Source organism: Micromonospora sp. DSM 43699, from assembly GCF_055517075.1.
In genome coordinates, this window is sequence record NZ_JBTMMT010000060.1 from 1 (window position 1) to 40,690 (window position 40,690).

At 73.6% G+C, this 40,690-nt stretch carries 35 protein-coding genes; 15 read left to right on the forward strand and 20 right to left on the reverse strand.

Features of this window, described 5'->3' with window-relative positions:
• Positions 1 to 90 precede the first annotated feature (90 nt).
• Positions 91 to 813 (forward strand): helix-turn-helix domain-containing protein, encoded by a 723-nt coding sequence (locus tag AC0AIB_RS24010; RefSeq protein ID WP_465097527.1) that lies wholly within the window; start codon positions 91 to 93, stop codon positions 811 to 813.
• A gap of 258 nt (positions 814 to 1,071) precedes the next feature.
• On the opposite strand, the gene AC0AIB_RS24015 is transcribed toward AC0AIB_RS24010, so the two are convergent.
• From AC0AIB_RS24015 to AC0AIB_RS24035, 5 genes are all read right to left on the reverse strand, one after another.
• Entirely contained in the window at positions 1,072 to 1,773 is a 702-nt protein-coding gene (locus AC0AIB_RS24015; RefSeq protein ID WP_328342956.1) for a uracil-DNA glycosylase, read from the reverse strand.
• A gap of 122 nt (positions 1,774 to 1,895) precedes the next feature.
• On the reverse strand, positions 1,896 to 2,378 hold the full coding sequence (gene tsaE / locus AC0AIB_RS24020) for a tRNA (adenosine(37)-N6)-threonylcarbamoyltransferase complex ATPase subunit type 1 TsaE (protein WP_465097528.1): 483 nt from the start codon (positions 2,376 to 2,378) through the stop codon (positions 1,896 to 1,898).
• Between the two features lie 70 nt (positions 2,379 to 2,448).
• A complete protein-coding gene (locus tag AC0AIB_RS24025; RefSeq protein WP_328342952.1) occupies positions 2,449 to 3,546 on the reverse strand; it encodes an alpha/beta fold hydrolase in 1,098 nt (365 codons plus the stop codon).
• Entirely contained in the window at positions 3,543 to 4,661 is a 1,119-nt protein-coding gene (alr, locus tag AC0AIB_RS24030; protein WP_465097529.1) for an alanine racemase, read from the reverse strand. The genes AC0AIB_RS24025 and alr overlap by 4 nt, the downstream gene beginning before the upstream one ends.
• Positions 4,662 to 4,735: 74 nt before the next feature.
• On the reverse strand, positions 4,736 to 6,205 hold the full coding sequence (locus tag AC0AIB_RS24035) for an NAD(P)H-hydrate dehydratase (protein ID WP_328342948.1): 1,470 nt from the start codon (positions 6,203 to 6,205) through the stop codon (positions 4,736 to 4,738).
• Positions 6,206 to 6,537: 332 nt separating this feature from the next.
• Here AC0AIB_RS24035 and AC0AIB_RS24040 point away from each other — a divergent pair, with 332 nt between their 5' ends.
• Together AC0AIB_RS24040 and AC0AIB_RS24045 are read left to right on the forward strand one after the other, a co-directional pair.
• Positions 6,538 to 6,834, forward strand: a complete 297-nt coding sequence (locus AC0AIB_RS24040) for a hypothetical protein (RefSeq protein ID WP_465097530.1) — start codon at positions 6,538 to 6,540, stop codon at positions 6,832 to 6,834.
• Complete coding sequence (locus AC0AIB_RS24045; RefSeq protein ID WP_465097531.1) at positions 6,831 to 8,570, forward strand: alpha/beta hydrolase; 1,740 nt, start codon at positions 6,831 to 6,833, stop codon at positions 8,568 to 8,570. The genes AC0AIB_RS24040 and AC0AIB_RS24045 overlap by 4 nt, the downstream gene beginning before the upstream one ends.
• Positions 8,571 to 8,599: 29 nt before the next feature.
• Here the strand turns inward: AC0AIB_RS24045 and glmS are convergent, their stop codons facing one another.
• Positions 8,600 to 10,513 carry a glutamine--fructose-6-phosphate transaminase (isomerizing) gene (gene glmS, locus AC0AIB_RS24050; protein ID WP_328342942.1) on the reverse strand — a complete coding sequence of 638 codons (1,914 nt, stop codon included), beginning with the start codon at positions 10,511 to 10,513 and terminating at the stop codon, positions 8,600 to 8,602.
• An 863-nt stretch (positions 10,514 to 11,376) separates the two neighbouring features.
• Here glmS and AC0AIB_RS24055 point away from each other — a divergent pair.
• Positions 11,377 to 11,868, forward strand: a complete 492-nt coding sequence (locus AC0AIB_RS24055) for a hypothetical protein (RefSeq protein WP_328342940.1) — start codon at positions 11,377 to 11,379, stop codon at positions 11,866 to 11,868.
• A 44-nt stretch (positions 11,869 to 11,912) separates the two neighbouring features.
• Positions 11,913 to 13,109: a pyridoxal phosphate-dependent aminotransferase gene (locus AC0AIB_RS24060; protein ID WP_328342938.1), complete on the forward strand. Its 1,197-nt coding sequence runs from the start codon at positions 11,913 to 11,915 to the stop codon at positions 13,107 to 13,109.
• Positions 13,110 to 13,178: 69 nt separating this feature from the next.
• Here AC0AIB_RS24060 and glmM read toward each other — a convergent pair whose 3' ends face one another.
• The 7 genes from glmM to AC0AIB_RS24095 form a co-directional block, all read right to left on the reverse strand.
• Complete coding sequence (glmM, locus tag AC0AIB_RS24065) at positions 13,179 to 14,534, reverse strand: phosphoglucosamine mutase (RefSeq protein WP_328342936.1); 1,356 nt, start codon at positions 14,532 to 14,534, stop codon at positions 13,179 to 13,181.
• Positions 14,535 to 14,650: 116 nt separating this feature from the next.
• The gene (rpsI, locus tag AC0AIB_RS24070; protein ID WP_328342934.1) at positions 14,651 to 15,124 is read right to left on the reverse strand and encodes a 30S ribosomal protein S9; all 474 of its coding nucleotides are present in this window, start codon (positions 15,122 to 15,124) and stop codon (positions 14,651 to 14,653) included.
• Positions 15,125 to 15,144: 20 nt separating this feature from the next.
• Positions 15,145 to 15,588, reverse strand: coding sequence for a 50S ribosomal protein L13 (gene rplM, locus AC0AIB_RS24075; RefSeq protein ID WP_328342933.1), 444 nt, complete (start codon positions 15,586 to 15,588; stop codon positions 15,145 to 15,147).
• Between the two features lie 211 nt (positions 15,589 to 15,799).
• Positions 15,800 to 17,113, reverse strand: coding sequence for a nitrate/nitrite transporter (locus AC0AIB_RS24080; RefSeq protein ID WP_328349034.1), 1,314 nt, complete (start codon positions 17,111 to 17,113; stop codon positions 15,800 to 15,802).
• A gap of 298 nt (positions 17,114 to 17,411) precedes the next feature.
• Positions 17,412 to 17,717 (reverse strand): type II toxin-antitoxin system PemK/MazF family toxin, encoded by a 306-nt coding sequence (locus AC0AIB_RS24085; RefSeq protein ID WP_328342932.1) that lies wholly within the window; start codon positions 17,715 to 17,717, stop codon positions 17,412 to 17,414.
• Positions 17,695 to 17,952: a DUF6364 family protein gene (locus tag AC0AIB_RS24090; RefSeq protein ID WP_328342931.1), complete on the reverse strand. Its 258-nt coding sequence runs from the start codon at positions 17,950 to 17,952 to the stop codon at positions 17,695 to 17,697. Before AC0AIB_RS24090 ends, AC0AIB_RS24085 begins: the two co-directional genes overlap by 23 nt.
• Before the next feature lie 132 nt (positions 17,953 to 18,084).
• Positions 18,085 to 18,786: a class I SAM-dependent methyltransferase gene (locus AC0AIB_RS24095; RefSeq protein WP_465097532.1), complete on the reverse strand. Its 702-nt coding sequence runs from the start codon at positions 18,784 to 18,786 to the stop codon at positions 18,085 to 18,087.
• Between the two features lie 150 nt (positions 18,787 to 18,936).
• Here AC0AIB_RS24095 and AC0AIB_RS24100 point away from each other — a divergent pair, with 150 nt between their 5' ends.
• The 5 genes from AC0AIB_RS24100 to AC0AIB_RS24120 are packed head-to-tail and all read left to right on the forward strand — an operon-like array spanning position 18,937 to position 26,600.
• Positions 18,937 to 21,147, forward strand: a complete 2,211-nt coding sequence (locus AC0AIB_RS24100; protein ID WP_465097533.1) for a molybdopterin oxidoreductase family protein — start codon at positions 18,937 to 18,939, stop codon at positions 21,145 to 21,147.
• A complete protein-coding gene (locus tag AC0AIB_RS24105; RefSeq protein WP_328342926.1) occupies positions 21,144 to 22,580 on the forward strand; it encodes an FAD-dependent oxidoreductase in 1,437 nt (478 codons plus the stop codon). Before AC0AIB_RS24100 ends, AC0AIB_RS24105 begins: the two co-directional genes overlap by 4 nt.
• Positions 22,581 to 22,609: 29 nt before the next feature.
• Positions 22,610 to 25,168: a nitrite reductase large subunit NirB gene (gene nirB, locus AC0AIB_RS24110; RefSeq protein WP_465097534.1), complete on the forward strand. Its 2,559-nt coding sequence runs from the start codon at positions 22,610 to 22,612 to the stop codon at positions 25,166 to 25,168.
• Positions 25,165 to 25,512, forward strand: a complete 348-nt coding sequence (gene nirD, locus AC0AIB_RS24115) for a nitrite reductase small subunit NirD (RefSeq protein WP_328342924.1) — start codon at positions 25,165 to 25,167, stop codon at positions 25,510 to 25,512. Before nirB ends, nirD begins: the two co-directional genes overlap by 4 nt.
• Positions 25,512 to 26,600 carry a uroporphyrinogen-III synthase gene (locus AC0AIB_RS24120; RefSeq protein ID WP_328342922.1) on the forward strand — a complete coding sequence of 363 codons (1,089 nt, stop codon included), beginning with the start codon at positions 25,512 to 25,514 and terminating at the stop codon, positions 26,598 to 26,600. Before nirD ends, AC0AIB_RS24120 begins: the two co-directional genes overlap by 1 nt.
• Before the next feature lie 46 nt (positions 26,601 to 26,646).
• On the opposite strand, the gene AC0AIB_RS24125 is transcribed toward AC0AIB_RS24120, so the two are convergent.
• The 5 genes from AC0AIB_RS24125 to AC0AIB_RS24145 all read right to left on the reverse strand — a co-directional run bounded on the left by AC0AIB_RS24125 (position 26,647) and on the right by AC0AIB_RS24145 (position 31,984).
• On the reverse strand, positions 26,647 to 27,060 hold the full coding sequence (locus AC0AIB_RS24125) for a ferritin family protein (protein WP_328342921.1): 414 nt from the start codon (positions 27,058 to 27,060) through the stop codon (positions 26,647 to 26,649).
• 136 nt (positions 27,061 to 27,196) lie between these two features.
• Entirely contained in the window at positions 27,197 to 27,820 is a 624-nt protein-coding gene (locus AC0AIB_RS24130; RefSeq protein ID WP_328342920.1) for a GTP-binding protein, read from the reverse strand.
• Positions 27,801 to 28,163 (reverse strand): DUF742 domain-containing protein, encoded by a 363-nt coding sequence (locus AC0AIB_RS24135; RefSeq protein WP_328342918.1) that lies wholly within the window; start codon positions 28,161 to 28,163, stop codon positions 27,801 to 27,803. The genes AC0AIB_RS24130 and AC0AIB_RS24135 overlap by 20 nt, the downstream gene beginning before the upstream one ends.
• Before the next feature lie 87 nt (positions 28,164 to 28,250).
• A complete protein-coding gene (locus tag AC0AIB_RS24140; RefSeq protein ID WP_067313320.1) occupies positions 28,251 to 28,658 on the reverse strand; it encodes a roadblock/LC7 domain-containing protein in 408 nt (135 codons plus the stop codon).
• A complete protein-coding gene (locus tag AC0AIB_RS24145) occupies positions 28,655 to 31,984 on the reverse strand; it encodes a sensor histidine kinase (protein ID WP_465097535.1) in 3,330 nt (1,109 codons plus the stop codon). Before AC0AIB_RS24145 ends, AC0AIB_RS24140 begins: the two co-directional genes overlap by 4 nt.
• A gap of 439 nt (positions 31,985 to 32,423) precedes the next feature.
• Between AC0AIB_RS24145 and AC0AIB_RS24150 the strand changes: the two genes are divergently transcribed.
• Complete coding sequence (locus AC0AIB_RS24150) at positions 32,424 to 33,605, forward strand: ABC transporter substrate-binding protein (RefSeq protein ID WP_328342910.1); 1,182 nt, start codon at positions 32,424 to 32,426, stop codon at positions 33,603 to 33,605.
• Between the two features lie 270 nt (positions 33,606 to 33,875).
• On the opposite strand, the gene AC0AIB_RS24155 is transcribed toward AC0AIB_RS24150, so the two are convergent.
• Positions 33,876 to 34,754, reverse strand: coding sequence for an ABC transporter permease (locus AC0AIB_RS24155; RefSeq protein ID WP_465097536.1), 879 nt, complete (start codon positions 34,752 to 34,754; stop codon positions 33,876 to 33,878).
• 100 nt (positions 34,755 to 34,854) lie between these two features.
• The gene (locus AC0AIB_RS24160) at positions 34,855 to 35,883 is read right to left on the reverse strand and encodes an ABC transporter substrate-binding protein (protein WP_328342908.1); all 1,029 of its coding nucleotides are present in this window, start codon (positions 35,881 to 35,883) and stop codon (positions 34,855 to 34,857) included.
• A gap of 263 nt (positions 35,884 to 36,146) precedes the next feature.
• Here AC0AIB_RS24160 and AC0AIB_RS24165 point away from each other — a divergent pair, with 263 nt between their 5' ends.
• From AC0AIB_RS24165 to AC0AIB_RS24180, 4 genes are all read left to right on the forward strand, one after another.
• Positions 36,147 to 36,932, forward strand: a complete 786-nt coding sequence (locus tag AC0AIB_RS24165; RefSeq protein ID WP_465097537.1) for an ABC transporter ATP-binding protein — start codon at positions 36,147 to 36,149, stop codon at positions 36,930 to 36,932.
• Positions 36,933 to 36,934: 2 nt separating this feature from the next.
• Entirely contained in the window at positions 36,935 to 37,885 is a 951-nt protein-coding gene (locus AC0AIB_RS24170) for an LLM class F420-dependent oxidoreductase (protein ID WP_328349033.1), read from the forward strand.
• Positions 37,882 to 38,190, forward strand: coding sequence for a cupin domain-containing protein (locus AC0AIB_RS24175; protein ID WP_145921730.1), 309 nt, complete (start codon positions 37,882 to 37,884; stop codon positions 38,188 to 38,190). Before AC0AIB_RS24170 ends, AC0AIB_RS24175 begins: the two co-directional genes overlap by 4 nt.
• Positions 38,191 to 38,276: 86 nt before the next feature.
• Positions 38,277 to 40,667: a hypothetical protein gene (locus AC0AIB_RS24180; protein ID WP_465097538.1), complete on the forward strand. Its 2,391-nt coding sequence runs from the start codon at positions 38,277 to 38,279 to the stop codon at positions 40,665 to 40,667.
• Positions 40,668 to 40,690 lie beyond the last annotated feature (23 nt).

Consider the following 40,690-nt stretch of genomic DNA (forward strand, 5'->3'; position numbering starts at 1 on the left):
GTGTTGTACCCCACGGAGAGCGGTATGCCTGTCTGTCATAAATATGACGGACAGGCATACCGCTCACTTCCACTACACCATCATGCGGAGATGCCTGAGAGTAGTCGCCTCACCACGGAGATCGCCGCCATCCTGCGCCGGGAACGCAGCGCCCAGCGGCTCACCCAGCAGCAACTGGCGGACCGGGCCGGGACGAGTCAGAGTGCGGTGGCCCGCGTCGAACGCGGCGGACGGGTACCGAGCCTCTCCTTGATCGAGCGCCTCTTCACCGCCCTCGGCCTGCAACTCGCCGTCACCGCCGAGCAGCTCGACAGCCATCTCGACGCCGGGATGGATGCCCTCGCCGCGCGGTCGCTCGACGACCGGATCGACGAACTGGGCCTGGATCGGCTGCTGGATCGGCTGGGCGACCTGCCCCACCTGCTGACCGGCAGCACCGCCGCACTGCTCCAGGGCGCCCCGGTGCCGGTCGACGCGGTCGAGATCGCCGTCCGGTGGCGCGACTCCGCCCGGTTCACCGCCTGGCTGACCGCCGCCTACGGGCAGCGCTGGAACGCCAGGTGGCGTGAGTTCGGCGGCCTGTACCTGGAACCGGAGGAGCCAGGCGAGCACTACTGGATGACCCGGTACGGCGAGATCCGCGCCCAGATGTGCGACGAGTTTCCGGAGGCGATCGAGGTACGGCACGGGGAACGCAGCTACCGGGTGGTCCCGCTGGTCACGGTGGAGCTGACCGACCCGCAGGCCGCCACGCTGCTCCGCCGACACCGCCAACGCACAGCCACCAGCCCTGCCCCTCGAAGCCTGCGGTAGGCCGCCAATCTGCCACTCCAGCCCGGGTCGCCATGCCAGCGCCCACCGCTCGACCGGCGGCGAGCCGCCCCAGCACGGCCACGACTCCGGCGGCCACGCCGTCGCCGTGATGCAGCACCGCACGCCGCCACCGCACGCCGCCACCGCACGCCGCCAGCGGCAGCCGGCGATGTGCGGGCAGCGGGCAGCGGGCAGCGGGCAGCGGGCGCGAGTAGGTGGCGGGCGGCGGGCGGCGGACGCGAGTAGGTGGCGGGCGGGTCAGCCGGCCGAGCGCTCCCAGTCGATCGGGGGCAGGCCGGCGTCGGCGAGGGCCTTGTTGGTGGCGCTGAACGGGCGGCTGCCGAGGAACCCGCGCGGATTCATCGGGCTCGGGTGACCGGCCTCCAGCACCACGTGCCGTGGATTGGTGACCAGCGTCGCCTTCTTGCGGGCGTAACCACCCCAGAGCAGGAAGACCACCGGTTCGTCGCGGGCGTCCAGGGCGCGGATGGTGGCGTCGGTGAACTCCTCCCACCCCTTGTTGCCGTGCGAGCCGGGGCTCGCCTCACGGACGGTGAGCACCGCGTTGAGCAGCAGCACACCCTGCGCCGCCCAACCGTCGAGGTTGCCACTGCGCGGCTTCGGCACGCCCACGTCCTCGCCCAACTCCTTGAAGACGTTGCGCAACGACGGCGGCACCGACACCCCCTCCCGCACGCTGAAACTCAGCCCGTGCGCCTGCCCCGCCTTGTGGTATGGGTCCTGACCGAGGATCAGCACCCGGCACTGCTCCGGACCGCACAGCCGGTAGGCGGAGAAGAGATCGTCCAGCGGCGGGAAGACCGTCCGGGTGGCGTACTCGTGGGCGACGAACTCGGCCAGCGCCGTCGTGCGGGCCGGGTCCAGGTGCGGGGTGAGCACGGCACGCCACGCCTGCGGCAGCAGTGCCAAGAGGTCGAGGGTGGGGGTGTCGTCGGGCATCGGCAACCTTTCGCAACGAAGTCCCCGGCACTCTAGGCAGCGGGTACGACACCCCTCAGCCCAGGGCGGTCCGGCCCGACCGGGCAGCAGCTCAGACCAGGGCGGTCCGGCCGGGCAGCAGCTCAGCCCAGGGCGTTCAGCCGTTGCGCCCAGTCCCCGCCCACCGGCTCCAACTCGACCACCCGGGTGTCGTCGTCGTGCCGGTCGAGGCGTACCCGCAGATGGGCGTCGACCAACTGCTCGACCAGGCCCTCACCCCACTCGACCACGGTCACCGAGTCGTCCACCGAGGCGTCCAGGTCCAGGTCGTCGATCTCGGCACGCGGATCGGTCGCGTCGCCCAGCCGGTACGCGTCGGCGTGCACCAGGGCCACCGTGCCGCCGCGCGCCGGGTCGGGTCGGTGCACCCGGGCGATCACGAAGGTCGGCGAGGTGATGTCACCGCGTACACCCAGGCCGGCACCGATGCCCTGGGTGAGCGCGGTCTTGCCGGCGCCCAACGGGCCGGTGAGCAGCAACAGGTCACCGGCGCGCAGCACCCCGGCCAGCCGACGGCCGAAGGCGTGCGTGTCCTCGACCGTCGGCAGCGTGCCGGTCACGGTCACCAGGCCTCCCCGAATCGGCCCGGCCCGGCAGCGACCCGTGCCGGGCCGCGCGCCGACACCACGAGCCTGCTCACAGCGCCTCCAGGAAGCGTTCCAGCACGGCGTTGACCTCGTCGGCGTGCTCCAGCATCACCACGTGCCCACTATTGTGAATCTTGACGTACTCGGCGTGCGGCAGCCGGCGGACGATCTCCTCGGAGTGGACCACCGGCGTGATCATGTCCTTGTCGCCCACCACGACCAGCACCGGCGTGCCGCTCAACGCGGCAAGCGCCGGGAACCGGGAGTGGGTGGCCAGGGTACGCAGGTAGCGGGTCACCGTGTCGGCCGACGTCCGGGAGTTCATCCGCTCCACGTACGACACCAGGGCCGGGCTCGGCTTAGGGGTGCCGAAGCCGTAGCGCCGGGTCAGCAGCCAGGCCACGTTGGCGGTGGACTTCCGGGCCCGGTCGATGACGATCCCGCCGTACCTGGTGGTGGTGCTCATCATGAACAGCACCGGCGAGCCGACCCGGCCGAGCAGGGCCGGCGCGACCAGCTTCGTCTCGGCCAGCAACCCGCCCGACGTGGCCATCAGCACCGTGCCGACCACCCGGTCACCGAACAGCTCCGGGTACGCCTCGGCGAACGCCATGATGGTCATCCCGCCCATCGAGTGGCCGACCAGCACCAACGGCCCCTCCGGGGCGGTCCGGTCGATCACCTTGCGCAGGGTGTGCCCGAGCGCGGCGAGGTCGTACTCGCCGGTCTCCAACCGGCCCGACCGGCCGTGCCCCGGCTGGTCGTACGCGACGATCCGGTAGTCGCCCCGGTCGGCCAGCAACTGGCGTTGGAAGTGGAACGTCCCCATGTCCAGGCAGAAACCGTGCACCAGCACCACCGTCGGGTGCCCCGGCACCGGCCGGGTCGGCTCGACCACCTCGACGTGGATGTCGGTGCCGTCCGGCAACTCCAGCCGGTACGCCTCGTCGTAGCGCTGCGCGCCGAAGTCCTCCCCCGCGTACGGGTCGGCGGGGTCGGCCTTGAGCCGGCGGACCAGGGCGCGTTCGGTGGCCACCCCGGCGGCCAGCCCGGCGGCGGCCACCCCGACCGCCGCCCCGACCACGCCGGCCACCTTCCCGGCGGCGGTCCTCGGCCGGGGCACCCGGAACCGGCTGACGGCGCTCACGACCGCTCGCCGTCGTAGACCCGGGGCACCCGGACCCCGCCGAACCGGGTGACGATCTCGTAGTTGATCGTGCCGACCGCCTCGGCCCAGTCGTCGGCGGTGGGCACCCCGTCGTCGCCGCTGCCGAAGAGGGTCGCCACGTCACCGGCGGCCACCTCGTCCGCGCCGCAGTCGAGCACGAACTGGTCCATGCAGACCCGGCCGGAGATGGTGCGTCGCTTCCCACCGAGCTGCACCGGGCCGACGTTGGAGGCGTGTCGGGGCACCCCGTCGGCGTAGCCGAGCGGCACCACCGCCAGGTTCGCCTCGTCCTCGGTGGCGTAGGTGTGGCCGTACGACACGCCGGTGCCGGCGGGGACCCGCTTGGTGAGCATCACCCGGGCCCGCGCGGTCATCGCCCGACGCAGCCCGAACTGCTGACCGGCGACCGGCGACAGCCCGTACACGGCGATCCCGGGCCGGACCAGGTCGAAGTGGGTGTCGGGCCGGGTCAGGGTGGCCGCCGAGTTGGCCAGGTGCCGGTAACGCGGGCGCAGCCCGGCCCGCTCGACCATGGCCAGCCCCTCGTGGAAGACCGCCAGCTGCCGGTCGGTGGTGGGGTGGCCGGGCGAGTCCGCGTACACGAAGTGGCTCCACACGCCGACCACCTCGACCAGGCCGTCGGCCTGGGCCTTCGCGGCGGCCTCCAGCAGGGTCGGCCAATCGGCGACGGTGGCCCCGCCCCGGGCCAGGCCGGTGTCGATCTTCAGGTGCAGCCGGGCCGGGCGGTCGGCCACCCGACCCGCCTCGACCATCTCGTCGAGCTGGGACAGGCTCGCGGTGGCCAGGTCCACCCCCGCGGCCACCCCCTCGTGCAGGGGCAGCCCCGGGTCGAGCAGCCAGGCCAGCACCGGCGCGGTGATCCCGGCCCGGCGCAGGGTCAACGCCTCGTCGAGGGTGCACACCCCCAGCCAGTCCGCCCCCGCGTCGAGCGCGGCCCGCGCGGACGGGACCATGCCGTGGCCGTACCCGTCGGCCTTCACCACCGCCATCAGCTCGGCGCTGGTGCCCGCCCGGAGCCGGGCCACGTTCGCACGGATCGCGTCGAGATCGACGCGCACCTCGGCCTGCCACATACGCCCAGCCTACTTGCGTCGGTGATCACCCGGTCGGTGGACGCCGACCAGCGCCGCCGCACCCCGTGGGCCGGTCAGAGCAGCGGGGCCACCACCGGGCGCAGCGCGGCCACCACGTCCGGCGCGGTCACCGGACCGCCGCGGGCCGCCTCCCGCCCGGCCAGCCCGTGCAGGTACGCCGCGACGGCCGCCGCCCGTTCCGGGGCCAGTCCGGTGGCGAGCAGCGAACCGAGCAGTCCGGCCAGCACGTCCCCGGTGCCCCCGGTGGCCAGCGCGGGACTACCGGTCGGGTTGACGTACGCCCGGCCGTCCGGCGTGCCGACCACCGTGCGGTCCCCTTTCAGCAGCACCGTCGCGTTCATCCAGGCGGCCAGCCGCAACGCGGCGGCGACCCGGTCGGCCCCCGGTTCCTCGCCGCACAGCCGGGTGAACTCCCGGTCGTGCGGGGTGACCACGATCGGGGCGTCCCGGTGGCGCAGCCGGTCGGCGAGCGAGCCGTCCACCAGCAGGGTCAGCGCATCCGCGTCGAGCACCACAGGCACCGGTGCGGCCAGCACCGCGCGCAGCTCCGCGCCGGCCTGCTCGTCGGTGCCCAGACCGGAACCGCATACCCAGGTCTGCACCCGGCCGGCCCCGGCGACCCGGTCGGTGGCGATCACCGACGGGTGCTGCCGGACCACCACCTCCCGGGCGCCGCCGGCATACCGGACCAGGCCGGTGGGGCCAGCCAGGGCGCCACCCACGGAGAGCACCGCCGCCCCCGGGTAGGTCCGCGAGCCGGTGGCCACCCCGACCACGCCCCGGCTGTACTTCTCCGAGGCCGCGCCGGTGCGGGGCCACCAGTCGCGCACGTCCGACCACTGCGTGACCCGCAGCGCGGGGGTGCCGCGCAGCCACGGCCCGAGCCCGATGTCGACCAGCTCGACCTGCCCGGCGAGCGGGGCCGCCGGGCCGACCACCAGGGCCGGTTTGAGCGCGCCGAACGCCACGGTCACGTCGGCCCGCACGGCGCGGGGCCGGCCGGAGGTGTCAGTCGGCACGTCTCCGGTGTCCACCGCCACCCCGCTGGGCACGTCCACCGCGACGACGGTGGCCCGGCCGCCGTCGCGGCCCCGCAACTCGGACAGCTCGGCGACGAGTCGGTCGGCGGTCTCCCGGAGCCCGCCGGTGCCGCCGATCCCGACGATCCCGTCGAGCACCAGGTCGACGGTGGCGGGCAGGGCGTCGACCACCCGCCCCCCGGCAGCCCGCAACGCCGCCAGCCCCTCGGCGTGCGTCCGCCCGTCGCTGGTCGGCAGCACGGAGACCTGCGCGCCGCGCCGGGCCAGCCGCTCGCCGGCGTACAGCGCGTCACCGCCGTTGTCGCCGGAGCCGACCAGCAGCAGCACCCGCGCCCCGTAGACCCCGCCCCGGTCGGCGAGCAGCAGGGCGCAGCGCCGGGCCAGCCCGGCCGCCGCCCGCTGCATCAGCGTCCCGGGCGGCAGGGTGGCCATCAGGCCGGCCTCCGCCGCGCGTACGTCAGCCACCCGCCACACCGGTTCCATACCGTCCCCGTCTGTCCTGCCGACCGGCTGTCCCGCTCCGGCGTCCGTTCCGTCCCGGGACGACCCGTCCGTCGCGGTCGGCGTCCCGCGTCCATCATGGCCCGGATCACCCTACCGGCGCCGGGGCGGCAGATTAGCCACCGGCGGCACGCCAGGCAAGACCTGTGGACAACCCTCGGCTCCGCCCGTCGCCCGTCGTCCACAGGGCCGGCTCGACCGGGGCCCGGTCACCTAGCGTCGGTGCCACGGTCGGCAGCGGGGGCCGACGAGAGTGCGGGTCGCCTATGAGGCGGGTCGACGACGAGGCGAGCCGACAGCGCGGGAGGCGGGCGATGACGAACGAGCCGGTGGAGGTCGACCTGTCGGTGCTGCGGGTGACAGCCGGCGGGCTGGCCGACGAGGCGTACGCGTTGGCGCAGGGGTTGGTGGGCCGACCCGGGTTGGTGCTGTCCGCGCCGGGGTGGCGGGCCGGCACCGCCCTGGCCGGGCTCGAGTCGGCGGTGCACGCCTGGCACGGGGCGCTCGGCGTCCGGGTGGCGGAGACCGGTGCCGCCCTGCGGGCCGCCGCCGAGGCGTACACGGCGGCCGACGACCGGGCCGCCGGGCGACTGGTCGGCCGACCCCGATGATCGGGTACGCCCAGCTCTGGACCGCCTCCCCCGGCGACTGGGACGCGGCGGGGGTGGCCTGGCGCGGGCTGGACGCGCCCGTCGGGCGGCGGCGGGCCGGGCTGGCCGACCGGGCGACGGCGCTGCGGGCGGGCTGGCGCGGCGGGGCGGCCACGGCGGCCGACGGTCGGCTCGACGGGCTGCGGTCGGAGCTGGCCACCATCCTGCCGGCGCTGGTCGAGACCGATCAGGTGCTCGCCGAGTTCGCCGGTCGGCTCCGGGTGGCCAAGGGCCGGCTCGCCGAGGCGGTGGCGCTGGCCGACCGCACCGGCGTGGCGGTGGACCGGCACGGCGGGGTCCGGGCGGTCCCGCCGACCTGGCGCGGCCCCGAGGCGGGGGTACTCCCGGCCGCTACGGGTGCCCGCTCTTCCCCAGCGGGGAGTTCGGTCGGCACCGGCGCGGTCGACACCCGTGGCCTTGCTCCCGGCCCCGGAGCCGGCCCGGACGCGACCAGTGCCGGTGCCAGTGCCGGGGGCGGTGCCGGCGGCGGGGTGGGGTCGCCGGCGGCGGTGGGTCAGGTGGCGGCGGCGCTGCGGGAGGCGCTCGCGCTGGCCGACGCGGCCGACCGGGAGGCCGCCGCCCGGCTGGCCCAGTTGTCCGGCGCGGCCCGCACCGGCTGGGTCGAGCGGCCACCACCGGGCCGACCGGCGGACGACGCCACCCCGGGGGTGGTCCGCGCCTGGTGGGCCGCCCTCACCCCGGCCCAGCGGCGCTGGTTGGTGCTCCACGAACCGGCCCGGATCGGCCCGCGCGACGGGGTGCCTGCGGCGGCCCGGGACCAGGCGAACCGGTTGCTGCTGGCCGGCCACCGGGAGGCCCTGTCGACCGAACGGCTGTCGCTGTCGAGCCACCGGCCGGGCGAGCGCACCGGTCTGCGACGGATCGATCGGGCATTGGCCGTCCTGGACGGGCTCGCCGGTCGGCTGGCCTCGACGACGACGCCCCGGGCGTACCTGCTCGGGCTCGACCCGCGCGGCGACGGACGGGCGATCGTCGCGCTGGGCAACCCGGACCGGGCCGGTCGGGTGCTGACCTACGTGCCGGGGATGACAAGCGACCTCGCCGACGTCCCCGGTGAGCTGAGCCGGGCCGCCCGGGTGCAGGCCAGGTGCACCGTCATCGCTCCCGGCGAGGAGACGGCGGCGGTGCTCTGGCTGGACTACGACGCCCCCGACTTCCTGCCCGAGGCTTCTTCGCCGGCCCAGGCCCGGGACGCCGGGCCTGCGCTGCACCGCTTCCAGGAAGGGCTGCGCGCCACCCACGACGGGCCGGCGGCCCGGCAGACCGTACTGGGGCACAGTTACGGCTCGCTGGTGGTGGGCAGCGCCGCCCGGGACCACGGGCTGGCCGCCGACGCGCTGGCCTTCGTCGGGTCACCCGGCGTCGGGGTGGACCGGGCCGGGGCGCTGGGGCTGCCCCCGGACCGGGTCTGGTCGAGCACCGCCCGCGACGACGTGATCGCGCTGGTCGAGCCGCCCCGTGACCTGGCCGGCCGGGCGGTGCTGGCCACCTCGCCGCTGGCCAGCGCCGCCTGGCTGCTCCGCCCGGACGACCACCAGTTGTGGTTCGGGCACGATCCGAGCGATCCGGGCTTCGGTGGCCGGACCTTCCCCAGCAGCCGGGACGGCCACACCGGCTACTGGGAGCCCGACAACCCGGCCCTCGACGGGATGGCCCGGATCGTGCTCGGCCGATGACCGGGCCACCGACGGTGACGCGGAGTCACCTATTCCACGGTGACCGATTTCGCCAGGTTGCGCGGCTGGTCGACGTCGTGCCCCCGGGCGGCGGCGATCTCGGCCGCGAACACCTGCAACGGCACCGTGGTGACCAGCGGCGCGAGCAGCGTGGGCGTACGCGGCACGTAGATCAGATGGTCGGCGTAGCGGACCACCGCCTCGTCGCCCTCCTCGGCGATCACGATCGTCCGCGCCCCCCTGGCCCGGACCTCCTGGATGTTGGAGACGACCTTGTCGTGCAGCATTCCCCGGCCGACCGGCGACGGCACCACGCAGATCACCGGGGTGCCCTTGTCGATCAGGGCGATCGGGCCGTGCTTCAGCTCACCGGCGGCGAACCCCTCGGCGTGCATGTACGCCAGCTCCTTGAGCTTGAGCGCGCCCTCCAGGGCCACCGGGTAGCCGACGTGCCGGCCGATGAAGAGCACGGTCGGCTCGGACTTCAGCTCCCGGGCCAGCTCCCGTACCGGCTCGATCCGGCCGAGCAGCTCGCGCAGCTTGTCCGGCATCTCCTGGAGCTGGGCCACCACCGCGCCGACCTCGTCGGCGAACTTGATCCCGCGCACCTGGGCCAGGTGCAGGCCGATCAGGTAGCAGGCGACCAGTTGGGTGAGGAAGGCCTTGGTCGAGGCGACCGCGATCTCGGGGCCACCGTGGGTGTAGAGCACCGCGTCGGACTCGCGCGGGATGGTGGAGCCGTTGGTGTTGCAGATGGCCAGCACCCGGGCCTTCTGCTCCTTGGCGTGCCGCAGCGCCATCAGGGTGTCCATCGTCTCGCCGGACTGCGAGATCACCACGATCAGGGTGGACCGGTCGAGCACCGGGTCGCGGTAGCGGAACTCGCTGGCCAGCTCCACCTCGCACGGGATCCGGGTCCAGTGCTCGATGGCGTACTTGGCGACCATGCCGGAGTGGTACGCGGTGCCGCAGGCGACGATGAAGATCTTGTCGACGTCGCGCAGGTCCTGGTCGCTGAGGCGGACCTCGTCGAGGGCGATCTCCCCGGTCTCGGTGAGCCGGCCGAGCAGGGTGTCCGCGATGGCCTGCGGCTGCTCCTCGATCTCCTTGAGCATGAACCAGTCGTAGCCGCCCTTCTCGGCGGCCGAGGAGTCCCAGTCGATGTGGAAGTCCTTGCCGGTGGCCGGTTCTCCGTCGAAGTCGGTGATCTCGATGCTGTCGCCGGTGATCAGGACGAGTTGGTCCTGGCCCAGCTCGACCGCCTCGCGGGTGTGCTCGATGAATGCCGCCACGTCGCTGGCCAGGTAGTTCTCTCCGTCACCGCGACCGACCACAAGCGGCGAGTTGCGCCGGGCACCGACCACCGCACCGGGGATGGCGGCGTCGACGGCGAGCAGGGTGAACGCGCCCTCCAGCCGCCGGCACACCACCCGCATCGCGGCGGCGAGCAGTTGCGGGTTGTCGGTCCCGCCGGCCGCCCGCAGCTCGGTGAGCGCGTGGGAGAGCAGGTGGGCGGCGCATTCGGTGTCGGTGTCGCTGGTGAACTGGACGCCGGCGTCCTCCAGCTCGGTGCGGAGCTTGGCGAAGTTCTCGATGATGCCGTTGTGGATCACGGCGACCCGGCCGTCGGGGGCCACGTGCGGGTGGGCGTTGCGGTCGGTCGGCCCGCCGTGGGTGGCCCACCTGGTGTGGCCGATGCCGGTGGTGCCGTCGCCGATGCCTACCGGGCTGGCGGCGCAGTCCCCCGGGTTGCTGGCGGCCCGCTCGGAGAGGACCTTCTCCAGGTTGGCCAGCTTGCCGGCCTTCTTCTCGGTGAGCAGCTCGTCGTCGCAGACGATCGCGACCCCGGCCGAGTCGTAACCCCGGTATTCCAGCCGGCGCAACCCGTCGAGCACGATGCCGAGCGCCGGGCGCGAGCCGGCGTAACCCACGATTCCACACATGGTCCGCAGCCTAACCCAGTTTCGCTCATCATGCGTGCGCGGAAGCCGGGTAAACAATCACCGAACTTGATCGATCGGTCGACGACCGGCGACAACCGGACGAGCGCCGCAGCCGTCCGACCGCACGGGCTTGCGGGTCGCCCGGCGGTACGACAGTCTCTCGGCGACCCTGGACCGTCCCAGGGACGGCCCACTCACCCCTTTCCTCCTCATCCGTTCCCGGAGCGACCATGTCCGACGCGCCCCCACCCAGCGACCCCGCGCCCTCACCCGCCGATCCCCCGACCCCGCCCAGCGACCCGGCTCCCCCGGCCGGCGATCCGTCGATCCCCGCCGGCGACCCGGGCATCCCGAGCCCCGGCGGTGGCCCTCCACCGGCTCATCCGGGCGGTGCCGGCGCGGACCCGACGACCGCCCCGCCGCCCGGCGCATCCGCCTGGACCCCTCCGGACCCGCTCGCGGTCCCGCAACCCTGGGCGGCCCCCGACCCGTGGCCCGGCGGACCGTCGACCGACGGCCCACCGGCCGGCCCGGTTCCCCCCGGCCCACCCCCTCCCGCCGACGACCCCGGCACGGCTTCTCCTTCGGGGTGGCCCGGCGCAGTCCCTCCCACCGGCTGGCCCGGCACGGTCCCCTCCGCAAGCTGGCCCGGCCCGGCTCCCGGGACGCCCGCTCCTGTCGGCTGGTCCGGCGCGCTCCCCGGGACTCCCGGCGGCCCGCCCGGTCACGGCTGGCCCGGCGCACCCCCGTCGACGCCCGGCGGTCCGCCCGGTCACGGCTGGTCGCCGTCGGGCTACCCGCCGCCGTTCGCCCACCCCGGGTACCCACCGCCGGGTGGGCGAACCTCCACCGGTGCCGGTCAGGTGGTGGCGATCGTGCTCGCGGTGGTCGTGGTGCTCGTCGTCGGCCTCTGCGCCTGCTTCTGCGGGGGCGGTGCCCTGCTGGGCGGGATCGGCTCGGACACGGCGACCGGGGACCCATACGACGACGGTCACCCCGACGACCCCGAGTCCGGATGGCGCCCGCAGCCGTACCCATCGTCCGCGCCCGCCACCGTGCCGGCCAGCGGTCCGGGCCGGTACGCCGTGACGTACGAGGTGACCGGCACCGGCCCGGTGGACCTCCAGCTCTACGACGGTGCCGGCACCTTCGTCCAGCAGGAGCGGGTACCGCTGCCGTGGCGGCTGGAGCTACGCACCGACCACCCGGACCGGGTGCTGGTCAGCGCCGCCCGCACGGTCGGCAACGAGGGCGCTTTCCGGTGCGCCACCACGGTCACCGGCCGCCCCCGGGTGACCGACGCGGTGGGTCCGGACGGCTGGCGGGTGCAGTGCCACGCCAGACCGGTCCGCTGACCGGGCCACTGCCCGCCCGGTCGGCGGGCCGTAGGCTGACGGACGTGACGACACCGACCGATGTCGACCCGCTGGTGGCCCGGATGCGCCCGTTCGGGACGACCGTGTTCGCCGAGATGTCCGCGCTCGCCGTCCGGACCGGAGCGGTCAACCTGGGCCAGGGCTTCCCGGACACGGACGGGCCGCCCGAGATGCTGTCCGCCGCCGCGGAGGCGCTGCGCTCCGGGCACAACCAGTACCCGCCCGGCCCGGGGATCCCGGAGCTGCGTCGCGCCGTCGCCGAGCACCAACGCCGCTTCCACGGTCTGGGGTACGACCCGGACGGCGAGATCGTCATCACCGCCGGAGCCACCGAGGCGATCGCCGCCAGCATCCTTGCGCTCTGCGAGGCGGGCGACGAGGTGGTCTGCTTCGAGCCGTACTACGACTCGTACGCCGCGTCGATCGCGTTGGCCGGGGCGGTGCGGCGGCCGGTCACCCTGCGCCCCGCCGACGACGGCCGGTACGCCTTCGACCCGGCAGAACTGCGGGCCGCGTTCGGGCCGCGTACCCGGCTGGTGCTGCTGAACTCCCCGCACAACCCGACCGGGAAGGTCTTCACCCCCGACGAACTGACTCTGGTCGCCGATCTCTGCCGGGAGCACGACGTGTACGCGGTCACCGACGAGGTGTACGAGCACCTCGTCTTCACCGACGCCGCCGCCGGGCACCTGCCGCTTGCCACCCTGCCCGGGATGCGGGAGCGCACGCTGCGGATCTCGTCGGCCGGTAAGACGTTCTCCTGCACCGGTTGGAAGGTGGGTTGGGTGAGCGGCCCCGCCGCGCTGGTGTCGGCGGTGCTGCGGGTCAAGCAGTTCCTCACCTTCGTCAACGCGGCACCGCTGCAACCGGCGGTCGCCGTGGCGCTGGCCCTGCCCGACGACTACTACACCGGCTTCCGGGACGCTCTCCAACGGCAGCGGGACCTGTTGATCGGCGGTCTGACCGACGCCGGCTTCGAGGTACTCACCCCGGAGGGGACGTACTTCGTCACCGCCGACATCACCGGTCTCGGCGGTCGGGACGGGCTGGAGTTCTGCCGCTCCCTACCGGAGCGCTGCGGCGTGGTCGCCGTACCCACCCAGGTCTTCTACGACGATGCCGACGCCGGCCGCCGCCTGGTCCGGTTCGCCTTCTGCAAGCGCCCCGAGGTGCTGACCGAAGCCGTCACCCGGCTGCGCGCCCTGACCGCCACCCGCTGACCGCACCCCACCGACATCCCGGTCACCCGCCCGGCGGCGATCATCCCGCCCGGCAGGCCGCACCGGGCGTCAGGCGGCGGGGCTGGCGGTGCGGACGTGGTCGGCGATCCGCTCGGCCACCGACCGGGCGATCTCCTCGGTGCCGGCCTCGACCATCACCCGGACCAACTGTTCGGTGCCCGACGGGCGCAGCAGCACCCGGCCGGTCTCCCCCAGCTCGGCCTCGGCCCGCTCGACTTCGGCCCGGACGGCGGGTGCGGTGGCGCCGACGGTGCGGTCGCCGACCGGCACGTTGATCAGCACCTGCGGCAGCTTGGTGACCACCGAGGCGAGCTCGGCCAGGGACCGGCCGGTGGCGGCCATCCGGGCCATCAGGTGCAGCCCGGTGAGCACCCCGTCGCCGGTGGTGGCGTGCGCGGGCATGACGAGGTGACCGCTCTGCTCGCCGCCGAGGGCGAGGCCGGAGGCGCGCAGCTCCTCCAGCACGTACCGGTCGCCGACCTTGGTCTCGACCAGCCGGATGCCCTGCGCGGACATGGCCAACCGCAGGCCGAGGTTGCTCATCACGGTGGCGACCAGGGTGTCCCCGGTCAGCCCGCCGGCATCCCGCAGGGCCAGCGCGAGGATCGCCATCAGCTCGTCGCCGTCGACCTCCGCGCCGTCGGCGTCGACCGCCAGGCAGCGGTCGGCGTCGCCGTCGTGGGCGAGGCCCAGGTGTGCGCCGTGCTCGATCACCGCGGCCCGCAGGCTGTCGAGGTGGTTGGAACCGCACTCGTCGTTGATGTTGAGACCGTCCGGCTCGGCGTGGATCGCGATCACCTCGGCGCCGGCCTCCCGGTAGGCCACCGGGGCGACCTCGGCGGCGGCGCCGTTGGCGCAGTCGACCACGACCTTGATGCCGTCGAGGCGGTGCGGCACGGTGCCGACCAGGTGCTGTACGTAGTGGTCGGCGCCGTCGAGCAGGTCGTGCACCCGACCGACCCCCGCGCCGACCGGGCGGTCCCAGGCGGTGGTGGCGTTCGCCTCGACGGCCGCCTCGATCCGCAGCTCGATCTCGTCGGGGAGCTTGTGCCCACCGGCGGCGAAGAGCTTGATCCCGTTGTCCGGCATCGGGTTGTGCGAAGCGGAGAGCATCACGCCCAGGTCGGCCTTGGCCTCGGCGGTCAGGAACGCCACGGCGGGGGTGGGCAGCACACCGACCCGGACCACGCTCGCGCCGGCGCTGGTGAGGCCGGCGACCACGGCGGCCTCCAGCATCTCGCCGCTGGCCCGGGTGTCCCGGCCGACCACCGCCAGCGGCGGGTGGCTACGGTCCGACTCGGCCAGCGTGTGCGCGGCGGCCACCGCCACCGCGAGCGCCAGCTCCGGGGTGAGATCCACGTTCGCCCGCCCGCGTACGCCGTCCGTGCCGAACAACCGCCCCATACCCGCGAACCTCCGGTGCAACTGCGATGAGTGGAGAAAGCGGAACGGCCGGGCCGCCTCCCGTGCAGGGGAGGCGGACCCGGCCGTTCGTCAGAAGTACAACGCGCTGTAGTTGATCAGCGCTTCGAGTACTGAGGCGCCTTACGGGCCTTCTTGAGACCGTACTTCTTGCTCTCCTTGACCCGGGCGTCCCGGGTCAGGAAGCCGGCCTTCTTGAGGGCCGGGCGGTCGTCGGGCTCGTTGACGATCAGCGCACGGGCGATGCCCAGCCGCAGCGCACCGGCCTGGCCGGTGGTGCCGCCGCCACGCAGGTTGGCGATGACGTCGAACTGCTCCAGCTTCTCGGCGGTGACCAGCGGGTCCTTGATGAGCTGCTGGTGCACCTTGCTCGGGAAGTACGACTCGAGCTCCTGGCCGTTGCAGGTGATCTTGCCGGTGCCCGGGACGATGCGGACCCGGACGATGGCCTCCTTGCGGCGGCCGACGGTCTGGATCGGCCGGTCACCATACGGCGCGCGGGCGACGGGCGCGGGCGCCTCGGTGGCCTCGGGGGCTTCGGGGGCGACCTCGGTCTCGGTGATGTCGGTCATGCTGTTTCCTTCGCCCTCGCTCACTGCGCGATCTGCTTGATCTCGAACGGCACCGGCTGCTGCGCCAGGTGCGGGTGCTCGGCACCGGCGTAGACCTTCAGCTTCTTGATCAGCTGACGGCCGAGCTTGTTGTGCGGGAGCATCCCCTTCACGGCCAGCTCGATGGCCCGCTCGGGCCGCTTGGTCAGCAGCTCCTCGTAGCCGATCTGCTTGAGGCCACCCGGGTATCCGGAGTGCCGGTAGGCGACCTTGGTCTGCCGCTTGTTGCCGGTCAGCGCCACCTTGCCCGCGTTCACGACGACGACGAAGTCGCCCGTGTCGACGTGCGGCGCGAAAGTCGGCTTGTGCTTGCCGCGCAGCAGCGTGGCGGCGTGGGTGGCCAGGCGGCCCAGCACGACATCAGAGGCGTCGATAACGTGCCACTGACGCTCGATCTCACCCGGCTTCGGGCTGTACGTACGCACAGGTCTACCTTGTCTCGTCGTCGGTCTGGGGTCGCGCGCCGAGGTGACCAGAGGCTTCCCGGCCGGACCAGCGCGCACGAACGACCAAGCGTACCTGAGCGGCACGCCTCTGGATGTCGTACAACAGCAGGCAACGATACCCGGCACCCCGTGGGCTGGTCAAAACGGGGGGCCGACCGGCGTGGCCTGCGGTGTCGTCGCATGACCAGGGTCACACACCGATCAGCTTACCCGGACCGGGCCGCAGGTAGACCGCCCAGGTGACCACGAAGCAGAGCGCGTACCAGCCGATGAAGGCCAGGTAGGCGGCGTCCGCGTTGCCCGAGGTGAGGAAGGACTGCCGGAAGGCCACGTTCACCAGCACCCCACCCGAGGCGCCGATCGCGCCGGCGATGCCGATCAGGGCCCCGGAGCGTCGCCGGGCCCGACGCTGCGCCGCGACCGGGTCGCCGGTCAGCTCCGCCTCGGCCGCCGCCCGGACCCGGAAGATCGCCGGGATCATCTTGTACGTCGACCCGTTGCCGATGCCGGAGAAGACGAACAGGGCCAGGAACCCGGCCAGGTAGAGCGGGAACGACCGCTCCCGGGCGGCGTACAGCACCAGCCCGGCCCCGGCGGCCATCGCGACGAAGTTCCAGAAGGTCACCCGGGCACCGCCCAGCCGGTCGGCGAGCTGCCCGCCGAGCGGCCGGATCAGCGAGCCGACGAGCGGCCCGAGGAAGGTCAGCCAGGCCGCGTCGACCGGGGTGGGGAACCGCTCGGCGAACTGGAGCTGGAGCACCTGACCGAAGGCGAAACCGAAGCCGATGAACGAGCCGAAGGTGCCCACGTAGAGCAGCGACATCACCCAGGTGTGCCGGTCGCGGGCGGCCTCGCGCAGCGCGCCGGGCTCGTTGTGGGCGTCCGGGATGTTGTCCAGCCAGCGGGCGGCGGCGAGCGCGGCCAGCACGATCAGCGGCAGGTAGACCGCCGGCACCAACCGGGGGTACGCCGCCCCGGCGGTGGCCAGCACCGCCAACCCGACCAGCTGCACCGCCGGTACGCCGAGGTTGCCGCCCCCGGCGTTGAGCCCGAGCGCCCGGCCCTTGAGCCGGTCCGGGAAGAACAGGTTGATGTTCGCCATCGACGAGGCGAAGTTGCCGCCGCCGACCCCGGTCAGGCAGGCCAGCACCATCAGCGTGGAGTACGACACCCCCGGCTCCAGCAGCACCGCCATCGGCACCGCCGGCACCAGCAGCAGCAGCGCGCTGACGATCGTCCAGTTCCGCCCGCCGAACCGGGCCACCGCCAGGGTGTACGGCAGCCGGAGCACCGCCCCCAGCGCGGCCGGTACGGCGGTGAGCAGGAACTTCCCGGCCGGGTCGATGCCGTACGCCGGGCCGAGGAAGAGCACGGTGACCGACCAGAGGCTCCACACCGAGAACCCGACGTGCTCGGCGAAGATCGACACCCAGAGGTTACGGCGGGCGATCGGCGCTCCGGTCGTCCGCCAGAAGGTGGGGTCCTCGGGACGCCAGTCGTCGATCCGGTGCCGCCCTCCGGCGGCAGCGGCCGACGGCCCGGCTGCGGTGCGCTGCGGGTCGGCGGCGGCGCGCTGCGGGTCGGCGGCCGGCGGGACGTCGGTCGCGACCTGCGGATCGGTGGCGACCTGCGGACCGGCGGCGGGTGGATCGGCGGCGGTGCTGCTGGCGAGCGTGCTCACGGCGACTCCTCCTCATCGATGTGAGCAGGACGCTAGGCAGGGCCGGTTTCCCGACGGTGCCCCCCGTGGGTCGTTCCGGAAACGGAGATCGCACGTCGGCCGGCAACCGGTGGTGAGGGGGTCAGAGCTCCTGGAGGATGCGCAGCGCGCGGGCGACGTGCTGCATGGTCTCGGTGTCGGCGACGTCCACGCACTCGGTGAACCACTTCTTCATCGGGGCCGACAGGCGGTCGGGCATCACCACGTTGGCACCCATCGGCACGGCAAGCGGGGAGTCGCGCAGCAGCGCGGTCTCGACCACCTCGGCGACGATCACGATCGGCACGTCGGTGGAGTTGTAGACGTCGGAGCTGATCACCAGCCCGAGCCGTTCGCGGGCACCCTCGATGCGCCAGACCTCTCCCCTACGCAGCACGTGGGCGACCACCGAAGAGCGCGTCGGTGACCATGCCCACCTCACGGGCATCGGCGAGGGCGGCGGATTCCAGGTCGAGCCCGGCCCGGCCGACCGCCTCGGCGTGGGCGGTGAACACCTCCCGCAGCGCCTTCTCCCGGGCGGCCTGGTCCATCCATGCGGAGAGGGAGAGCCCTTCCCGCTTGGCGAACCGGCGGGCCTCCTCGATCGTCTCGTCGGAGAACGAGAGGGTCACCTTGGCAGTCATGCCATCGATCGTACCCTCGGTATGACCAGCGGTCATCCCGTCCGCGTGCCGGACCACCGACCGGTCGCCGCGCGGCGACCGGGGTCAGGCCGGTGGCCGGTGGCCGGGTCAGGCGGTCGGGCGGCGAACGGGTCAGGCGGTCGGACGTTGGCCGCCGAAGACGGCGAACCGCCACGCCTTGTAGAAGCAGTCCACGTCGACCAGGCCGGCGTCGGCAAGCCACCGGCACTGGTCGGTTACCGACGCCGGGCGGTCGTGCTGCATCCGCTTCCGGGCGGCGGCGATCTCGTCGGCGTCCGAGCCGCGCGCGGCGGTCTGCGCCAGCCAGACGTCGTCATAGCGGCGGTCGAGGGTCGGGGTGGGGCCGGCCACCTGCTCGGCGTTGACGAACACCCCGCCGGGGACGAGCGCCCCGGCCGCCCGCCGGTAGAGCGCCCGCTTGCCGTCGTCGTCGAGGTGGTGCACGGCCAGGGCGGAGACCACCGCGTCGTACCGCCCGGCGGGGAGCGGGTCGGCCAGGTCGGCGACGACGGTGCGGTGCGCCACCCCCCGGGCGGTCAGCCCGTCGGCGGCCACCGCGAGCATCCGCGCGGCGCCGTCGACCAGGGTCACCCGCACCCCGGGCAGCGCTGCGGTGAGCAGCAGCGAGAGCAGCCCGGTGCCGGCACCCAGATCGAGCACCTCGGGGGTACGCCCCGCGGCGAGCGCGGCCCGCAGCGGTGGGGCGGCCACCTCGACGGCGGTGCCGTAGAAGTCGTCGAAGCAGGGGACGAGCCGGCGGCGGGCCTGGTCGTAGGAGCCCGCCACCGCATCGAAGGCCGCCGTCACGTCCATGATCCACCCCTCTCACATAATAAGATTTCTGTCCCACATCATAGACCTTGCCGACCGGTCCCGTGCCCCCGTGCGGTGTGAGCCGCTCTTGACAGGACCGAAACAGAAGGGACGCGGGTCGGAAACCGCCCAGCGGCACGCTTTGCCGACATGACAGACGGTGCACGCGCCGCGACGCGAACGGGGTCCGAACCCCGGGAAGCGGAGACGCACTGCCCGTACTGCGCGCTCCAGTGCGGCATGGTCCTGCGGGACGCCGACGACGGCCGGATCGAGGTCCGGCCCCGGCAGTTCCCCACCAACCGCGGCGGGCTGTGCCAGAAGGGCTGGACCGCCGCCGAACTGCTCGACCACCCCGACCGGTTGACCACCCCGCTGGTCCGCGACCCGTCGGGCGAGCTGCGCCCGGCCAGCTGGGAGGTCGCGCTCGACCGGATCGCCGCCGGGCTGCGCACCGTCCAACGTGACCACGGGCGGGACGCGGTCGCGGTCTTCGGTGGCGGCGGGCTCACCAACGAGAAGGCGTACGCCCTCGGCAAGTTCGCCCGGGTGGCCCTGCGGACCCGGCACATCGACTACAACGGCCGGTGGTGCATGTCCTCGGCCGCCGCGGCCGGGCTGCGCGCCTTCGGCGTCGACCGGGGGCTGCCCTTCCCGCTGACCGACCTGGGCCACACGGAAACCCTGCTGCTGGTCGGCGCGAACCCGGCCGAGACCATGCCGCCGCTGATGCGGCACCTGGCCGACCAGCAGGCCCGGGGCGGCCGGCTGATCGTGGTCGACCCCCGGCTGACCGCCACCGCCCGCCAGGCCGACCTGCACCTGCAACCGCTGCCCGGCACCGACCTGGCGGTCGCCAACGCGCTGCTGCACGTCGCGCTCACCGAGGGGCTGATCGACCGGGAGTACGTCGCCGCCCGCACCGAGGGTTTCGACGCGGTACGTCGTACCGTCGCCGGTTACTGGCCGGCGGAGGTGGAACGGCTCTCCGGGGTGCCGGTGGCCGACCTGGAGGCGACCGCCCGCGCGCTCGGCTCCGCCGGTTCGGCGGTCATCCTGACCGCCCGGGGCGCCGAGCAGCACGCCAAGGGCGTCGACACGGTAAGCGCGTACGTCAACCTCGCCCTCGCCCTCGGCCTGCCCGGCCGCCCGTACTCCGGGTACGGCTGCCTCACCGGCCAGGGCAACGGCCAGGGCGGGCGCGAACACGGCCAGAAGGCCGACCAGCTCCCCGGCTACCGCAAGATCGACGACCCGGCGGCCCGCGCCCACGTCGCCGAGGTGTGGGGCGTCGACCCCGCCGAGCTGCCCGGCCCCGGCGTGCCGGCCTACCAGCTGCTCGACTCGCTCGGCAGCCCCGACGGCCCCCGCGCGCTGCTCGTCTTCGGCTCCAATCCCGTGGTCTCCGCGCCCCGGGCGGCCCGGGTCGAGTCCCGGCTGCGCGGGCTGGACCTGCTGGTGGTGGCCGACTTCCTGCGCTCCGAGACGGCCGAGCTGGCCGACGTGGTGCTGCCGGTCGCCCAGTGGGCCGAGGAGGACGGCACGATGACCAACCTGGAGGGTCGGGTGCTGCGCCGCCGCGCGCTGCGCGAACCACCCCCCGGCGTCCGCACCGACCTGGCGGTCCTCGCCGACCTCGCCGCCCGCCTCGACGACCCCGCCACCCCGGCCGTCGACCCGGAGCAGCCCGGCACCGGGTCCGGACCCGAGCACGCCCGCGACGGGGCCGGACCGGGCCGCGTCCCCGACGGGAACCGCCCGGACCGCTTCCCGACCGACCCGAGGGTGGTCTTCGCCGAGCTGCGGCGGGCCTCCGCCGGGGGCGTCGCCGACTACGCCGGGGTCACCTGGGACCGGATCGAGTCCGCCGACGGGGTCTTCTGGCCGTGCCCCGACCCGGACGGGCCGGACACCCCCCGGCTCTTCGCCGACACCTTCCCCACCCCGACCGGCCGGGCCCGGTTCCACCCGGTGCAGCACCGGCCGGCGGCGGAAGAGGTCTGCGCCGACTACCCGCTGCACTTCACCACCGGGCGGGTGCTGGCCCAGTACCAGTCCGGCACGCAGACCCGGCGGGTGGCCGCGCTGCGCCTGGCCGCCCCGCGCGGCTTCGTCGAGCTGCACCCCGACCTGGCCGCCCGGCTCGGGGTCGCCGAGGGCGACGAGGTACGGGTCGCCTCCCGCCGGGGTGAGCTGCGGGCACCGGCCCGGCTCAGCCCGACGATCCGGCCGGACACCGTCTTCGCCCCGTTCCACTGGCCCGGCGCGGCCCGCGCCAACTCGGTCACCAACGACGCTCTCGATCCGGTCTCCGGGATGCCGGAGTTCAAGATCTGCGCGGTCCGGGTGGAGCGGGCATGACCGGGCGGATCGTGATCGTCGGGTACGGCATGGCCGGCTCCCGGCTCGCCACCGAGCTGCACGCCCGCAACGGGGACCGGAAGGTCACCGTGCTCGGGGCGGAACCGCACCGGGCGTACAACCGGATCATGCTCTCCACGCTGCTGGCCGGCAAGATCGACGAGCCCGACGTGGAGCTGGCCGAGGTCGCCGGGCAGGGCACCGACGTGCGTACCGGCGTGGTGGCCGCCGCGATCGACCGGGCCGCCCGGACGGTGCACACCACCGACGGCGACCGGGTCGACTACGACCACCTGGTCCTCGCCACCGGCAGCCGGGCCGTGGTGCCCGCGCTGCCCGGCCTCGACCCGGCCGCCCTGCCGCCACGGGCGGCCGTCTTCCGGACCCTGGCCGACTGCCGACGCATCCTCGCCGCCGCCCGCACCGCGCACAGCGCGCTGGTGCTCGGCGGCGGGCTGCTCGGCCTGGAGGCGGCGCGCGGCCTGGCCGCCCGGGGGCTGACGGTGACCGTGGTCCACCCCCACCCGCACCTGATGGAGCGGCAGCTCGACCCGGCCGCCGGCGCGGTGCTCGCCGACACCCTGGCCGGGCTCGGCGTCGCCACCCGGCTGGGCGTGCCGGCGACCGGGCTGGCCACCGCCGACGACGCGGTACGGCTCGACCTGGCCGACGGCACCAGCCTGACCGCCGACCTGCTGGTGCTCTCCTGCGGGGTACGCCCCGACACCGACCTGGCCGCCGCCGCCGGGCTGGCCGTCGACCGCGGCGTGCTGGTCGACGACCGGCTGCGCACCGGCGACGAGGCGATCTCGGCGATCGGCGACTGCGCCCGCCCCGCCGGCGGCCCGACCGGGCTGGTCGCGCCCGCCTGGGCGCAGGCCCGGGTGGTGGCCCGGCTGCTCACCGGCGAGGACCACACCGCCCGCTACCGGCCCCGGCCGGTGGTGACCCGGCTCAAGGCCGCCGGGATCGACCTGGCCGCGATGGGCGACCCGACCGGGGGCCCCGGTGAGGAGCTGACCTTCGCCGACCCGGCCCGGGGGACGTACGCCCGGCTGCGGATCGACCACGACCGGCTGACCGGGGCGATCCTGCTCGGCGACAACCCGGCGGTCGGCACGGTGGTGCAGCTCTTCGACCGGGGCGGCCCGGTCCCCACCGACCGGCGGGCACTGCTGCTCGGCCGGTCGCTCGGCAGTGCCCCCGCGACGCCCGCCGCGTCCCCGGCGCTGATGCCGGACGCGACGACCGTCTGCCAGTGCAACGACGTCGACAAGGGCACCCTGGTCCGCTGCTGGCGGGCCGGTGCCCGGACGGTCGACGAGGTGGTCGCCGCGACCCGGGCCGGCACCGGCTGCGGCGGCTGCCGGGAGGCCGTCGGCGGGATCGTCGGCTGGCTGTCCGAGGTGGACTCGGTGGGGACGCCCCGATGACCGTGATGACACCACGAGGAGGTGACCCGATGACCGGTGGACGATTGGTCGTCGTCGGCAACGGCATGGTCGGCCAGCGGTTCGTCGAGGCGCTGCGCGCCCGCGACCACGACCGGCGCTGGCAGGTGACGGTGCTCGCCGAGGAACCCCGCCCGGCGTACGACCGGGTACGGCTGTCCGCCTTCTTCGACGGGGTGTCCGCCGGGGAGCTGAACCTGCACACTCCGGACGACGGGGTGGAGCTGCGTCTCGGTGACCCGGTCACCGGGATCGACCGGGACCGGCGGGTGGTGACCACCGCCGGCGGCGAGCACCCGTACGACGCGCTGGTGCTGGCCACCGGGTCGTACCCGTTCGTGCCCCCGGTGGCCGGCACCGACCTGCCCGGCGTCTTCGTCTACCGCACCCTGGACGACCTGGAGGCGATCCGGGAGCACGCCCGGGGCCGGGCTACCGGGGCGGTGATCGGTGGCGGCCTGCTCGGTCTGGAGGCCGCCAACGCGCTGCGGCTGCTGGGGCTGCGTACCCATGTGGTGGAGTTCGCGCCCCGGCTGATGCCGGTGCAGGTCGACGAGGCGGGCGGCGCGATGCTGCGGCGCTACGTCGAGGAGTTGGGGGTCACCACCCACCTCGGGGTGGGCACCACCGCGCTGCGGCCAGGCCCGGACGGCGCGGTCGCCGCGTTGGACCTCTCCGACGGCGGCACGGTCGACGCCGACCTGGTGGTGGTGGCCGCCGGCATCCGCCCCCGCGACGAGATGGCCCGCGCCGCCGGGCTGCCGCTCGGCCCGCGCGGCGGGGTGCTCGTCGACTGGAGCTGCCGCAGCGACGACGCGCGGATCTGGGCGGTCGGCGAGTGCGCGGCCGTCGACGGCACCTGCCACGGCCTGGTCGCCCCCGGGTACGCGATGGCCGAGGTGGTGGCCGACCGGCTGCTCGGCGGCGCGGCCACCTTCCCCGGCGCGGACAGCGCCACCAAGCTCAAACTGCTCGGTGTCGACGTGGCCTCGTTCGGCGACGCCCACGGCACCACCCCGGGCTGCCTGGACGTCACGTTCACCGACCCGGTCACCCGCTCGTACGCGAAGCTGGTCCTCTCCGACGACGCGCGGACCCTGCTCGGCGGGGTGCTGGTCGGCGACGCGAGCGCCTACCCGACGCTGCGGGCCAGCGTCGGCGGGCCGCTGCCCGCTCCCCCGCTGGCGCTGCTGGCACCGGCCGGCGAGGCGGGGGCCGGGGTGACGGCGCTGCCCGGGGCGGCCCAGGTCTGCTCCTGTAACGCGGTGACCCGGGACGACATCGACGCGGCGATCGCCGGCGGGGCGACCGACGTGCCGGCGTTGAAGGCGTGCACCCGGGCCGGGACGAGCTGCGGCTCCTGCGTGCCGACGCTCAAGCAGTTGCTGGACGCGGCCGGGGTACAGCAGTCCACCGCCCTCTGCGAGCACTTCGACGCCAGCCGCCAGGAGCTGTTCGACATCGTCCGGGTGCGCGGCATCCAGACGTTCTCGCAGCTCGTCGCCGAGCACGGTCGGGGCCGGGGCTGCGACGTCTGCAAGCCGGTGGTGGCCTCGATCCTCGCCTCACTGGGCACCGGGCACGTGCTCGACGGCGAACAGGCGTCGTTGCAGGACACCAACGACCACTTCCTGGCCAACCTGCAACGCGACGGCAGCTACTCGGTGGTGCCCCGGATCCCGGGCGGCGAGATCACCCCCGACAAGCTGATCGTGATCGGGGAGGTGGCCCGCGACTTCCAGCTCTACACCAAGATCACCGGAGGGCAGCGGATCGACCTGTTCGGCGCACGGGTCGAGCAGCTACCGCAGATCTGGCGGCGGCTGGTCGACGCCGGCTTCGAGTCCGGCCACGCGTACGGCAAGGCACTGCGCACGGTGAAGTCCTGCGTCGGCGAGACCTGGTGCCGGTACGGGGTGCAGGACTCGGTCGGCCTGGCCGTCGCCCTGGAGCTGCGCTACCGGGGGCTGCGCGCCCCGCACAAGCTCAAGTCCGCCGTCTCCGGTTGCGCCCGGGAGTGCGCCGAGGCCCGCAGCAAGGACTTCGGCATCATCGCCACCGACACCGGATGGAACCTCTACCTCGGCGGCAACGGCGGGTTCCGCCCCCGGCACGCCGACCTGTTCGCCACCGACCTGTCCACCGACGAGCTGATCACGCTGATCGACAGGTTCCTGATGTTCTACGTCCGCACCGCCGACCGGTTGCAGCGCACCGCCGCCTGGATCGAGGCGATGGACGGCGGCCTGGAGCACCTCCGGTCGGTGATCGTCGACGACTCGCTCGGGCTCTGCGCGGAACTCGACGCGGCGATGGCCCGGCACGTCACGACCTACTCCGACGAGTGGCGCGACGTGCTTGACGACCCGGAACGCCTGCGCCGATTCACCTCCTTCGTCAACGCCCCCGACGTACCGGACCCGTCGATCACCTTCGCGGTGGAACGGGGCCAGCCGGTACCGACCCGCGACAACCGACCCGCCGTCGGCACCACACCGCCCGACGGAGCAGCGACACCCGTCCGGCGCCGCCAGCCGGTCGTCCTCGGCCTGCCGGAGGTACGGCGATGAGCGACACGGTCACCGTCGACTGGACCCCGGTCTGCCCGCTGGACCGGCTGGAACCCGAGCGGGGCGTCGCCGCCCTGGTCGACGGGGTGCAGGTGGCGCTCTTCCGGATCGACGACGAGCTGTTCGCGGTCGACAACCTCGACCCGCTCAGCGACGCGTACGTGATGTCACGGGGCATCGTCGGCAGCCGGGGTGGGACGCCCACCGTCGCCTCACCCCTGCACAAGCAGGTGTACGACCTGCGAACCGGGCTCTGCCTGGACCTGCCCGGGGTGACCCTGCCCCGGTACGACGTCCGCTGCCGGGACGGCCTGGTCGAGGTGCGGCTGCGACAGGAGGAGTGATGCGGGACGAACTGGCCGGCTTCACCATCGGGGTGACCGCCGACCGGCGACGCGACGAGTTGGCCGCGTTGCTGGAACGGCGCGGTGCCCGGGTGGTGCTCGCCCCGGCCCTGCGGATCGTGCCGCTGGCCGACGACACCGACCTGCGGGACGCCACCCGGGCCTGCCTGGACCGGCCACCGGACGTGCTGATGGCCAACACCGGCATCGGCATGCGCGGCTGGTTGGAGGCGGCCGAGGGCTGGGGGCTGGCCGAGCCGTTGAAGGCCGTGCTGTCCCGGGCCTACGTGGTGGCCCGGGGTCCCAAGGCGCGCGGGGCGATCCGGGCCGCCGGTCTGCACGACCAGTGGTCGCCCGTCTCCGAGAGCTGTGAGGAGGTGGTCGAGCACCTGTGCCGGCGCGGGGTGGCCGGGCAGGTGATCGCCATGCAGTTGCACGGCGACCGGCAGCCCGAGTGCACCGAGGCGCTGGAGGCCGCCGGAGCCACCGTGATCGAGGTGCCCGTCTACCGGTGGGCCCCACCGACCGACCCGGCCCCGCTGCACCGGCTGATCGACCTGGTCGCCGGCCGGCTGGTCGACGCCGTCACCTTCACCTCCGCCCCGGCGGCGGAGGCGCTGCTGCGGGCCGCCGGCGACCGCACCGAGACGGTGCTTGCCGCGTTGCGCGGGGACGTGCTCGTCAGCTGTGTCGGCGCGGTCACCGCCGAACCGCTCGTGCGGCGGGGGGTGCCGGTCAGTGCGCCGGCCCGGGCCCGGCTCGGCGCACTGGTCCGCACCATCGTGGACGAACTGCCCCGCCGTACCCTCACCGTGAAGGCGGCCGGGCATCTGCTGACCCTGCGCGGGCACGCCGCCGTCATCGACGGGGAGCTGCGTCCCCTGGCGCCCGCGCCGATGGCGGTGCTGCGGGCGCTCGCCGCCCGACCCGGCCGGGTGCTGTCCCGCACCGAGCTGCTGCGCACGCTGCCCAGGGGGGCCGACGAGCACGCGGTGGAGATGGCGGTGGCCCGGCTACGGGTGGGGTTACGGGCACCCCGGGTGGTGCAGACCGTCGTCAAGCGCGGCTACCGGCTCCGGGTGGAGTGAGGCCGGGGTCCGGTGGAGCGCGGTCCACGTCGCGCGGGCGGGATGCTCAGACCTCCAGTCGCACCAGCGCCCGTAGGAAGGCCGACGCGTGGTCGGCCTCGTCGAAGGCGATCTCCCGGAACAGCGCCGCCGCCCTGCGGTCACCCGCCGCAGCCGCCCGCCGGGAGAACGTGGGGTACATGACGGTCGCCTCGTACTGCTCGCCGTCGATCGACTCCCGCAGATTGTCCACGTTGCTGCCGACGAAGTCGATCAGACTCGCCTCGGCCGCGACGTGGTCGTACCGCTCGGTCCGCGCCGTGTCGGCGAAGAGCCGGGCGATCCGCCGCTCGCTGGTACGCGCCGCCTGGGCCGGCCCGGCGAGCCCGGCCCGAGCACGGCTCCGGTCGCGATGATCGACACCACTGTCACTGTGCGCATGACGCCACTCCACCAATGCCTCCAGTGAGGAGCCTCTCACCGGGCGTCACATTCGTGGATGAGCGTACGTTGCCGCAGGTCAGAGTGGGTCTACCCAGTTTCCGGGCGCACCCGGAGGGCATCGTCGGACTGAGCGCGGCCACGCCGTGTCGTTACAAATGGTGACAGGTTTGCCCTCAGCCCACCGGGGTCGGGAAGCCCCGACCGTGTTCGGCCTGGAGCCGGAGCATGGCGTGTTCCACCACCGTCACCAGCACCCGCTTGACCGAATCCCGGTCCCGGGCGTCGCACATCACCAGCGGCACGTCCGCCGAGATGGCGAGCGCCTCGCGGACCTCGTCCGGCTCGTACTGGTCCGCGCCGTCGAACCGGTTCAGCGCCACCACGTACGGCAGGTTGCGGTTCTCGAAGTAGTCGAGCGGGGCGAAGGCGTCGGTGATCCGCCGGGTGTCCACCAGGACGGCCGCACCCACCGCCCCCCTGATGATCTCGTCCCACATGAACCAGAACCGGGTCTGGCCGGGCGTGCCGAACAGGTACAGGATCAGATCCTGCGCCATGGTGATCCGGCCGAAGTCCATGGCGACCGTGGTGGTCTCCTTGCCGGGCACCTTCGACGGGTCGTCGATGCCGACGCCGGCGGCGGTCATCAGCGCCTCGGTGGTCAGCGGTGTGATCTCGGAGATCGCTCCGACCAGGGTCGTCTTGCCCACGCCGAAGCCGCCCGCGACCACGATCTTCGCGGAGACGATTCCCCGGCTCTGGCGCGACCCGGCGGGGTCATAGCCTGCGAAGTCCACTTAGCACCCTTCCAAGAATTTCCATTCGCTCCTCGAACCCCTCGGCGGGAGCGGCAGTGTGTAGCGTGAGCAGACCGTCGGCGACCAGGTCGGCGACCAGCACCCGGGTGACGCCCAGCGGCATCCGGGTGTACGCGGAGATCTCGGCCAGCGACTGCGCCCGGCCCTCACAGACGGTGGCGATTCGATACTTGTCGTGCCCGGTGAAACGGGACTCGGCCACCTGGGTCGGGCTGGAGGTGAGCACCGCCTCCAGCGCGATGTCCCGGCTCGGCTCGGTACGGCCGCGGGTGACCGCGTACGGACGCACCAGCGCGCCACGTGGGTCCCGCCGGGGGTCCATGCCGCGATCACCTCCTCCCGCCCGGGCCCGGCCCGGATGCTTCGTCCCTGTGGCCGGACGCGGTCGCGCCCGGCCTCACCGTCGTGGCTACGAGCGCACGGCGTCTCGGGGCAGCGGCACCAGCGCCGCGCCCACCCGCTCGACCAGCAACGCCATCTCGTAACCGACCTGGCCAACGTCGCAGCTGCGGGCGGCGAGCACCGCCATCGACGAGCCGTCGCTGATCGACATGAGGAACAGGTATCCGCTGTCCATCTCGATCACTGTCTGCAACACCCCGCCGGCGCTGAACATCCGGGCGGCACCCTCGGTCAGACTCACCACGCCGGAGGTGATCGCGGCGAGCTGGTCGGCCCGGTCGGTGGGCAGGTCCCGCGAGGAGGCGAGCAGCAGCCCGTCCGCGGACACCGCCACCACGTGGGCGATGCCCGCCACGCTGTCGGCGAAGTTGGTGAGCAGCCAACCCATGTCCTGCATGGCAGCTGGCCTGTTCATCGGTTCGTCTCCTTGGTCGAGGTGCTGTTGAGGTCCGCGCCTGCGGTGCGACCGCGCTGCACGCCGCGGTGGTAGGCCGAGAGCAGGCCGCGTACTTCGTCCGGGGTACGGCGGCTGCGGTCCCGGCCGCCCTTCGGCTCGATCCCGCCGGGGACGAGTTGGGCCTGCGGCACCCGCTTCGGCAGACCGGAGCGGGTGGTGCCGGCGTTGGCCGGCTCGGCCGCCTGGGTGGCCCGGGACCAGCCCTCGTCGGCCGCCGTCCGCCAGGCGTCGGCGTCGCCGGCCGTCGGGGCAGCCGGAGCCTCGGGGGGGGTCGACGGCGCGGTCGGCACCTCGGGTGAGCCGTATGTCGGCGGCGCGGTGGCGGCCGGTGGTTCGGGACTGGTCACGACGGGGACTTCCACAGTCGCCTGGGCCTGGGCCTGAACCGGAGCCTGGGCCTGAACCGGGGCCTGGGCCGGGGTGACGGTCGGGGTGCCGGCCGCGGTGGGCGCAGCAGGTACCCGGGTGGGCAGCGGTGGGCGGGTCGGCTTGACCGCCCCGTTGGGCCGGGCCGCCGCGGCGGGCGGTTCCTCGTCGAAGCGGGGCCGGGTGAAGATCGCGGTGGCGTCGTCCCCGTGGGACCGGAACCACACCGCCTCCATCTCCCGGAAGATCGGCGAGTCGGCCGGCCGGTCCGGCCGGGCCACCACCGGCGCAGCCGGGGCCGGCGGGGTGTACGACGCGGCCGGGGAGGTGTACGACTGCGCGGCGGGAGCGGTGTACGGCTGGACGGCAGGAGCGAACGACGCGGACGGTGGCGCGGCCGGGGCGAACGACGCCGCTGCGGCCGGGGCGAACGGGGTCGCCGCCGGCGCACCGGCATACGGGGTCGCCGCCGGGGCACCGGCATACGGGGTCGCCGCCGGCGCACCGGCGAACGGCATGGCCGGACCGCCGTACGACTCCGTCGTGCCGGGCGCGGCACCGGCGACCGGACCGACCGGCAGCACCGGAGCCGGCCCGCCCGGCGCGGCCCGGCGCGGCAACGCGTCGATGGTCGGGTTCGCCACCGTGGGGCTGCCGGCCGAGAAGGCGCTGAACCCGGAGTCGGCCGAGGGGGCGGAGACCGGTGCCAGCGGCGGGGCGGAGACCGGGCCGCCGAACTGCACGGCGGGGGCGGTGTCCCGGGCGTCCACCGGCGGCTGCCAGGGGGCCGGCGCCGGTGGGGTGGTACGCCACTGGTCGGTCAACGTCGCCGCCGCGCTACGGGCACCGGTGAAGGCACCACCGATACCGGCCGGGGCGGGCGTCGGCTGCTCGACCGCCAGCGGCTGACGCGGCCGGCCGGTCGCCTGGTCCCGACCCCGGTGGGCGGGCAGCACCACTGTGGCGTTGGGCAGGGTCACCTGGGCGACGGTGCCGCCCTCGACGTTGCGTCGCAGCTCCACCCGGATGTTGTACCGGCCGGCGAGCCGGCTGACCACGGCGAGACCCATCAGCCGGAAGGCGGCCACGTCCACGGTCGGCGGTGCGGCGAGCCGGCGGTTGAGCGAGTCCAACTGTTCGTCGGTGAGGCCGAGTCCCCGGTCCTCGATCTGGATCAGCACGTAGTCGCGGATGCGCCGGCCGTCGGCGACCACCGTGGTGGTCGGCGGCGAGAAGCGGGTGGCGTTGTCCAGCAGCTCGGCGACGAGTCGTACCACGTCGTTGACCGCGTGGGCGGCGACCGAGATATCGGTGTCGACGGTGCCGAACTCGATCCGGTTGTAGAGCTCCACCTCGGACTGGGCGGCGCGCAGCACGTCGACGAGCAGCGCGTCGTCGCGGCGCGGCACGGCCGAGTCGGCACCGGCCAGGACCAGCAGGTTCTCGTCGTTACGACGCATCCGGGTGGCGAGGTGGTCCAGTTCGAAGAGCTGGGCGAGCCGCTTCGGGTCCTCCTCGCCGCGCTCGATCGCGTCCAGCTCGCCGATCATCCGGTCGACCAGGGTCTGACTACGCCGGGCCAGGTTGAGGAACATCGCCGAGACGCTGGTCCGCAGCGCGGCCTGCTCGGCGGCGACCCGGACGGCCTCCCGGTGGACCACGTTGAAGGCCAGGGCCACCTGGCCGACCTCGTCCCGGTTGGTCAACCGGATCGGGTCCCGCACCTGCCGGACGATCTCCTCCACCCCGCCGTCACTGATGCTGCCCATGTTCTGCAACCGCTTGACCGCGTCCGGCAGGTCGTGGTTGGCCACCGAGAGGGCGCCCTCACGCAGTCGGCGCAGCGAGTGGTTGAGCGAGCGGGCCAGCACCACGGCGAGGGTGATCGCCACGATGAGGGTGAGCAGCACCAGCACCGTCTCGATGACCGCCTGCTGGATGACGTCGCTACGGGCCTGCTCGGAGCGGGCCAGCAGGGTGTCCTGAAGCTGGATCTCGGTCCACCGCATCAGGTCGTTGACCGCGCCGATCGAGGCACTGGCGTCCCCGGCGCTGACCGGACTGCGCTGCCCGACCGAGCGGGTGATGTCGGCGGCCACCCGGTCGGCGAGCCCGACGGCGTCACCGGAGACCGCGCTGTCGACGAGCGCCCGCTGGGTCGGGTCGGCGGCGAGGGAGAACGCGAGCAGCGCCTCCTGCTGGCTGGTCAGGGTCGCCACGAAGGAGGAGAACTGCTCCTCGTCCAGGCGTCCGCCGACCAGCGCGGTGTAGGCGACCGCCTCCTCCTCGGCGACGGCGGCCTTGGCCCGGCCGAACGCGGCCACCGCGCGGCGGGCGTCCGCCAGGCTCTCCTGGCCGGACAGCTGGGCCAGGGTGTCGCCGTACGAGACGAGGTCGGTGAGGATCACCCCGTACCGGAGGGTGGCCTCGGCGACCGGCATCTGCCGGCGGTCGAGCACCTCCTGCCGGGTCGCGTCGAGCGTCCGCAGGTGGTCGTCGATCACCTTGAGCCGGTCCTGCACGGCGGCCGGAACCTCACCGAGGTCGGCCCGCTCGGCCCGGTACGAGTTGATCCGCTCACCGGTGGCCCGGACCCGCAGGTTGTAGTCGTCCGGGCGCAACTGCGGGTTGGCCAGATAACCTGCGGCGGCCATCCGTTCCTTGTGCAGATCCTGCGTCAGGGCGGAAACCTGGGTGGAGAGCGCGGTCAGCGACCGGATCTGGGTGGCGTCGACAGCACCCTCGGTAGTGGAGACGAGTCGGATTGTTGCCAACGCGATGACTGCGGCGACCGGTACGACCAGAATGAGCGCGAGCTTGGAACGAATCCGCGCATCGCGCAGCCGGGGCAGTCGGCGTTCCCGTTCAGGGCCGGCGCTTTCGCCTGGCTCGGGCAGGGTCGTCGGTCCGGTGCTCACGACATCGCCTCCGTCGTATCTTCCACACGCCTGACCCGCCTACCCGCGCCTGGTGCAACGGACAGCGCCATGCGCGGCACGGCCGCGATTTCATCAGAGAAGATCCTGTTTGGGAAGTCGGCGGTGAGGCAGGAATCGGTCGACCGGTGTGCCGGTCGTCTTTTGCCCTCATTAGCAGGCCACCCCTGAACAGGGCATGTCACTCCAGCGTGTTCGTACGCCTCTGATGAGTGAGCATGGGTAAATATCTGATGTCCCCACAATGTGAGATTCGCGTCCCGAAACCGCCGACAGCTCCGCGCTTGACCGCAGCGCCCCCGCATTGGCAAGGTTTTGCAGGCTTTCGCGCACACCGTACGGCACCCAATCCCGTTTCTCCACTGAGGACGGACTAGCGGCGGTGACCGGGCCTGCCCCGCGCCGCACCTGGAGGACTGAGTTGAGCCCCATCCGCTCCGCGACCATCGTGGCGCTCGCATCGGCCGTACTGGCCACCACGCTCACCGGCTGTTCGTTCGGCGCGGCAGAGGAGGACGACAGCCCCATCTACATCGGGGCCGACCTCGAGATCTCCGGTGCCGCCGCGCCGGTCGGCCAGGCCTACCAGCGCGCCCTGGAACTGAAGGTCGACCAGTTGAACGCCTCGGGCGCGCTGGGCAAGCGCAAGGTCAAGCTGACGATCAAGGACAACCGGTCCGACGTCAACGAGTCGCTGCGCAACGTCGGCGACTTCAGCAACGACGCCAAGGTCAGCGCCATCATCATGGGCGGCTGCAACGAATGCGCCGTCGGCGCCGTCCGCACCATCAACGAGCGGAAGATCCCGACGGTCGCGCTGGCGCCGTCGGGCGCGGTCGCCAACCCGGCCCCCGAACGTCGGTACGTGTTCAAGCTCGCGCCGAACGCGGCCGACAGCGCCGCCGCCCTCACCGCCGAGCTGCGGCGACGCGGGATCACCGAGGTCGGCATCCTGCACAGCCAGGACGACTACGGCCGGGAGGGTCTGACCGCGCTGGATGACGAGTTCCGCAAGGCCAACATCAAACGGGTCCGGGCCGAGGCGGTCCGCACCACCGACACCGAACTCGGCCAGCCGATCCGCCGGTTGGCCGACCGCGACCCCGCCGCCCTGATCATCTGGACCCCGCCGGAGCAGGCCGCCCTCGCCGCCACCGCCGCCGACCAGTCCGGCTACGCCGGGTCGCTCTTCCTCGACGCCGCCGCCGCCGGTGATCTCTTCCTGGGCGGCTCCGGCCGGGCCACCGAGCGGGCCACCCTGATCTTCACCCAGACCATGGTGATCGACGACGTCATCGCCACCACCCCGGCCAAGGCCGCCCGTCGGCAGTGGTTCCAGGACTACACCGCCCGGTTCGGCGGCTACAACGGCCTGTCGTCGTTCGCCGCCGACGCCGTCCAGCTGATCGCCGACTCCGCGCTCCGGGCCGGCGGCCCGGCCGGCAGCGTCAACCGGGACGGCCTGCGGGACGTGCTGGAGACGTCCCAGCTCGACGGCCTGTCCGGACCGATCCGGATGACCCCGGACAACCACTCCGGGCTGATGCCGCAGGCGCTGACCACGCTGGTGGCGCGGGGTGGGCGGTGGCGGTTGGCGGGCTGACGGGCTCGGGCTTGATGGGCTCGGGCTGTGGTGCGGCCTGGCTGTGTGGTGCGGCCTGGCTGTGTGGTGCGGGTTCGCGGTGGGGCCACCCCTGATGTGCGTACGTGACTGACGGGCCGATCCCGGGTGGGTCGGCCCGTCAGTGGTGGTGGTGGGGGGTCATCAGGGGTGCTGCCCCGCGGCGAGCTCTCCCAGGTGGTGGATTCCGGTGGCGCCTCGTGGGACGGCTCCCGGTGCCCGGGACAGGGCTTCCTGGCGGGGCCCGGGGGGTCAGCGGGCGGAGGTGGTGGCCCGGACCCAGGGCAGGGCGAGCCGTTCGACGAGCGACAACGCGGAGTAGAGCAGGATGCTCATGGCGGCGATCAGGACGATCGCCGCCCAGGCGGTGGCGGTGTCACCGATGCCGTTGTACTGCAGGATCTGGTAGCCCAGGCCCGGCTTGTCCGAGTAGAACTCCCCGATCACCGCGCCGATGGCGGCCAGCGGCATCGCCACCTTCAGCCCGACGAAGATCTGTGGCAGCGCGGCCGGGAACCGTACCTTGCGGAACGACTGCCACCAGGAGGCGTTCAGCGACCGGGCCAGCTCGGCCAGGTCCGCCGGGGTGGTGGTGAGCCCGGTGGCGGTGGAGAGCACGATCGGAAAGAAGCAGAGCAGGAAAACCATGGTCAGGATCGGCTTCTCCCCCCAGCCGACCGAGACCACCAGCAGCGGCCCCAGCGCGATCTTCGGGACCGCGTTGATCGCCACCAGCAGCGGGGCGAACATCCGCTCGGCCCGTCGGGAGGCGGCCAGCATCATCCCGATCAGCACCCCGGCGACCGTCGACATCAGGAAGCCGAGCAGCGTCATCAGGGTGGTCGTGCCCAGTGCCGGGAAGAGCACGTCCGCCGAGGTGGTCAGCGACGTCCAGACCGCCTGCGGCGGCGGCAGGGACGCCGGGTGCACCAGGTGCAGCCCGGAGGTGACCGACCACCAGACGGCCACCGCGACCACCAGGCCGAGCAGCGGCAGGCCGACCGCCGCGGGGCGTACCCGGGACCAGGGTGACCGGCCGAGTGCCGGGGGGACGGTCGGGGCGGTCCCGCCCGGCGGGGTCGGTGGACCGGCCGAACCGGGTACGGGACGGGTCCGGATCGAGTCCGTCACGGGGTTCTCCTCTCCTGCCGGCGCGGGGGCCGGCACGCGACGGGGGTGCGGCCAACGGTCGTCCCGCTGGGTCGCACCCCCGTGGCACCGTCGACGTCGATCAGGCCTTCGGCACGAGGTTGAAGTCGATGATCTGGTCCGGGGTGATGTTCGACTTGAGCGCGCCGGCACCCTGGAGGATCGCGATGCTCTTGGCGACCCGGTCACTGTCCAGCGTGCCGATGGCGGTGCCGGAGTTGCTGGAGCGGACGTAGCCGGCCATCAGCTGCAACTCGGCGGCAGCGGCGGCCGGGTTGGTGGCGTCCACGTTCTTCTTCAGGATCTCGGCCGCCTCCTGGGGGTTGGCCAGGGCGTACTCCAGGCCCTTGAGCAGCGCGGCGGTGAACTTCTTCACCGTCTCCGGCTTCTCCTTGGCGATCTTGCTGGAGGTGATCAGCGCGTTGCCGTAGAGGTCCTGCATCACGTTGCTGTACGGCAGCACCACGGGCTTCTTCTTGGTGACCGCCTCGACGGTCGGCTGGCCGACGACGAACTGGCCGATGCCGTCCACCTGGCCGGAGGCGAGCTGACCCATCAGGCCCTGCGCGTCACCGTTGACCCAGGTCACCTTGTTGTAGTCCACCCCGGCCATCCGGGCGTACGTCGGGAAGAGGTTGCGCACGACGGAGCCGGGGGTGTCGGCGAGCTTCTTGCCCTCCAGGTCCTTCGGCGTGGCGATGTTCTTGCCCTCCACCGAGACGATGGCGGCCATGGTGCGCTGCTGGATCGCGGCGACCGCCACGAAGTCCTTGGCCACCCCGTTACCGACCTGGAGCAGGCCACCGGTCAGGTCGATCGGGCCGAAGTCGGCCTGACCGCCGACGATGGTCTGGATGACCGCACCGGTACCCTGACCGGGCTTGATCTCCACGTCGAAGCCGGCCTCCTTGAAGAAGCCCTTGTCCTTCGCCACCCAGGCGTACGAGTCGCGGCCGAAGTTGCCGAACGAGGTGAGGTAGGTCACCTTCTCCAGCGACTTGCCGTCGCCGGTCTTGGCGTCCGCCGAGTCGGACCCGCCACTACAGGCGGAGACCAGGGCGAGTGCGGTGGCCAGGGTGGCCGCGGCGACCGTGCGGGTCAGCCTTGTCATCAGTGCACCATGTCCTTTCCGACCGGGCGGTTCACCCGGAGGGGGTTGTCGGTCCGGCGGCACCGGCGTGAGGGGGCACCGACGCCGCCGTCGTGAAGGGACTCTTCGCCGGCACAGCGTACGAGACACTGAGGGTCACCACGCCAGGCGGATCGGGTTGCGGAACGGAAACAACTCAACTTCGCACCCGGCCGACAGGACGCCGACGAGCTGGGGATATCCTTGTCCGATTGCTGACCGCCCACTCAGGGGAGACCGACGGCATGATCCGACTGTCCGATGTGTCGCGGACCTTCGAGGGGCGTTCCGGGCGGGTCGAGGCGCTGCGCGGGATCGACCTCGACGTGGCCGAGGGCGAGTTCGTCGCCGTGCTCGGCCGCTCCGGTTGCGGCAAGTCCACTCTACTCAGGATGATCGCCGGGCTGCTGCCGGTCAGCGGCGGTGAGATCACCGTCGCCGGCAGCCCGATCACCCGGCCCCGCCGGGACGTCGCGATGCTCTTCCAGAAGCCAGCCCTGCTCCCCTGGCGCACCGTGCTCGACAACGTCCTGCTGCCGGCCGAGATCTTCGGCTGGAGCCGCGCCAAGCACCGCGACCGCGCCCGGCAGCTGCTGGAACTCTCCGGCCTGGGCGGCTTCGAGAAGCGGCTGCCGCACGAACTCTCCGGCGGCATGCAGCAGCGGGTGTCGCTGTGCCGGTCGCTGATCGGCGAGCCCCGGGTGATGCTGATGGACGAGCCCTTCTCCGCCCTGGACGCGCTGACCCGGGAGGAGCTCTCCGGCGAGTTGCAACGGGTGCACATGGAGACCGGGGCGACAGTCGTCTTCGTCACCCACTCCATCGACGAGGCGGTGCTGCTGGCCGACCGGGTGGTCGTGCTCAGCCCCCGCCCGGGGCGGATCCGCAAGATCGTCGAGGTGGACATCCCCCGGCCCCGTACCCTCGGCCGCCACGCCCACCTGGCGGACGTCGCCCGGGTCAGCGCCGACCTGCACGAGCTGCTGATGGAACGGGAGACCCCGGCGGTTGCCGGGGTGGAGGGACGATGACCATGCGGGTGGCGGTCTTCACCGAACCGCACCGGGGGGCGAGCTACGACGACCAGCTCCGGTTCGCCCGGCTCTGCGAGGCCGGCGGCTTCGACGGCTTCCTCCGGGCCGACCACTACCGGACGATGGGCGACGAACCCGGGCTGCCCGGCCCCACCGACGCCTGGCTGACCCTTGCCGCGCTGGCCCGGGAGACCTCCCGCATCCGGCTCGGCACCCTGGTCACCTCGGCCACCTTCCGGCTGCCCGGCCCACTGGCCGTGCAGGTCGCCCAGGTCGACCAGATGAGCGGCGGCCGGGTCGAACTGGGCATCGGTGCCGGCTGGTACGAGCGGGAACACCTCGCCTACGGCATCCCCTTCCCGAAGGTCGGTGAGCGCTTCGACCGGTTCGCCGAGCAGCTGGAGATCATCACCGGCCTGTGGCGTACCCCGGTCGGCGAGACCTACAACTGGGCCGGTGAGCACTACCGGCTCGTCGATGCCCCGGCCCTGCCCAAGCCGGTCCAGCAGCCCGGCCCGCCGGTGATCATCGGCGGTCGCGGCCCCAAGCGCACCCCCGACCTGGCCGCCCGCTACGCCGACGAGTTCAACGTGCCGTTCACGTCGGTCGAGGAGACCGCCGAGGCCTACGACCGGGTACGGGAGGCCTGCGACCGGGTCGGCCGGGCCGACTCGGGGCGGGAACCGCCTGTGCTCTCCGCCGGGATCGTGGTGGCGATCGGGCGTACCGACGCGGAGGCCCGCCGTCGGGCAGCGCCGCTGCACGTCAAGAGCGCCCTGCCGCCCGAGGACCCGGTGGTCGGCTCCCCCGCCCGGCTGGTCGACCGGATCGGCGAGTTCGCGGCGATCGGCGCCACCCGGGTCCACCTGCGGCTGATCGACCTCGACGACCTCGACCACCTGGAGCTCATCGCCGCCGAGGTGCTCCCCCAACTGGACGGAACCCGATGACCGACGTGACCCACGACCTCGAACTCGGCCCGGTCGGCCAGGAGATCGTCTTTGAGAACGACCGGGTCCGGGTCTGGCACATCCGGCTGGCCCCGGGCGAGCGGCAGCCGCTGCACCGGCACGACCACCCGTACCTGGTGGTGGCGATCGAGGGCGCCAAGAACGTGGTGCAGACGATCGACGGCACCCGGATCGACGCAGACGAACCCACCGGCGGGGTGGTCTACCGGGATCCCGGCGCCGTCCACATGCTCACCAATGTCGGGGACACGACCTATCTGGCCCGCCTGGTGGAGCTCAAGTAGCCGCTGGTAGAGCTTGGGTAACAGCTGGCCCCGGCCGCGCCGCGCCACAGTGGCGATCGGGCGCACCGGGCCGTAACGTGCCCGACATGGCCTTTCGGACGTGGGGCAGACTGCTGCTCACCGCACTCGGGGTGAGCATGTTGGCCGGGGCCGGCCAGCTCGGCATCGCGTACGGCTTCGGCATCGTCCGACTCACCGGCGACTTCACCGACGTCAACCGGTGGCCGGCCCAGCTCGCCTGGGTCGGCTGGTTCGCGGTGACCGCCGCCATCGTCGGCGCGGTCCTCACCGGCCGGCTCGCCCGCCGTGAGGGGCTACCGGAGGACACCCCGGTACAGCTGGCGATCTCCGGCGCCGCCGCGCTCGGCGCGCTGGTCGTCGCCCCGCTCTGCATGCAACCCGCGCGGGCCGCCGAGCTGAGCGCCGTCGACCCGGTCTGGGCGGTCGGCATCTGCGCGGTCGCCGGGGCGGTGGTCGGCGCGGGTGCCGCCTCGGCCGTCCTGCTGCGCCCCCCGCTGGGCTGGAACGTCGCCGTGCTGGGCGGTGCGATCTGGCTGGTCGCGCTCTGCTCGGCCGCGCCGGGGGTGCTGTCCACCGAGCCGCTGCGCACCGTACGCCTGGGGGTGCTGGAGCCGGCCTGGCTCGGCCCGGACCGGGCACAGCGGCTGGCGATGCTGCTGCTGCCCCTGATCGCGCTGGTGGCCGGCGCGGTGACCGGTGGACTGGCCCGACGGCGGGGGCACCTCCCGCTGATCGGCGGGGCCACCGGGGCGGCCGGCCCGGTGCTGCTCGCCTTCGCCTACCTGACCGCCGGGCCGGGCGACCCGGTGGACCGTTACCAGCTCGCCCCGTACTACGGGGCGGTGATCGCAGTCGCCACCGGCGCGCTCGGCTCGGTCGCCGCCACCCTGCTGCGCTGGCCGCTGCTACCCGCCCGCGCTGCCGCCAGCTCCGACTCCGCCAGCTCCGACTCCGCCAGCTCCGGCGACGACGACGGCGACGCGGCGATCGAACCGACCGACATCCTCGCACCGCTGCCTGCCGTGCCGGCTCCGAACCGGACCGACTCGGACGGAACCGTCTCGGTCCCCGCCGCCTCGGACAGAGCCGCCTCGGGCAGAGCCGCCTCGGGCAGAGCCGCCTCGGACGAGCCGGTGAACTCGGGCAGAGCCGCCTCGGACGAGCCGGTGACCGTGGAGCTGGGCGCCGCCGCCCGGAGCCTCGACCAGGACCGCCCGGACGGCACCGTCGCAAGGGCGGCCGGAGGCGGCGACGTCCCACCGGGGATCTCGGACACCGGCGTACTTCCCGGCGTCGGCCGACCGTCGGCCGACACGCCGGGCGCGGGCCGCAATCCCGCCCACTGGGACTGGCCGGACCCCAGCGCCACCGTCACCGACCGGACGGCGACCCGCTCCGCCCCGACGCCAAGCGGACTGTCCCGGGCCGAGTCGACCCCGACCGAGCCGGGACCGACCGCGCCGACCCAGGCCGGACCGACCCAGGCCGGACCGGCTCAGACCGAGCCGACCCCGACCGGACCGGCTCAGACCGAGCCGACCCCGACCACAGCGGCCCGGACCAAGCCGGCCCAGACCGCGCCGGCCCCGACCAGGCAAGCCCGGGCCGGGTCGGCGCGGACCGAGGTCACCGAAGCGGAGCAGGTGGAGGACGCGGGTCCGCCCACCGGGGACGAGCCCGTGGCCGCACCCAGGCCCCGGGCGAAACGGGCCAGCCGGACCCGCCCCGTCGTCACCGGTAGCCCGGCGCCCCCTGCCGGGCGGCCCGCCTCTGATCCACCGGCCGATCCGGGCGGAGCCGAAGAAGGGCAACGAGCGGCCGTCGCCGAACCCGCCCCGGCCGGCACCGCCGCGCCGGAGACCGCCGGGCGGGGCACCGCCCACCCGGGTGCGCCCACCGCCGGGACGGCACCGCAGGTCACCGGGCTGCGGCACGTGTCGCCGGACGGCGTCGAGGGCACGCCCCGCCCCCGCCACCAACTGCCCGACCTGAGCGGTACGGGTGGCTCGACCGACGCCCCCCGTCCCGTACCGGCTCGGGCCTCGCTGCCGTTTCCCGAACCGGAGGCCGTCGAGCGCACGGACCCCCTGGGACCGGTCAGCCTCCGTTGGGAGGCCGACGGCTCCCGCGCTGCCGCGCCGGTGGACCGTGCTTCGACCGACCCGACTTCCGCCGACCCCGCCTCCGTCGATCCCGCCTCCGTCGATCCCGCTCCGACCGGCGTCGACGAGCAGAAGCCGTCCGGCAGGGCCAAGGGCCGGCGAGGGCTGTTCCGGCGCAACCGATCGCCTGAGGGTGGGCCGGCGAACGAACCCACCGCAGAACCGGCGACACCCGACGACGAGTACGTCGACTGGGTCGCCGGCCTGAGCAAGCCGCTGGCCGACAACGAACCGGAACGGGAGAGCGGTCGCCGCTCACTACGCACCAGCGGCCGCCACCACCACCGCGAATAACCCCACCCCCACCCCCTCCCACC

What these genes read in the sequence shown, in the direction of transcription:
- AC0AIB_RS24165 (WP_465097537.1), top strand. Translation starts at nt 36,147, where the DNA reads ATGATCCGACTGTCCGATGTGTCGCGGACCTTCGAGGGGCGTTCCGGG.
- AC0AIB_RS24100 (WP_465097533.1), top strand. Translation starts at nt 18,937, where the DNA reads ATGACAGACGGTGCACGCGCCGCGACGCGAACGGGGTCCGAACCCCGG.
- glmS (WP_328342942.1), bottom strand. Translation starts at nt 10,513, where the DNA reads ATGTGTGGAATCGTGGGTTACGCCGGCTCGCGCCCGGCGCTCGGCATC.
- AC0AIB_RS24040 (WP_465097530.1), top strand. Translation starts at nt 6,538, where the DNA reads ATGACGAACGAGCCGGTGGAGGTCGACCTGTCGGTGCTGCGGGTGACA.
- AC0AIB_RS24180 (WP_465097538.1), top strand. Translation starts at nt 38,277, where the DNA reads ATGGCCTTTCGGACGTGGGGCAGACTGCTGCTCACCGCACTCGGGGTG.
- AC0AIB_RS24090 (WP_328342931.1), bottom strand. Translation starts at nt 17,952, where the DNA reads ATGACTGCCAAGGTGACCCTCTCGTTCTCCGACGAGACGATCGAGGAG.
- AC0AIB_RS24045 (WP_465097531.1), top strand. Translation starts at nt 6,831, where the DNA reads ATGATCGGGTACGCCCAGCTCTGGACCGCCTCCCCCGGCGACTGGGAC.
- AC0AIB_RS24170 (WP_328349033.1), top strand. Translation starts at nt 36,935, where the DNA reads ATGCGGGTGGCGGTCTTCACCGAACCGCACCGGGGGGCGAGCTACGAC.
- AC0AIB_RS24105 (WP_328342926.1), top strand. Translation starts at nt 21,144, where the DNA reads ATGACCGGGCGGATCGTGATCGTCGGGTACGGCATGGCCGGCTCCCGG.
- AC0AIB_RS24035 (WP_328342948.1), bottom strand. Translation starts at nt 6,205, where the DNA reads ATGGAACCGGTGTGGCGGGTGGCTGACGTACGCGCGGCGGAGGCCGGC.
- glmM (WP_328342936.1), bottom strand. Translation starts at nt 14,534, where the DNA reads ATGGGGCGGTTGTTCGGCACGGACGGCGTACGCGGGCGGGCGAACGTG.
- AC0AIB_RS24160 (WP_328342908.1), bottom strand. Translation starts at nt 35,883, where the DNA reads ATGACAAGGCTGACCCGCACGGTCGCCGCGGCCACCCTGGCCACCGCA.
- AC0AIB_RS24120 (WP_328342922.1), top strand. Translation starts at nt 25,512, where the DNA reads ATGCGGGACGAACTGGCCGGCTTCACCATCGGGGTGACCGCCGACCGG.
- AC0AIB_RS24135 (WP_328342918.1), bottom strand. Translation starts at nt 28,163, where the DNA reads ATGGACCCCCGGCGGGACCCACGTGGCGCGCTGGTGCGTCCGTACGCG.
- AC0AIB_RS24095 (WP_465097532.1), bottom strand. Translation starts at nt 18,786, where the DNA reads ATGGACGTGACGGCGGCCTTCGATGCGGTGGCGGGCTCCTACGACCAG.
- AC0AIB_RS24140 (WP_067313320.1), bottom strand. Translation starts at nt 28,658, where the DNA reads ATGAACAGGCCAGCTGCCATGCAGGACATGGGTTGGCTGCTCACCAAC.
- AC0AIB_RS24175 (WP_145921730.1), top strand. Translation starts at nt 37,882, where the DNA reads ATGACCGACGTGACCCACGACCTCGAACTCGGCCCGGTCGGCCAGGAG.
- nirD (WP_328342924.1), top strand. Translation starts at nt 25,165, where the DNA reads ATGAGCGACACGGTCACCGTCGACTGGACCCCGGTCTGCCCGCTGGAC.
- AC0AIB_RS24010 (WP_465097527.1), top strand. Translation starts at nt 91, where the DNA reads ATGCCTGAGAGTAGTCGCCTCACCACGGAGATCGCCGCCATCCTGCGC.
- nirB (WP_465097534.1), top strand. Translation starts at nt 22,610, where the DNA reads ATGACCGGTGGACGATTGGTCGTCGTCGGCAACGGCATGGTCGGCCAG.
- AC0AIB_RS24015 (WP_328342956.1), bottom strand. Translation starts at nt 1,773, where the DNA reads ATGCCCGACGACACCCCCACCCTCGACCTCTTGGCACTGCTGCCGCAG.
- rpsI (WP_328342934.1), bottom strand. Translation starts at nt 15,124, where the DNA reads ATGACCGACATCACCGAGACCGAGGTCGCCCCCGAAGCCCCCGAGGCC.
- alr (WP_465097529.1), bottom strand. Translation starts at nt 4,661, where the DNA reads ATGTGGCAGGCCGAGGTGCGCGTCGATCTCGACGCGATCCGTGCGAAC.